This window comes from Streptomyces sp. NPDC002773 (genome assembly GCF_040295605.1).
Lineage (GTDB): Bacteria > Actinomycetota > Actinomycetes > Streptomycetales > Streptomycetaceae > Streptomyces.
In genome coordinates, this window is sequence record NZ_JBEOVO010000036.1 from 1 (window position 1) to 57671 (window position 57671).

General features: G+C 72.5%; 44 protein-coding genes and 3 pseudogenes (1 of these 47 running past the window's edge). 24 read left to right on the plus strand and 23 right to left on the minus strand.

What is annotated here, in order from left to right; translation table 11 throughout:
* The 4 genes and pseudogenes from ABT034_RS29880 to ABT034_RS29895 all read left to right on the plus strand — a co-directional run.
* Nucleotides 1–529, plus strand: a pseudogene (locus tag ABT034_RS29880) (Tat pathway signal sequence domain protein); the annotation flags it as partial.
* A gap of 53 nt (nt 530–582) precedes the next feature.
* A complete protein-coding gene (locus tag ABT034_RS29885) occupies nt 583–1917 on the plus strand; it encodes a copper amine oxidase (protein WP_351220194.1) in 1335 nt (444 codons plus the stop codon).
* 110 nt (nt 1918–2027) lie between these two features.
* Nucleotides 2028–3311, plus strand: coding sequence for a DUF5919 domain-containing protein (locus tag ABT034_RS29890; protein ID WP_351220195.1), 1284 nt, complete (start codon nt 2028–2030; stop codon nt 3309–3311).
* Between the two features lie 86 nt (nt 3312–3397).
* Nucleotides 3398–4123, plus strand: coding sequence for a 3'-5' exonuclease (locus ABT034_RS29895; protein ID WP_351220196.1), 726 nt, complete (start codon nt 3398–3400; stop codon nt 4121–4123).
* Between the two features lie 46 nt (nt 4124–4169).
* Here the strand turns inward: ABT034_RS29895 and ABT034_RS29900 are convergent, their stop codons facing one another.
* Nucleotides 4170–5027: a phosphotransferase enzyme family protein gene (locus tag ABT034_RS29900; RefSeq protein ID WP_351220197.1), complete on the minus strand. Its 858-nt coding sequence runs from the start codon at nt 5025–5027 to the stop codon at nt 4170–4172.
* Between the two features lie 145 nt (nt 5028–5172).
* Between ABT034_RS29900 and ABT034_RS29905 the strand changes: the two genes are divergently transcribed.
* The 4 genes from ABT034_RS29905 to ABT034_RS29920 all read left to right on the plus strand — a co-directional run bounded on the left by ABT034_RS29905 (nt 5173) and on the right by ABT034_RS29920 (nt 8941).
* Complete coding sequence (locus tag ABT034_RS29905; protein WP_351220198.1) at nt 5173–6117, plus strand: carbohydrate ABC transporter permease; 945 nt, start codon at nt 5173–5175, stop codon at nt 6115–6117.
* Nucleotides 6114–6956 carry a carbohydrate ABC transporter permease gene (locus tag ABT034_RS29910; protein ID WP_351220199.1) on the plus strand — a complete coding sequence of 281 codons (843 nt, stop codon included), beginning with the start codon at nt 6114–6116 and terminating at the stop codon, nt 6954–6956. Before ABT034_RS29905 ends, ABT034_RS29910 begins: the two co-directional genes overlap by 4 nt.
* Nucleotides 6953–8245: an ABC transporter substrate-binding protein gene (locus ABT034_RS29915; protein WP_351220200.1), complete on the plus strand. Its 1293-nt coding sequence runs from the start codon at nt 6953–6955 to the stop codon at nt 8243–8245. Before ABT034_RS29910 ends, ABT034_RS29915 begins: the two co-directional genes overlap by 4 nt.
* A 141-nt stretch (nt 8246–8386) precedes the next feature.
* Nucleotides 8387–8941, plus strand: coding sequence for a DUF1697 domain-containing protein (locus tag ABT034_RS29920; protein ID WP_351220201.1), 555 nt, complete (start codon nt 8387–8389; stop codon nt 8939–8941).
* Between the two features lie 48 nt (nt 8942–8989).
* Here the strand turns inward: ABT034_RS29920 and ABT034_RS29925 are convergent, their stop codons facing one another.
* The 16 genes from ABT034_RS29925 to ABT034_RS30000 all read right to left on the minus strand — a co-directional run bounded on the left by ABT034_RS29925 (nt 8990) and on the right by ABT034_RS30000 (nt 27727).
* Entirely contained in the window at nt 8990–9685 is a 696-nt protein-coding gene (locus tag ABT034_RS29925) for a hypothetical protein (protein ID WP_351220202.1), read from the minus strand.
* A 14-nt stretch (nt 9686–9699) separates the two neighbouring features.
* Entirely contained in the window at nt 9700–14277 is a 4578-nt protein-coding gene (locus tag ABT034_RS29930; RefSeq protein WP_351220203.1) for a CHAT domain-containing protein, read from the minus strand.
* Between the two features lie 97 nt (nt 14278–14374).
* On the minus strand, nt 14375–15115 hold the full coding sequence (locus ABT034_RS29935) for a sirohydrochlorin chelatase (RefSeq protein WP_351220204.1): 741 nt from the start codon (nt 15113–15115) through the stop codon (nt 14375–14377).
* An 8-nt stretch (nt 15116–15123) separates the two neighbouring features.
* A complete protein-coding gene (locus ABT034_RS29940; RefSeq protein ID WP_351220205.1) occupies nt 15124–16026 on the minus strand; it encodes an ABC transporter permease in 903 nt (300 codons plus the stop codon).
* The gene (locus tag ABT034_RS29945; RefSeq protein ID WP_351220206.1) at nt 16013–16807 is read right to left on the minus strand and encodes an ABC transporter ATP-binding protein; all 795 of its coding nucleotides are present in this window, start codon (nt 16805–16807) and stop codon (nt 16013–16015) included. Before ABT034_RS29945 ends, ABT034_RS29940 begins: the two co-directional genes overlap by 14 nt.
* Before the next feature lie 33 nt (nt 16808–16840).
* Complete coding sequence (locus ABT034_RS29950; protein ID WP_351220207.1) at nt 16841–17950, minus strand: aliphatic sulfonate ABC transporter substrate-binding protein; 1110 nt, start codon at nt 17948–17950, stop codon at nt 16841–16843.
* Between the two features lie 203 nt (nt 17951–18153).
* A complete protein-coding gene (locus tag ABT034_RS29955) occupies nt 18154–19506 on the minus strand; it encodes a sulfate adenylyltransferase subunit 1 (protein WP_351220208.1) in 1353 nt (450 codons plus the stop codon).
* On the minus strand, nt 19506–20441 hold the full coding sequence (cysD, locus tag ABT034_RS29960; protein ID WP_351220209.1) for a sulfate adenylyltransferase subunit CysD: 936 nt from the start codon (nt 20439–20441) through the stop codon (nt 19506–19508). Before cysD ends, ABT034_RS29955 begins: the two co-directional genes overlap by 1 nt.
* A complete protein-coding gene (gene cysC / locus ABT034_RS29965) occupies nt 20438–21019 on the minus strand; it encodes an adenylyl-sulfate kinase (protein WP_502973085.1) in 582 nt (193 codons plus the stop codon). The genes cysD and cysC overlap by 4 nt, the downstream gene beginning before the upstream one ends.
* Nucleotides 21001–21708 (minus strand): phosphoadenylyl-sulfate reductase, encoded by a 708-nt coding sequence (locus ABT034_RS29970; RefSeq protein WP_351220211.1) that lies wholly within the window; start codon nt 21706–21708, stop codon nt 21001–21003. Before ABT034_RS29970 ends, cysC begins: the two co-directional genes overlap by 19 nt.
* Nucleotides 21705–21884 carry a hypothetical protein gene (locus tag ABT034_RS29975; RefSeq protein ID WP_351220212.1) on the minus strand — a complete coding sequence of 60 codons (180 nt, stop codon included), beginning with the start codon at nt 21882–21884 and terminating at the stop codon, nt 21705–21707. The genes ABT034_RS29970 and ABT034_RS29975 overlap by 4 nt, the downstream gene beginning before the upstream one ends.
* Nucleotides 21881–23578, minus strand: coding sequence for a nitrite/sulfite reductase (locus ABT034_RS29980; protein WP_351220213.1), 1698 nt, complete (start codon nt 23576–23578; stop codon nt 21881–21883). The genes ABT034_RS29975 and ABT034_RS29980 overlap by 4 nt, the downstream gene beginning before the upstream one ends.
* A gap of 136 nt (nt 23579–23714) precedes the next feature.
* Complete coding sequence (locus ABT034_RS29985) at nt 23715–23798, minus strand: putative leader peptide (RefSeq protein ID WP_310591794.1); 84 nt, start codon at nt 23796–23798, stop codon at nt 23715–23717.
* Between the two features lie 143 nt (nt 23799–23941).
* Complete coding sequence (locus ABT034_RS29990) at nt 23942–24511, minus strand: GNAT family N-acetyltransferase (RefSeq protein ID WP_351220214.1); 570 nt, start codon at nt 24509–24511, stop codon at nt 23942–23944.
* Between the two features lie 49 nt (nt 24512–24560).
* Entirely contained in the window at nt 24561–25853 is a 1293-nt protein-coding gene (locus tag ABT034_RS29995; RefSeq protein ID WP_351220215.1) for a GAF domain-containing protein, read from the minus strand.
* 236 nt (nt 25854–26089) lie between these two features.
* Nucleotides 26090–27727, minus strand: a complete 1638-nt coding sequence (locus tag ABT034_RS30000; protein WP_351220216.1) for an acyl-CoA dehydrogenase family protein — start codon at nt 27725–27727, stop codon at nt 26090–26092.
* A gap of 17 nt (nt 27728–27744) precedes the next feature.
* On the opposite strand from ABT034_RS30000, the gene ABT034_RS30005 reads away from it, so the two are divergent.
* From ABT034_RS30005 to ABT034_RS30020, 4 genes and pseudogenes are all read left to right on the plus strand, one after another.
* Nucleotides 27745–28869 (plus strand): YihY/virulence factor BrkB family protein, encoded by a 1125-nt coding sequence (locus tag ABT034_RS30005; protein ID WP_351220217.1) that lies wholly within the window; start codon nt 27745–27747, stop codon nt 28867–28869.
* Nucleotides 28870–28992: 123 nt separating this feature from the next.
* Entirely contained in the window at nt 28993–29826 is an 834-nt protein-coding gene (locus tag ABT034_RS30010) for a class II glutamine amidotransferase (RefSeq protein ID WP_351220218.1), read from the plus strand.
* Between the two features lie 274 nt (nt 29827–30100).
* Nucleotides 30101–31213: a ribosome small subunit-dependent GTPase A gene (gene rsgA, locus ABT034_RS30015; protein ID WP_351220219.1), complete on the plus strand. Its 1113-nt coding sequence runs from the start codon at nt 30101–30103 to the stop codon at nt 31211–31213.
* Nucleotides 31214–31309: 96 nt separating this feature from the next.
* A pseudogene (locus ABT034_RS30020) lies at nt 31310–32641 on the plus strand (DNA-3-methyladenine glycosylase 2 family protein); the annotation flags it as partial.
* A 27-nt stretch (nt 32642–32668) separates the two neighbouring features.
* Here ABT034_RS30020 and ABT034_RS30025 read toward each other — a convergent pair.
* Together ABT034_RS30025 and ABT034_RS30030 are read right to left on the minus strand one after the other, a co-directional pair.
* The gene (locus ABT034_RS30025) at nt 32669–33151 is read right to left on the minus strand and encodes a DUF456 domain-containing protein (protein ID WP_351220220.1); all 483 of its coding nucleotides are present in this window, start codon (nt 33149–33151) and stop codon (nt 32669–32671) included.
* A gap of 81 nt (nt 33152–33232) precedes the next feature.
* Nucleotides 33233–34216 (minus strand): helix-turn-helix domain-containing protein, encoded by a 984-nt coding sequence (locus ABT034_RS30030; RefSeq protein ID WP_351220221.1) that lies wholly within the window; start codon nt 34214–34216, stop codon nt 33233–33235.
* 232 nt (nt 34217–34448) lie between these two features.
* Between ABT034_RS30030 and ABT034_RS30035 the strand changes: the two genes are divergently transcribed.
* The 4 genes from ABT034_RS30035 (at nt 34449) to ABT034_RS30050 (ending at nt 42038) form a co-directional block, all read left to right on the plus strand.
* On the plus strand, nt 34449–38210 hold the full coding sequence (locus tag ABT034_RS30035) for a S8 family peptidase (RefSeq protein WP_351220222.1): 3762 nt from the start codon (nt 34449–34451) through the stop codon (nt 38208–38210).
* 123 nt (nt 38211–38333) lie between these two features.
* A complete protein-coding gene (locus ABT034_RS30040; RefSeq protein ID WP_351220223.1) occupies nt 38334–39764 on the plus strand; it encodes a protein phosphatase 2C domain-containing protein in 1431 nt (476 codons plus the stop codon).
* Nucleotides 39765–39819: 55 nt separating this feature from the next.
* Nucleotides 39820–41562 carry a pyruvate dehydrogenase gene (locus ABT034_RS30045; protein WP_351220224.1) on the plus strand — a complete coding sequence of 581 codons (1743 nt, stop codon included), beginning with the start codon at nt 39820–39822 and terminating at the stop codon, nt 41560–41562.
* 71 nt (nt 41563–41633) lie between these two features.
* Nucleotides 41634–42038 carry an ATP-binding protein gene (locus ABT034_RS30050; protein ID WP_351220225.1) on the plus strand — a complete coding sequence of 135 codons (405 nt, stop codon included), beginning with the start codon at nt 41634–41636 and terminating at the stop codon, nt 42036–42038.
* Between the two features lie 57 nt (nt 42039–42095).
* Here the strand turns inward: ABT034_RS30050 and ABT034_RS30055 are convergent, their stop codons facing one another.
* Both ABT034_RS30055 and ABT034_RS30060 read right to left on the minus strand, forming a co-directional pair.
* Entirely contained in the window at nt 42096–43226 is a 1131-nt protein-coding gene (locus ABT034_RS30055; protein ID WP_351220226.1) for a DUF2637 domain-containing protein, read from the minus strand.
* A 204-nt stretch (nt 43227–43430) separates the two neighbouring features.
* Nucleotides 43431–44297: a (2Fe-2S)-binding protein gene (locus tag ABT034_RS30060; RefSeq protein ID WP_351220227.1), complete on the minus strand. Its 867-nt coding sequence runs from the start codon at nt 44295–44297 to the stop codon at nt 43431–43433.
* A gap of 438 nt (nt 44298–44735) precedes the next feature.
* On the opposite strand from ABT034_RS30060, the gene ABT034_RS30065 reads away from it, so the two are divergent.
* Nucleotides 44736–45536: a GntR family transcriptional regulator gene (locus ABT034_RS30065; RefSeq protein WP_502973086.1), complete on the plus strand. Its 801-nt coding sequence runs from the start codon at nt 44736–44738 to the stop codon at nt 45534–45536.
* A gap of 121 nt (nt 45537–45657) precedes the next feature.
* Nucleotides 45658–47325, plus strand: a complete 1668-nt coding sequence (locus tag ABT034_RS30070; protein WP_351220228.1) for a WD40 repeat domain-containing protein — start codon at nt 45658–45660, stop codon at nt 47323–47325.
* A gap of 33 nt (nt 47326–47358) precedes the next feature.
* On the opposite strand, the gene ABT034_RS30075 is transcribed toward ABT034_RS30070, so the two are convergent.
* The gene (locus ABT034_RS30075) at nt 47359–48147 is read right to left on the minus strand and encodes a hypothetical protein (RefSeq protein WP_351220229.1); all 789 of its coding nucleotides are present in this window, start codon (nt 48145–48147) and stop codon (nt 47359–47361) included.
* Nucleotides 48148–48450: 303 nt separating this feature from the next.
* Nucleotides 48451–50148: a PucR family transcriptional regulator gene (locus tag ABT034_RS30080; RefSeq protein ID WP_351220230.1), complete on the minus strand. Its 1698-nt coding sequence runs from the start codon at nt 50146–50148 to the stop codon at nt 48451–48453.
* A 305-nt stretch (nt 50149–50453) separates the two neighbouring features.
* Here ABT034_RS30080 and ABT034_RS30085 point away from each other — a divergent pair, with 305 nt between their 5' ends.
* The 6 genes and pseudogenes from ABT034_RS30085 to ABT034_RS30110 form a co-directional block, all read left to right on the plus strand.
* Nucleotides 50454–51344: an FAD binding domain-containing protein gene (locus ABT034_RS30085; protein ID WP_351220231.1), complete on the plus strand. Its 891-nt coding sequence runs from the start codon at nt 50454–50456 to the stop codon at nt 51342–51344.
* Between the two features lie 2 nt (nt 51345–51346).
* The gene (locus ABT034_RS30090) at nt 51347–51934 is read left to right on the plus strand and encodes a (2Fe-2S)-binding protein (RefSeq protein ID WP_351220232.1); all 588 of its coding nucleotides are present in this window, start codon (nt 51347–51349) and stop codon (nt 51932–51934) included.
* 2 nt (nt 51935–51936) lie between these two features.
* Complete coding sequence (locus ABT034_RS30095; protein WP_318206237.1) at nt 51937–54324, plus strand: xanthine dehydrogenase family protein molybdopterin-binding subunit; 2388 nt, start codon at nt 51937–51939, stop codon at nt 54322–54324.
* Nucleotides 54325–54566: 242 nt separating this feature from the next.
* Nucleotides 54567–56042: an NCS2 family permease gene (locus tag ABT034_RS30100; RefSeq protein ID WP_351220233.1), complete on the plus strand. Its 1476-nt coding sequence runs from the start codon at nt 54567–54569 to the stop codon at nt 56040–56042.
* A gap of 45 nt (nt 56043–56087) precedes the next feature.
* Nucleotides 56088–57224: an XdhC family protein gene (locus ABT034_RS30105; protein ID WP_351220234.1), complete on the plus strand. Its 1137-nt coding sequence runs from the start codon at nt 56088–56090 to the stop codon at nt 57222–57224.
* 88 nt (nt 57225–57312) lie between these two features.
* A pseudogene (locus tag ABT034_RS30110) lies at nt 57313–57671 on the plus strand (MFS transporter); its annotated part runs 838 nt beyond the window's last position; the annotation flags it as partial.

Here is a 57671-nt window from a genome sequence, read left to right on the forward strand (position 1 = left end):
ACGATCACCACCCCGGGCGGCAAGACCCAGGCCTCGGTCGTCTACGGCACCACCGACGACGTGGTCCTCCAGGCCACCGACGGCAACGGCGGTACCGCTGCCGCAGGACGCGACACGCCGCGCCGAGGTCCGCTTCTACGACTACGCGCGGGACGAGCTCATCACCCGGACCGTCAACCTCGACACCGGCAAGGTCGAGCATTCCGCCGCGCAGCGCGGCGTCCAGCCCTCCGCCCATCCCGAGGAGCTGCGCGAGGCCCTGGAACTGATCCTCGCGAGCCCGCTCGGCAAGGGCGTCGCGGAGGACTACAAGGACGCCACCGGCAAGGAGCTCACCTCCACCGCGCAGCTGTGGTTCAACGGCGACGTCTACCGCACCTACCGCGAGGCGAACGTCCCCGCGCAGCTCGCCCGTTGCGGGGAGCACCGGTGCGTCCGGCTCGTCACCAAGGTCCTCAACGGGGCCTGGATCGACACCCGGAACCTGATCGTCGACCTCTCCGCGAGGACCGTCACCCGCGTCGGCTGACCACCGCCGCGACCGGTCCTCCCGCCCGATTCCGTACGAGGGAGTACGTTCCCATGTCCACCTCGCGAAACCCGCGCACGCGCAGGCGTGCCGCCGTCCTGACCGCGGCCGCCCTGCTCGGCACCGCCACGGCCGCCGCAGGCCCCGTCGCCGGGGCCACCGCCGCCCCCTCCGCCCCGAACCCTCCGGCCCCGACCCGTCCTGCTCCGGTGGTCCCGGCCGACTGCTCCACCGCGTACCGCATCACCCAGAAGCTCGACGGCGGCGCGACCTGGCGCATGTGCTGGCGCTACGACACCGACGCCGGACTCACGCTCGACAAGATCACCTACCAGCCGCCCGGCGCCGCCGCCCCCGTCAAGGTCCTCACCAGCGCCCGGCTCGCCCAGATCCACGTGCCCTACGACGACGGCGCCGCCGAGTACGACGACCTCACCGGCGCGGGCTTCGGCTGGGGCCTGCAGAACCTCAAGCCGGCCGAGTGCCCCGGCGGCACTATCACCACCGTCAAGGTGCCCGAGGTCGGACAGGTCAAGGGCCTGTGCACCACCACGCGGGCGCGTGGCCACGCGTACCGCATGGCCGCCGACACCGGCTCCGGGGTCTGGCAGGCCCAGGCCAAGGACCTGCTCGTCTACACCGTCAACAAGGTCGGCTGGTACGAGTACATCTCCGAGTGGCGGTTCTCCGCCGACGGCACCATCGGCGCCAACGTCGGAGCCACCGGCAGCCTCTCGCCCGTCGACTACAACGCCACCGACGGCCGCGGCTGGCCCATCGGCAAGGGCGCCCGCGCCTACGCCACCAGCCACGCCCACAACGTGTTCTGGAAGCTCGACTTCGGTCTCGACGGCTCCACCAAGGACCGGATCGAGCAGTTCGACTCCACCGTCACCCCGCCCGTGGGCGGCGGCGGACCGACCGTGAAGACCAAGCGGACCGTCGTCACCAAGGAACTCGCCGGCGACGCGAAGAACATGCGCTGGTGGCGGGTGGTCAGCGGCACCGGCAAGAACGCCGACGGCCACGCCCGCTCGTACGAGATCGCGCCCGGCCACACCGACACCCACGCGGGGCGCGGCTTCACCAAGCACGACGTGTACTTCACGCAGGCGCGTGCCTGCGAGCAGTTCGCGAGCAACAACATCGGCAACTGCGCGCCGGGCGCGGGCGACAGTGTCGACAAGTGGGTCAACGGCGAGACGCTGACCAAGCCGTCCGTGTGGGTCAACATCGGGTTCCACCACATCGCCCGGGACGAGGACCAGCAGCCGATGCCGGTCCACTGGCAGGGCTTCCAGCTCGCACCCAGGGACGTAACCGCTATGAATCCGCTCACTCCGGCCGATCTCGCCTCCCAGAACGGGCAGCCCGATCTGGGGAGTTGAGCAAGCAGCCTGACGATCCTGCTGCACCGCCTCCCGCTCGCGGAGTACCCTTCCTTGATCGTTGTCGGACCGGTCGACACGGGCGTCCAGGAGCAGAAGGCGGTGCGCGGGTGAGCTCGGGAGGTCTTGAGCTGCCCCCAGGTGACGCGGGTCACGAGGGGGGCCCGGCCGACCCCGCGGAGGCGCCGCCCGGCGCGGTCGCGCCGCCGGGAGCAGTGCCGCCCGGCACGGTCACCGTCGCCCGGCCGGTGGAGATCGGGGCGGAGCTCGACTGGGGCGCCGAGGCGTGGAGCGAGGTACGCACCCGCGCCCAGCGCGCCGGACGGGCGTACATCTGGCTGAATCTCGTCGAACAGCGGCTCCGGGCCGTGGTCGCCGCCGTCCTGCGGCCCGTGTACGAGCCGGTGCACGGCGAGGAGTGGGTGGTGGCCGCGGCGGGCCCGGCCGGCCAGGAGTGGGTGCAGCGGGCCGTCGCCGTGCGCGAGGTGTCGCGGCGCAAGGGCTACCTCCTCGACCCGGCCGACGACAACGTGCTGAGCTTCCTCACGCTCCCGCAGCTTCGGGAGCTGATGGTCCAGCACTGGCCCTGCTTCGAGCCCTACTTCGACGACCGGCGCGAGGTCGAACTCGCCCTCGACGAGCTGGAGGTCACGCGCAACGTGGTCTCCCGCAACCGGGCCCTCTCGCTGACCGTGCTCGCCCAGTCCGAGCGGGCCTCCGCCCGCATCCTGGAGATCCTCGGCAGCGGCGCCGGGGTGCCGTCCGCCGACCGGCTGCCCGTGGACGCGGTCGAGGACCTCGTCGGGGACCGGTACGCGGACGTGGTCTCCGTCCACCCCGACCGGGTGCGGCTCCAGCGGCAGCTGCCGGCCGAGGACCTCTTCGGCGGGGCCCGCCGCCTCGACGCGACCGGCATAGGCCTCAATCTGCTCGTGCAGAACTTCTCCGGCCGCCGCATGGTCCGGCTCGCCGAGTCCGGCTGCCGGACCCGGCTCCTCTTCCTCAACCCCGCGAGCAGCGCGGTCAAGCGGCGCGAGCGGGAACTCGGCCTCAAGAAGGGCGAGCTGAGCCGCTCCGTCGAGATGAACATCCTGCACATGCGCCGGGTCCGCTCCAAGCTCCGCGACCCGGGCGCCTTCCAGATCCACGTCTTCGACGAGACCCCCCGCTTCACCGCCTACCTGGTGGACGGCGACGGCCCGGACGGCGTCGGCGTCGTGCAGTCCTACCTCCGCCGGGCCCGGGGCATGGAGGCGCCGGTCCTCGTCCTGCGCGGCGGCGGGCGGAACGTGGTGCGCCACGGCCAGGGATTCCGTGACGGCGATCACGGACTTTTCGAGACATACCGGGAGGAGTTCGAGTCGGTCTGGCTCGACTCACGGCCCGTCTCCTGACGCCCCGCAGGGGGACCCGGGGGCGATGTCAGTGGTGCGTGCGAGGGTGGTCAGCACCACGGGGGAGATCACAAAAGGAGGACCCGATGGCTTGGCATGGGGAACCGATGGTCGGCTTCGACCTGGAGACGACCGGCACCGATCCGCTGGAGGCCCGTATCGTCACGGCCTCGATCGTCGGCTACTACGGCGGACGGGTCAGCCGGCAGCGCGACTGGCTCGCCGACCCCGGCATCCGCATCCCCGAACAGGCCTCCGCGATCCACGGCATCAGCAGCGAGCGGGCCGCGGCCGAGGGCCGTCCGGTGCGCGAGGTCGCCCACGAGATCGCGGAGACCCTGACCGGGTACTGGAACCAGGGCGTGCCGATCGTCGCGTACAACGCCTCCTTCGACCTGACGCTCCTCTCCGCGGAGCTGCGCCGCCACGGGCTGCCCTCACTGAGCGAGCGCCGCGGCGGCGCCGGCATCGGGCCCGTCATCGACCCGTACACCATCGACCGGGCCGTCGACCGCTACCGGCGCGGCAAGCGGACCCTGGAAGCCGTCTGCGGGGAGTACGGCGTGGTGCTCGAAGCCGCCCACCAGGCCGCCGCCGACGCGCTCGCCGCCGTCCGGGTCGCCGTCGCGATAGCCGAGCGGCACCCCGAGGTCGCCGCGCTGAGCCCGACCGAACTGCATGAGCGGCAGATCGGCTGGTACCGCCTCTGGGCCGAGAACTTCCAGGACTTCCTGCGCCGCAAGGGCGACACGGAGGCGGTCGTCGACCCCACATGGCCCCTGCGCGAGGCGGTCACGGCGGTCTCGTACTAGGGCGTGCCCGGCGGATCAGGGCCGGACACGCCCTGGCGCCTCGACGTCAGAACGGGTACCAGCGCACCTCCGGGTCGCCGTCCCGCAGCGAGGCCACCCGCCGCTCGAACTCGGCACGGGCCGCAGGGTTCGTCGGGGCGTGTTGTGCCACCCACGCGCAGCTCGCCGTCTCCCGGGCCCCCCGCAGCACCGCGCAGCCCTCCCACTCCCGGACGTCCCAGCCGTACGCCTCCGTGAACGCCTCGTACGCCGCCGGATCGAGGCCGTACCGGTCCCGGGAGAGAGCGAGTACCACGAGGTCGTGCTCGCGCAGGTCGGAGGAGAAGGTCTCCAGGTCCATCAGGATCGGGCCCTCGGGGCCGACGAGCACGTTCCGGGGGAGGGCGTCACCATGGATCGGACCCGGCGTCAGACGCGGGGTCAGGGCCGCGGCCGCCGGCGCGAAGGCGTCGCGCCGCTCGCGCAGGAAGGCCGCGTCCGCCGGGTCGATCGCGTCCCCCGCAAGACGCAGCCACCGCTCCACCCCGCCGAGCAGATCGCGGCGCGGCAGCGTGAAGCCCACCGGCTCCGGCAGGGCGTGGACGGCGCGCAGCAGCGGCGCCAGATCACGGGGCTCCGCGGGCCGCACCGCCTCGGGCAGCCGGTGCCAGAGCGTCACCGGGTGCCCGTCGACCAGGAGCGGCTTCTCCTCGGCGGCCCGCGCCGCCGGGATCCCCGCCCCGGCGAGCCAGCCGGCGAGCGCCACCTCCCGCTCGGCCCGCTCGAACACCTCCGCGTCCCGACCCACCTTCACGGCGAGAGCGCCCACGGCGAAGACCGCGTTCTCACCGAGGGCGAGGAGCCGCGCCTCCGCCACCGGCAGCCCCGCCGCCGCCAGGATCTCCCGCGCCCGCGCCTCGTCCATCGACCTCTCCCTCACCTGTGCGATTGCGCCAAAGTCTCGCATCCACGCAGCTCATCACGCAGGTCGCCTTGACGGGCCCACGGTCCGTCAGGACCATGGCGGGGTTCCCACGGCGGCGAAGGCAGGCGGACGGGGGGTCCGATCGGTGAGCTCGGAGACCGCGACGAAGCGGCCGGGCGGGACGCGCACACCGCGCGCCGCCCACGGGACACGCCCGCGCGGCCCCGACTTCGGCGCCTGGTTCCTGGTCCTCCCGGCGCTCCTTCCCATCCTTGTCCTCAGCGTCGGCCCGCTGCTCTACGGCATCGCGCTCGCCTTCACCGACGCCCAGTCAGGCCGCACCCAGGCCACCCGGTGGGTCGGCACCCTCAACTTCCAGGACCTGCTGCACGACACCCTCTTCTGGGACTCGTTCCGCATCGGCGTGATCTGGGCGGTCGGCGTCACCGTCCCGCAGTTCCTGCTCGCCCTCGGCCTCGCCCTCCTCCTCAACCAGAACCTCCGCTTCCGGTGGCTGGCACGGGCCCTCGCCATCGTCCCCTGGGCGATGCCCGAGGTCGTCGTCGGCATCATGTGGCGGCTCGTCTACAACCCCGACGCCGGCATCCTCAACGAGACCCTGCGCGGCCTCGGCCTCGGCCAGGGCCACGACTGGCTCTCCGGACTCGCCACCGCCCTGCCCGCCGTCATCGTCGTCGGCGTCTGGGCGGGCATGCCGCAGACCACCGTCGCCCTCCTCGCCGGACTCCAGAACACCCCGAAGGAACTCCACGAGGCCGCCGCCCTCGACGGCGCCGGAGCCTGGCGCCGCTTCCGCGCCGTCACCTGGCCCGCGCTCAGACCCGTCGCCCTCGCCATCACCGCCCTCAACCTCATCTGGAACTTCAACTCCTTCGCCCTGGTCTACGTCCTGACCAACGGCGGACCCGGCGGCCGCACCCGGCTCCCCATGCTCTTCGCCTACGAAGAGGCCTTCCGCTACGGACAGTTCGGCTACGCCGCCGCCATGGGCTGCGTGATGATCGCCGCCGTCTCGGTGCTCATCGCCCTCTCCCTCGTACGCCGGCTGAAAGGGGACCAGGACCGGTGAGCGCCCTCCGGACGAGCAGACCCGCGCGGATCGGCCAGTACCTCGCCCTCCTCGCGTACCTGGTCTTCCTCGCCTTCCCCTTCCTCTGGCTGGTCTCCACTGCCTTCAAGCCCGCCCCCGAGCTGGCCTCGCTCCACCCCACCTGGATCCCCGAGGAGCCCACGCTCGGCAACTTCCGGCAGGCGTTCGACGAGCAGCCGCTGCTCAGGGCCGCCGCGAACAGCCTGCTCGCCGCGGTCTCGGCCGCCGTGATCGCGGTGGCCGTCGCGACCCCGCTCGCCTATGTGACGGCCCGCCACAAGGGCAGGCTCGCCTCCGCCGCCACCGGCTGGGTGGTGATCAGCCAGGCCTTCCCGTTCGTCCTGGTGATCATCCCGCTCTTCCTGATCCTCAAGAACCTGCACCTCGTCAACAGCGTCTTCGGCCTCGTCCTCGTCTACGTGGTCTGGTCGCTGCCCTTCGCCCTCTGGATGCTGATGGGATACGTCAGGGCCGTCCCCGCCGAACTGGAGGAGGCCGCCGCAGTCGACGGCGCCGGGCGGCTCCGTACCCTCGTCTCCGTCACCGCCCCGCTGCTCGCCCCCGGCATCGTCGCCACCGCCCTCTTCGCCTTCGTCACCGCGTGGAACGAGTTCTTCTTCGCGCTCGTCCTGCTCAAGACCCCGGAGAAGCAGACCCTGCCGGTCGTCCTCACCCACTTCCTCGGCGCCGAGGGCGTCGCCGACCTCGGCCCGCTGGCCGCAGCGGCCTTCCTCGCGACACTGCCGTCCCTCGTCGTCTTCGCCGTCCTCCAACGACGGATCACCGGCGGGATGCTGGCAGGGGCGGTGAAGTCATGAGACGGATCCTGACCGCCGCCGCCGCGCTCGCCCTGCTCCTCACCGGCTGCACGGCGGGGGACGAGGGCTCCGACCACGGAGTCGTACGGCTCCGCTTCCAGTCCCTCGCCTGGCAGAAGGAGTCCGTCGACGCCAACAAGCAGCTGGTGAAGGAGTGGAACGCCGCCCACCCCGACGTCCAGATCGACTACGTCCAGGGCAGCTGGGACTCCGTCCACGACCAGCTCCTCACCTCCTTCGAGGGCGGCGAGGCACCCGACATCATCCACGACGCCTCCGACGACCTGGCCGACTTCGCCTACGGTGGCCACCTCGCCGACCTGCGCCCCCTGCTGCCCGAACGGCTCCGCGCCGACATCCCCGCCCGCAGCTGGGAGACCACCACCTTCGGCGAGGGGATCTACGGCGTGCCGTTCCTCCAGGAACCGCGCGTGATCATCGCCAACCGGAAGATCCTCGAATCCTCAGGCGTCCGCGTCCCCACCCCCGAGAAGCCGTGGACCTGGACCGAGTTCCGGCAGATCGCCCAGGACCTCACCCGGAAGATGGGCCCCGGCCGGTACGCCGTCGCCTGGCCGCTCAAGGAGCCCGTCTCCGTCAGCCTCAACCTCGGGCTCTCCGCGGGCGGCCGGCTCTTCCACCGGGAGCCCGACGGACGGGTCACCGTCCGCTTCACCGAGGCCGACGCCGTCGTCCCCGGCACCCTCCACGACCAGGTCGTCACCGACCGCACCGCCCCGCGCACCACGCTCGGCAGCGGCGGCTCCGACACCCTCCCCGGCTTCTTCGCCGGCAAGTACGCCATGGTCCCGCTGGGCTTCGCCTACCGGCAGCAGATCGCCCAGCAGGCCCCCGAGGGCTTCGAATGGACGGTGCTGCCCGCCCCCGCCGGGAGCGCCGGGCTCACCCAGGGCGTCTCCCCGCAGACCCTGTCGATCGCCGAGGACAGCCCGTACAAGAAGGAAGCGGTGGAGTTCCTCGACTTCTTCCTGCGGCCGGCGAACATGGTGCGGCTCGCGCGCGGCGACTGGATGCTGCCCACCGGCACGGCCGCGCTCGCCGACCCCTCCCTGCACACCGCCGAGAACGGCTGGGCCACCGGGGCCGCGGTGGCCGGGCACCTGCGACCCGCGCCCGCGCAGTCGGTACGGGGCTATCCGGAGTGGAAGGACAAGGTGGCGACCCCGGCCTTCCAGGAGTACTACAGCGGGGCCATCGACGAGGCCGAACTCCGCGAACGGCTGGTCGAGGACGGCAACCGCGTCCTTGCCCGCTATCAGCGCAAATGATGGATTCGTCATTACGAAACCTTGTTGAATAAGTCACAGATGGGTGACGGGTCTTCTCCCCGATCGCCTCCATCGGCGAGTGTTCGAACCGGCCACCGTGCCGCCCCCCACGAGGCACGGTGGCCGACCTAAGGTGAACGCATGGCGAAGACATACGCGGCCCTGCTCCGCGGCATCAACGTGAGCGGACACCGCAAGGTACCGATGCCGGAGCTCCGGTCCGTCCTCGAAGGCCTCGGCCACCGGAACGTCCGCACCTACCTCCAGAGCGGGAACGCCGTCTTCACCACCGACTCGCCCGCAGGCGAGGACGGACTCACCACTCAGGTCGAGGACGCGATCGAGCACCGGTTCGGCTTCCGCGTCGACTGCCTCGTCCGCGACGGCGACTACCTCGCGGCCGTCGCCGACGCCTGCCCCTTCCCCGCCGCCGACCTCGAGGGCAAGCAGCTGCACGCCTTCTACTTCTCCGGCCCCGCCGACCCGGAGCGCTTCGCCGCCATCGACCAGCAGGCCCACCACCCCCAGGCGTTCGCCCTCGGCGACCGGGTCCTCTACCTCTACGTCCCCGAAGGCCTGGGCAGATCCACACTCGCCGATGCCGTCAACAGGCCGTCCGTCGTCAAGGGCCTGGTGGTCACCGCCCGCAACTGGAACACCGTGGTCAAGCTCGTGGAGATGACACGGGAGGAGTGACGGCGAAGCCGCCCGGCCCGGGAGCCGCCGATCGGACCAGCCGCCCCCTCACACGAGGCGACAGCTGCCGTCGAGACCCGCGAGCTTGCCCGACAGGCGCAGGAAGCGGCCGAATCCCCTGGGCCGGACGCGGGTGCGCAGGGTCACGACCGCGTCGACGGGGCGATCCGCCGGGGCCCGGACGAGGAGCCGCAGTTCCTCGTTGACATGCAGGAACTCCCGGTCGGACGCCCTGAAGTCCCAGTAGGCCGTGGAGAATCCGACGCCGGACGACGTGATGCGCGGGCAGTAGACGGTCCGACGCCTCAGGACCTCGGGACCCGCCTCCACACCGAGCGGCGTCCCCGCCACGCTGAACGTGAGACTGGCCCCCAGCGTGGTCTCGATCTCCTGCGGGGTGTCCCCCTCCACCAGGGTGGGCGACATGGCCGCGACAGTGGCCCCGGGAGTCGGGGAGAGATCGAGGACCAGACGGGACCAGACGACCGTGGACTCGGGATGCGTCTGGACCACCAGGATCAGAGGGATGTCGTACCCCTGGATCCCGGCCTCGCCGGCGTCCACCGGTGTGACCTCACCCCGGGCGAGTCCGATCCGCGTCTCACGCCGCAGGATCCGTACCGTCGTCTCGTCGACCGTGCTGAAGGCCCTGTCGGCCTCGTCCTCCTCCACGGTCGGCTCGACGAGCCCCACCAACCGGAAGCTGTCCGGGAGCCGGGGCGAGAGGTCCGAGGTGTCCGTCATGACTGCTCCATCCGCTAGAGGATCTCGGGGGGTGTGGCGGTCCTGCCGCCGGTGGTCCGGTCCGCCCGCCACTCCCCGAGCAGGCAGAACGCGGCCCAGCGGTCGAGACGGTCCCCGCCGGGCCGGTCGCGGGAGGCGAGAACCGCCGCCCGCAGCGCGTGCGCCGGAGTCGCGCCCGCCAGGGTCAGGTCGTGGAACGACCCCATGATGTCGGCGGTCGAACGGTCAGGAACCCGCCACAGGCTCATGACGAGGGACCGCACCCCGGAGAAGAGGAGGGACCGGCTCAGCCCCAGCACCTCGTCGGACCGGTCGGCACCTCCGAGGCCGGTCTCGCACGCCGAGAGGACGGCCAGCCGCACGCCGTGCCAGTCCTCCCGCAGGATGTCCCGTCCGGTGAGCGGCCCGTCCGCGAGCGCAAGACCCGAGGACAGCGGGTCGTCCGCCCTGAAGGTCGCGTGGCAGGCGGCGTGGAGGATCTCGGCACCGCGCATCGCGTCGAGCACCCGCCGCCGTGTCGCGTCGGCGCCCAGGAGCGGCTCGGTGCCCAGGCGCGCGGCGAGCAGGCGCGCCTCCTCACGTGCGTACGGCAGGTCGCCCCCGGGATCACCGAGCACCACGGCTCCCCGCCCGATCCGCGACTCACGGTGGGTGAGGGTGCGCAGCAGCGAGACGCTCGGCAGGTACGCGACCGGGTTCCGCTCGATCAGCGACTCCGGTCCGTCGGGACACAGCGCGTGGAAGGGCACGTTGTGCAGGGGGCCGGTCGGGCAGATCACCACGGTGTCCTCCGGCCGGGTCAGGGCCGCCAGCGGGGCGACGAGCGGTGAGAGCACCTGCTGGAAGAGGCCGGGCATGTCGATGGCCATCTCCCTGACCTGCCCGGCACTTCCGAGGTTGTCCTCCACGAATCGCGCCAGGCGCGCCCCGTCCGCGTCGATCGGTGTGACGGTGAGTCCGGAGCGCGGGTCGAGCGCGAAGAGCACGATCCGGCCGTCGTCGAGCCGGGCGTACGAGGCCACCACGACCTGCTCCCCGCGCAGTTGCGCGAGGGCCGAACCGGCCGTGACGGCCGCCGCGGAGCGCACCTCGGCGTACTCCTCGCCCGACACGTGGAGCGCCGCCATCTCCGACCAGAGGGCGCGCAGCTCCCGTTGCACGGTCTGGAGCCTCGCCCAGTTCGTGCGCGGTGCCTGTTCCAGCGCCGTGCGTTCGCGCAGAAGCGCGGACTCGCGGCCGATCAGATCGGCCGGAACGCCGTCCGGCGGTCTGAGGTCCGCGGTGCCCAGCGTCTCGAGGAGCGTACGGGAACGCAGCCGTTCCGAGGCGCTGAAGGCGGCTTTGAACCGGTCGGCGTCCCCGGACGCGGCGGCGCTGTCCAGGCGGTACTGGACGAGCAGCTCGTACACCTCGGCGCGTTCCTCCTGGAGGCGCCGCCGCAGGGCGGGATCGGGCTGAGCGGACCGTACGAGATCGGAGAGTTCGACGCCCAGTTCGAGGACGCGGATCGCGGTCTCCGGCTCGTCGGCCGCCCAGGCGGCCCGGGCCATGGGGGCGACGACCTGCCAGGCCCGCTCGGCGTTCTCGATGCGTACCGGTGCGCCGGGACCGCGGCGCGGGCGCCACACCAGGGGGGAGTCGCTGTCCGCGGCCACCCCGGACAGCTGGAGGACGTGCTCGTACGCCTCCAGGGGGTCTCCGAGCTCGGGGCGGGTGCCGAGGATCTCGGCGGTGAGCACCCAGTCGGACGCGAGCCGGTCCGCGTTCCCCGAGTTGTGCCGGCGGGCCAGGGCCGCGTGTCTCAGCGCCGTGCGCTGCGGCCCGAGGATGCGCAGGGCCCGCGCGCGGGTGTGGTGGACCAGGGCGAGCGCGTGCTCGACGGGACTCTGCCCCGCCTCGCGCACGGCGAGCGGCAGCGCGGCGTCGAGCAGGCGGAAGCACGCGTCCGGTTCCCCGTCCATGAGCGCGACGAGGGCCTGCGCGCACAGCGCCGCGATCCGGGTGTGGTCGGAGGGCGGTGCTTCCTCGCGCCACCGGTCCGCGAGCAGGTCGTACCGCTCGGCGGCCTCGGCGTCCCCGCAGCGCTCGGCCGCCGCGGCGAGCTCCGCGTACAGGTCGGCGCGGGGGTTCTCCCGATGGGCGAAGGGGCCCAGGAGGCCGGTCAGCGGCCTGCCGATCAGCTCGCGCTCCTCCCGGTCCCGCTCCAGCCAGGCCTCGGCGTCTCTCAGCACGGCGAACGCTTCGGCGTAGCGCCCGAAGTCGGTGAGGAACCCCGCCTTCATTCCCAGGCCGTGGGAGACGAGTAGGGCGCGACCGGGGAATTCAGGGGTGTCCTGTGACCACTGGGACGGAAGGTCGGTCGCGAGCTGCACCTGGCGTTCCGCCATGAGCAGCGCGCGCCCTGTCTCCCCGGCCTTCGCGTTCCACTGCCAGGAGAGCGTCCTGAGGGTGAGGAGCGCGGAGTCGAGCCGGTCGGGCAGCCATCGGTCCTGCCACCGTGCGAACGCGTCGTCGTCCGTCAGCGCGTCGAGGAGCTCGGCCGTCCAGGGCTCGCGTTCGCGGAGCGTGGCTTCGAACAGCGCGGGCATGCGGTGGCGCACACCGGCGGCAGAGAGAGCGTCGTGCTCATCCTCCTCCTCGGCGGAGCCCGGCCCGTCGGTCCGGGCGGCACCGTCGGTCCGGCCGGGCGCCTGAGGCGCGGCCGGACGCCGTAACCTGCGCCAGGCGCGCCGCACCCGCGACATCTTCGGTGGAGCCGCTGCCGGTTCCTCCGGGGAAGCGGGCTCCGTGCCGTCCCGGCGGGCGTCGTCCGCCCCGCCGTCGGACTCCGTCGCCGGGGGGAGGGACGCGAGTGCCTGCCGGGCGCCCCCGTACCCGGGGTCGAGCGCGAGGGCCCGCTCGTAGCAGGCGCGGACCTCCGCGGTGTCGGCGGACGTCTTCCGCAGCGCGTCACCGAGGAAACGCCAGGCCATCGGGGTCTCCTCGACCGCGAGCGACTCCTCGAAATAGGCACGGGCCACCGCGAACTGGTCCTGGACGAAGTACACGTCGCCGAGGAACAGGAGGGCCTGCACATGATCGGGACACAGCCGCAGAGCGCCGTCGTAACACGTGACGGCCCGGTCGAACTCGCGTTGGGCGAAGTGGGCTTCGGCACGGCGGAAGAGCTCGTCCGCCTCGGACGGCGGCGCTTCGGGTGAGCGCGCCCCCGGTGGGATGCCGAGGAGGTCCGCCACCCGCGCCGCGGTCTCGGGCGCTTCGGCGGCGAGCGTGCGGAACAGCTCCTCCCCGTCGGGGCCGCCGACGATCATCGCCGCGGCGATGTGGGCCTGGATCTCTCCCGGCGCCAGGGCCGCGGCGGCCGACGGATCGATGGTCAGCGTGCCGTCGGCGTAGTGGGCGGCGAGGGGAGTGGACCGTAAAGGATGCGAGAGCTCCGCGCGCGCGGCGCTCGGGAGCAGCGCGGCGGTCTCCTCCGCCTCGGTGAGACGGGCCAGATGATCGGCCCACCGGGGCGCGTCGGGGGAACCCGCTTCCGCGAGGAGGACGGCCAGGTGGTGGGTGAGGCGCTCCTCGCCGGGCACGGGCGGCTCCGACACGAGCGCACGGAGAACGGCCGCGCCCTCCTCGGGAGCACCCACCTGCCGGTACGTCTCCGCCAGCCGGAGGGCGAGGTCCATGTCGTCGGGGCGCGCGGCGTTCCAGGGCTTGAGAACCGCCAGCAGGTCCTGCGGCCGACCGCCGTTCTGGTAGAAGAGCGCCAGCAGGTCCTGGAACAGGGTGGTGCCGTGGTGGGCGGCGAACGCCGCGTCGAGCAGCCGCGCCCGTGCGGCAGCGGTCTCCGGAGTGTCGGCCTCCGCGATCATCCGCCGTGCGGTCACCCATCTCAACTCGGCCGCCTCGTCGGGATCGTGGTCCCGCAGCCACTCCGCCAACAGCGCCGCGGCCTCCGGATCTCCGAGCCCCCAGGCACGCGCCGCCGTCTCCCGGGCGGACAGGCGGACGTCCAGGGAGCGGAGCACGGCTTCCCTCACTTCCCCCGAGCCCCGACCGGTGAGCGTCGTCAGCTCCGTCGCCACCGCGGATCGCAAGGCGGCCGCGTCCGGGCCGTCGGAGGCGGCCACGAGCCGACCGATCGTCGCGAGGGACCGGGCGAGGGGAGCCTCCCCCGCCGACAGCACGTGAAGCGCGTGGGCGAACTGCCGCAGGGCCTCCTCGTCCTCGCCGTGCCGCAGGGCAGCGGCGCCCCGCAGCACGTGGGACTCGCGACGCAACTCCTCCGACAGGACGCTGTCGTCGGTGACCAGTCGGACGCCGAGCGAGGCCATGGCCAGGACGTCCCCGAGAGCGGCGGCCGCCGGATCGTCCCGCCATGCCGTCCCGGCCCCCTCCGCCATCTGGACCAGGTCGCTCAGCAGGTACGCCAACGCGTCGCCGGGAAGGGTGGCGATCACGGGCTGCACCACCTTGGCCGACTGGGAGCCCAGCTGCTGGATGCGGTCGGCGGCGGCCCGAGGGCCGTCCGGAGCACGCGCGGTGGAGAGCTCCTCGCGCTCGGCCGCCCACAGCCGGATCACGGCCCAACCGAACACGCCGCACCCCCTTGCGTCATGTCTGACCCGCGTGCCGCGCGGGGCACATCCGTAAGGGAGAACGCCGGAACGCCCGGCGCGGTTCCGCCGGAGGGCGTCAGCCGGCGACGGCCACGCGGACGTCCGTCCGAGCCGCCTCGTCGTAACGCTCCACGAGCAGCGCCGCCAGTTCGGGGGACGGGCCGAGGACGTCCGCCAGGGCGTCCGCGCCGGCCGCGCCCGCCGCGATCCGGTCGGGGAGGCGGCCCGGGGCGATCACGTACGGGGCGACCGCCACCCGGCGCACGCCGTCGGCGCGCAGGGCGCGGACCGCGTCCTCGGTCCTCGGCAGAGATGCGGAGGCGAACGCGGGCCGCACGGAGCACCAACCGGTGCGCCGCAGCTCCCGCGCCGTTTCTGCGATCGCCGCGATCGCCTCCGGGTCGGTGGAGCCCGCCGAGGCCAGGACGACCCCGGTCGTGCTCTTGTCGGCGGGGCTGAGCCCCGCCTCGTGAAGACGCCGTTCCAGCGCCGCGATCAGCAGCGGCGAGGGGCCGAGGACCTCCGCCTGCCGGATCCGCAGGGACGGCGGAGCCTGGCGCAGTACGGCGGGGATGTCGGCCTTCGCGTGGAAGGCCCGGGTCAGCAGCAGCGGCAGCGCCACCACGTCCCGTACCCCCTCGGCGGCGAGCCGGTCGAGCACCCCCGTCACCGAGGGCAGGTTGAAGTCCAGGAACGCCGTCTCCACCCGCAGCCCCGGCCGCAGCGCACCGGCCCGGCGCACGAGCGCCTGGACGGTCGCCGCGTGCCGCGGGTCGCGGCTGCCGTGGGCGATGACGAGGAGGACGGGGCGGTTCATGGCGGGGCTCAGCCCTTCGTGAGCAGACCGCGGCGGCGCAGCACCGCACGCTCCAGCGGGCTGAAGATCAGCAGGTCGATGGCGATGCCGACGAGCAGGATCAGGATGATCGCCAGGAAGATGCCCGCCATGTCGATGTTGTTGCGGCCGTTCTCCAGGAGCTGGCCGAGGCCGAGGCCCAGGTCGGGGGAGGACGCGATGATCTCCGCGGCCATCAGCGAACGCCACGAGAACGCCCAGCCCTGCTTCAACCCCGCCAGATAACCCGGCAGCGCGGCCGGCATGACGATGAACCAGGCGCCCCTGAGGCCGGTCGCGCCGAGCGTCTGCCCGGCGCGGAGATAGAGCGGCGGGACCTGGTCGACACCGGCGACCAGGCCGTTCGCGATCGACGGGACGGCGCCCAGCAGGATCACCGCGTACATCATGCTGTCGTTCAGGCCGAGCCACAGGACGGCGGGCGCCACCCAGGCCACCGAGGGCAGCGACTGGAGCCCGGCGAGGATCGGACCGATCGCCGCGCGCACGAACTTCACCCGCGAGACGAGGAGGCCGAGCGGGGTGCCGATGGCGAGGGCCAGGAGGAAGCCGAACAGGGCCCGGGACATGCTGGTCCACAGGACGTCGAGGAGCGTGCCCTCCAGCCACATCGTGGTCAGGCTGTCCCACACCGCGGACGGGGCGGGCAGCTTGTACTCGTCGGTGACCTTGAACGTGACGAGCAGCTGCCACACCACGAGGACGAGCGCGACGGCGACGACCGGCGGCAGCACCTTCTTGAGCAGCACCTCACGGACCGGGGTCCGCCGGATCTGCACGCTGTCGAGGGCGTCCAGACCGGCCTCCAGGCCGGCCAGGTCGTCGGCCTTCCGCGCCTTTGGCGTCTGAGTGGTCGTTTCAGTGCTGGCCATGACGGCGGATCTCCCCACGCAGGTGCTCGGTGATCTCGAGGGACAGCTCCGCGACGTCGGAGTCCTCGATGCGGCGCGGCTGAGGGATGTCGATGGTCCACTCGTGCGCGATCCGGCCCGGCCGGGACGAGAGGAGGACGACACGCTCGGCAAGGCGTACGGCCTCACGCACGTTGTGGGTGACGAAGAGCACCGACAGCTTCGTCTCCCGCCAGATCCGGGTCAGTTCGTCGTGCAGCACGTCCCGGGTGATGGCGTCGAGCGCCGCGAACGGCTCGTCCATCAGGAGGAGGTCGCTGTCCTGGGCGAGCGCCCGGGCCAGCGCGACCCGCTGGCGCATGCCGCCGGACAGCTCGTGGACCCGCTTGCCGTACGAGCCGCCGAGCCGGACCAGGTCGAGCAGCCGCTCGGCCTCGGTCCGCCGCTCGGCCTTGGGCACCCCGCGCAGCCGCAGGGCCAGTTCGATGTTCTTGCCCGCGGTGAGCCACGGGAACAGGGCGTGCTCCTGGAACATCAGGGCCGGCCGGCCGCCGGGGGTCTCGATGGACCCCGCGGACGGCCGGTCGAGCCCGGCGACCAGGTTGAGCAGCGTGGACTTGCCGCAGCCCGAGGCGCCCAGGAGGGTGACGAACTCGCCCGGGGCGACATCGAGCGAGATGTCGTCGAGGACGAGCTGCCCGCCGGCGGGTCCGCCGAAGGACTTGGAGACATGCTGGATACGGGCGGCATGGGTCACCGCCGCACGGTCCTCGGCCTTGGCGAGCGTCGCGGTCGTGGCCATGGTCGTCACCTCCTGGGAATCAGCTGCGGACTGTTACTTCGCGCCGAGACCGGCGTCGGAGACCTCGGGCTTGCCCGCGGTCTTCAGGACCTTGTTGAGCGGCTTCAGGTCGTAGATGCCGGACAGCTCGGGCTTCTCCAGGAGACCCGCCTTCACCGCATGCTCGGCCTGCGCCTGGAGCGTGGCGGCCAGCGGGTCGTCGGTGAACCGGATGGACGGCCACGCGGCGTCGATCACCTTCGCGCCCAGCGCCTTGCCCGAGAGGTCCTTCAGCTTGGCGTTGGCGGAGGCCTTCGCCTTGTCCGGGTTGGCGTTGATCCACTCGTTGGTCTTCACCGTGCCGCGCAGGAACGCCTCGACGACGTCCGGGTGTTCCTTCAGGAACTTCTGCGACACGATGATGTTCGTGATCACGAACTTCTTGTCGGGCCACAGGTCGGACTCGTCGAGCAGCACCTTCGCCCCGTCGCTGACCAGCTTCGACGCGGTCGGCTCGGGTACCCAGGCACCGTCGACGGCGCCGGAGAGGTAGGCGTTCGGGGTGACCTTGTTGTCCGTGCGGACCACGGAGACGTCGCCCTTGCCGCTCTGGGCGTCGACCTTCCAGCCCTTCTCGGAGATCCAGTGGAGGAAGGCCACGTCCTGCGTGTTGCCGTGCTGCGGGGTGGCGATCCGCTTGCCCTTGAGGTCGTCCAGGGTCTTGATCTTCGCCGGGTTCACGACGAGCTTCACACCGCCGGAGGCGGCGCCTCCGACGATCCGCAGGTTCGTGCCCTTGGTCTTGACGTAGCCGTTGATGGACGGCGAGGGGCCGATGAAGCCGATGTCGATCGAACCGGCGTTGAGCGCCTCGATCTCCGAGGGGCCGGCGTTGAAGGTGGTGGACACCAGCTTGGTGCCGCCCAGCTCCTTCTGGAGGATCCCCTCCTGGTCGCCCACCAGCGCGGTGGCGTGCGTGAGGTTGGGGAAGTACCCGAGCCGTACGGTGTCGGCGGAGAGCTTCTTGCCCTCGGCCGCGACCTTCTTCTCGTCGTTCTTGGCCTCGGAGCCGTAGCCGCAGGAGGCGAGTGCGCCGATCAGCAGCGGCAGAGCGGCGGCGGCGGCGAGGCCGCGGCGCAGGGTGGTACGGGTGGTGGCAGGCACGGGAGGTTTTCCCCTCGATTCAGCGTTTTCGAAGTCTGCGTCGATGTCGTTCGGGGTGGAGCGGGTGGAGCGGGGTCGCGCCGCGCATGCGGCGCGTCGAGGTCAGCACGCACATCGCGCCACACCTCCCCGGCCCGCGCCAAGGGCGCCGGAGCCCACCCGGCCGCCCTCCTTCGCGAAGGTGGCGTACACGTTCTGCATCATCAGAAGTCCCACCCTGCTTCATCCTCGGCGGTCTCGACGACCGCGACGGCCTTGGTGGTGGCGAACGACTCGCCCGCCATGCCGGCCGCGAGCGTGGTGCCGTCCGCCGGGTCGATCAGCAGGAACGACCCGGTGCGGCGCGAGTCCGCGTACGCGTCGAGCGCGAGCGGCTCGGCCGTGCGCACCACGACCCGGCCGATGTCGTTGGCGACCAGCTGGCCCGGGTTCGGGTGCTGCGAGAGGTCGTCCAGGGTCAGCCGCGAGGGGATCTCCTTGACGATCGCCTTGACCGTGCGGGTGGTGTGCTTGAGCAGCACCCGCTGGCCGACGGCGAGCGTCTGGTCCGCCACGTGGCAGACGGTCGCCTCGATGTCCTGCGTGGTCGCCGGGGCGTCACCGCTCGGGGCGAGCAGGTCGCCGCGCGAGATGTCGATGTCGTCGGCGAGCCGGATCGTGACCGACTGCGGGGCCCAGGCGATGTCCACCGACTCGCCCAGCGCGTCGATCCCGGTGATCGTGGAGGTCCTCCCCGACGGCAGGACGGTGATCTCCTCGCCGACCCGGAACGCGCCGGCCGCGATCTGACCGGCGTAACCCCGGTAGTCGGGGTGCTCGGCGGTCTGCGGGCGGATCACGTACTGCACCGGGAACCGCGCGTGGCAGGCCGTCAGGTCGTGGCTGACCGGGACGGTCTCCAGGTGCTCGAGGACCGTCGGGCCGCCGTACCAGTCCATGTTCGCGGACGGCTCCACGACGTTGTCGCCGGCCAGCGCCGAGATCGGGATCGCGGTGATCTCCGGGACGCCGAGCTCGGACGCGTACGTCGTGAACTCCTCGGCGATCGCGGCGAAGACGGGCTCCTGGTAGTCGACCAGGTCCATCTTGTTCACGGCCAGGACCACGTGCGGGACGCGGAGCAGCGCGGCGACGGCGGCGTGCCGGCGGGTCTGCTCGACGACGCCGTTGCGGGCGTCGACCAGGACCACGGCCAGCTCGGCGGTGGAGGCGCCGGTCACCATGTTCCGGGTGTACTGCACGTGCCCGGGGGTGTCGGCGAGGATGAAGCGGCGGCGGGGCGTCGCGAAGTATCGGTACGCCACGTCGATGGTGATGCCCTGCTCGCGCTCGGCCCGCAGACCGTCGGTGAGCAGCGCCAGGTCGGGCGCCTCCTGACCCCGGGAGCGGGAGGCGTGCTCCACGGCCTCCAGCTGGTCGGCGAGGACCGACTTGGAGTCGTGCAGGAGCCGGCCGACCAGGGTGGACTTGCCGTCGTCGACGGAGCCGGCGGTGGCGAAACGCAGCAGGGTGGTGGCCGCCAGCTGCTCGGACAGCTGCTCGGTGGACGTGCTCATTAGAAGTACCCTTCGCGCTTGCGGTCTTCCATCGCGGCCTCGGACATCTTGTCGTCGGCGCGGGTGGCGCCCCGCTCGGTCAGTCGGGAGGCGGCGATCTCGGCGATGACGGCGTCCAGCGTGGTGGCGTCGGAGTCGACGGCGCCGGTGCAGGACATGTCGCCGACGGTGCGGTAGCGGATCAGCCGCGTCTCGACCGTCTCGGACTCCTTCGGACCGCCCCACTCGCCGGCCGTCAGCCACATGCCGCTGCGGGCGAACACCTCGCGCTCGTGCGCGAAGTAGATGTCCGGAAGCTCGATCTTCTCGCGCTGGATGTACTGCCAGACGTCCAGCTCGGTCCAGTTGGACAGCGGGAACACGCGGACGTGCTCACCGGGGGCGTGCCGGCCGTTGTAGAGCTGCCACAGCTCGGGGCGCTGGCGGCGCGGGTCCCACTGCGAGAACTCGTCGCGCAGCGAGAACACCCGCTCCTTGGCGCGGGCCTTCTCCTCGTCGCGGCGGCCGCCGCCGAAGACGGCGTCGAAGCGGTGCTGCTGGATCGCCTCCGTCAGCGGGACGGTCTGCAGCGGGTTGCGGGTGCCGTCGGGGCGCTCGCGCAGCTTGCCCGCGTCGATGTACTCCTGCACGGAGGCGACGTGCAGCCGCAGCCCGTGCTGGGCGACGACCCGGTCGCGGTACTCCAGGACCTCGGGGAAGTTGTGCCCGGTGTCGACGTGCAGCAGCGTGAAGGGGACCGGCGCGGGGGCGAAGGCCTTCAGCGCCAGGTGCAGCATGACGATGGAGTCCTTGCCGCCGGAGAAGAGGATCACCGGCCGCTCGAACTCACCCGCCACCTCACGGAAGATGTGGACGGCCTCGGACTCCAGGGAGTCCAGGTGCGACAGCGCGAACGGGCTGTCCGTACTGTCGTGGACATGGGCCACGGTGGTCATGCGAGACCCCTCTCGGTGAGCAGCGCGTGGAGCGTCGCTGCCGACTCCTGCACGGTCTGGGTGTGGGACTCGATCCGCAGATCGGGGTTGCGCGGCTCGTCGTACGGATCGTCGACGCCGGTGAGCCCGCTGATCTCGCCCGCGGCCTGCTTGGCGTAGAGACCCTTGACGTCGCGTACGGAGCACACGTCCACCGGAGTGGCGACATGCACCTCGACGTACGGGGTGCCTTCCGAGGCGTGGCGCTTGCGCACCGCCTCGCGGCTGTCCTCGTACGGGGCGATGACGGGGACGAGGACCTTCACGCCGTTGGAGGCGAGCAGCTCCGAGACGAAGCCGATCCGCTGCACGTTCGTGTGCCGGTCCTCGCGGCTGAAGCCGAGGCCCGCCGAGAGGAACTCGCGGATCTCGTCGCCGTCGAGGACCTCGACGCGGTGGCCCTCGGCGCGGAGCCGGCCGGCCAGCTCGTACGCGATGGTGGTCTTGCCGGCGCTCGGCAGGCCGGTGAGCCAGATGGTGGCGCCCGTCACGTGCTTCTCCTGAATGTTCTGAGTGGCCGTCATCCGTGCAGCCCGCATTCGGTCTTGCCGCGTCCGGCCCAGCGTCCGGCCCTGGCGTCCTCGCCCTCCAGGACCCGGCGGGTGCAGGGGGCGCAGCCGACGGAGGCGTACCCGTCCATGAGGAGCGGGTTGGTGAGGACACCGTGCTCCGCGACGTACGCGTCGACGTCGTCCTGCGTCCAGCGGGCGATGGGGGAGACCTTGACCTTCCGCCGCTTCTCGTCCCAGCCGACGACCGGGGTGTTCGCCCGGGTCGGGGACTCGTCGCGGCGCAGGCCCGTCGCCCACGCGCTGTACCGGGTCAGGCCCTCTTCGAGCGGCTTGACCTTGCGCAGCGCGCAGCACAGGTCGGGGTCGCGGTCGTGCAGCTTCGGGCCGTACTCGGCGTCCTGCTCGGCCACGGTCTGACGCGGGGTCAGTGTGATGACGTTGACGTCCATGACGGCGTCCACGGCGTCGCGGGTGCCGATGGTCTCCTCGAAGTGGTAGCCGGTGTCGAGGAAGACGACGTCCACGCCGGGTCGGACCCGGGAGGCGAGGTGGGCGACGACCGCGTCCTCCATGGAGGAGGTGACGCAGAAGGTGTCGCCGAAGGTGTCGACCGCCCAGCGGAGGATGTCCAGCGCGGAGGCGTCCTCCAGGTCACGGCCGGCCTGCTCGGCGAGTGCCTTGAGGTCGGCCGTGGTGGCATCCTGAGTGACCGTCATATGTCTTCCCTTCCAGGGGTGTTGCTCGAAGTCGCCGGGGCGAGCAGCCCCAGGAACTTCAACTGGAAGGCTCGGCTGCACGCTGCGCATTCCCAGGCGCCGTGGCCCTGCTCGTTCGGACGCAGGTCCTCGTCGCCGCAGTAGGGGCAGTGGAACGGTGCGGCGCGCTCGCTCATGACAGCGCCTCCTCGGAGGCACGCGACGCCCAGGTCGCGAAGCGCTCGCCGGTCTCGCGCTCCGCCTGGTAGCGCGTGAGGACCCGCTCGACGTAGTCCGGGAGCTCGGCCGCGGTGACCTTGAGGCCGCGGACCTTGCGGCCGAAGCCGGCCTCGAGACCGAGGGCGCCGCCCAGGTGCACCTGGTAGCCCTCGACGCGGTTGCCGTCGTCGTCCAGGACCAGCTGGCCCTTGAGACCGATGTCCGCGACCTGGATACGGGCGCAGGCGTTCGGGCAGCCGTTGATGTTGATCGTCAGCGGCTCGTCGAACTCCGGGATCCGGCGCTCCAGCTCGTCGATGAGCGAGGCGCCGCGCGCCTTGGTCTCGACGATCGCGAGCTTGCAGAACTCGATGCCGGTGCAGGCCATCGTGCCGCGCCGGAACGGGGTCGGGTTCACCCGCAGGTCGAGCGCCTCGAGGGCGGCGACCGCCGAGTCGACCTGCGCCTCCTCGACGTCGAGCAGGATCATCTTCTGGTCCGCGGTGGTCCGCAGCCGGCCGGAGCCGTGCTGCTCGGCCAGGCCGGCGATCTTGGTCAGGGTGGCGCCGTCGACCCGGCCCACGCGCGGGGCGAAGCCGATGTAGAAGCGGCCGTCCGTCTGCCGGTGCACGCCCATGTGGTCGCGCCACTGGCCGGCGGGCTGCTCGGGGGCGGGGCCGTCGGTGAGCTTCCGCTTCAGGTACTCGTCCTCCAGGACCTGGCGGAACTTCTCCGGGCCCCAGTCGGCGACGAGGAACTTCAGCCGGGCGCGGTTGCGCAGCCGGCGGTAGCCGTAGTCGCGGAAGATCGAGATGACGCCCTCGTAGACGTCGGGGACCTCGTCGAGGGAGACCCAGGTGCCGAGCCGGACGCCGAGCTTGGGGTTGGTGGAGAGACCGCCGCCGACCCAGACGTCGAAGCCGGGGCCGTGCTCCGGGTGGTGCACGCCGACGAAGGCGATGTCGTTGATCTCGTGCGCCACGTCGAGCTGCGGCGAGCCGGAGACCGCGGACTTGAACTTGCGGGGCAGGTTGGAGAAGTCCTTGTTGCCCACGATCCGCCGGTAGATCTCGTCGATGGCGGGGGTGCCGTCGATGATCTCGTCGGCGGCGATGCCGGCCACCGGGGAGCCGAGGATCACACGCGGGGTGTCGCCGCAGGCCTCCGTGGTGGACAGGCCGACCGCCTCCAGGCGGTTCCAGATCTCGGGGACGTCCTCGATGCGGATCCAGTGGTACTGGACGTTCTGCCGGTCGGTGATGTCGGCCGTGCCCCGGGCGAACTCCTCGGAGATCTCGCCGATGACCCGCAGCTGCTCGGTGGTCAGCCGGCCGCCGTCGATGCGGACGCGGAGCATGAAGTACTCGTCGTCCAGCTCCTCCGGCTCCAGGACACCCGTCTTGGTGCCGTCCAGACCCTGCTTGCGCTGGGTGTAGAGGCCCCACCAGCGCATACGGCCGCGCAGGTCGTTGGGGTCGATGGAGTCGAATCCGCGCTTCGAGTAGACCGTCTCAATACGTGTCCGTACGTTGAGACCGTCGTCGTCCTTCTTGAACTGCTCATTGCCGTTCAGAGGGGTGAAGTGCCCCACGGCCCACTGACCCTCGCCACGGTGGCGCCCGGGCTTGCGGCGGGCGGCGGCGGGAGTGGGGTTTTCCGGGGTGGCGGCCATGGCGTCTTGTCCTTCGGGACTGCGAGAGGGCGGCTCTGACCTGCACACTGGCGCTCAGGTCGGAGGGTGGCGCGTCAGTGCGCAGCAGGGCGGGGCAGAGTCGGGCAGAAGAGAAATCGCGGCGGTGCTGGTTCTCTCAGCGCGCCGGACAGATGGCGCTGGACATGCGGCCTAGGTCGACGTGCCGCCGACTCACCAAGGCAATTCCAGTTCCAGACATGACGGAAGCGTGTCACGGGACTTTGGACCCAGTCCAGCATCGTCCAGAATGCGGACATAGTCGTCTCGCTTGTCGAGATGGTGTGGTGTGGGTCACGCGAAAGGGGCCCTGATCAGGGCCCCTTCGCACCTCTTCGGCCGGTCTCAGCCGTGAGCGCCGGGCCACGGGCCGGGGGTCTCGCTCTCCTCGACCTCCTCCACCTTCGTGTCGAAGAGCCGGAAGCCGCGCCGCTCGTAGTTGGCCATCGCGTGCGGACCGTCCAGGGAGCAGGTGTGCAGCCACACGCGCGTCGTCGCCTCCCGCTCCGGCCAGCGCTCGGCCAGGTCCCAGGCCCGGGCCACCCCGTACGAGAGGAGGTGGCCACCGATCCGGCGCCCCCGGAAGGCCGGGATCAGGCCGAAGTAGACGATCTCCACCACACCGTCGTCCTGCGGGTCCAGCTCCACGTACCCGGCCGGCGTCCCCTTGTCGTACGCCACCCAGATCTCGGCGCCCGGCTTCTCCACGATCTCCTGCCACTGCTTGTACGTCAGCGACAGCCGGTCGGACCAGCGGATGTCGCCGCCGACCGCCGTGTAGAGGAAGCGGCTGTACTCCGCCGAGGGCACCTCGGCGCGCCGGACCGTCACGTCGCCGCCCTCCGGCGGGGCGGCGGGGCGCAGGTCGGACGGGGACGTCTGTTCGAGGGACCAGGTGGTGAGAGTGATGCTCATAGGGTCATCGCATCATGCGGAGCGCCGGATTCCCAGAGCGGTCCGCCCCTCATGCGCCCGCCCCCGCCCGCACCGCCGGCGCCAGCGAGTGGGGCAGCAGGTCCGCCGGGCGCTCCGGGCGCAGGACCTCCACCGCGACCTCCTCGCGGAAGCGGTACGGGCGGTGCGCCAGGACCCCGGCCAGGTTCCGGCGTACCCGGGACATCTCCGCCCGTACGGTCACCGTGCGCGTACGGTCCCCGAACACGTCGTCCGCGAGCTCCGCCGCCGTCCGCCCGTCCCGGTGCACCGCCAGTACATAGAGGAGCTCCGCGTGCCGGGGGCTGAGCTCCTGCTGCCAGCTCCCCGCCGCCCCCGAGACGGACACCGTCCAGCGGCGCGGCCGGCTCAGATCGAGGACCACCCGGCTCGCCGCCTCCGCGCCCGGGTCCTGTGCCGCCGCCTCCTCCTCGACCCGCAGCAGCCAGCCGCCGGGCAGCGGCTCCACCGCGCACACACCGAGCGAGGGCAGCCACAGCCGGCCCGACCGGAACGACTTCGGCAGCGGGATCCGGTCCACCGGCGCGAGCCCGGTCACCGCCGCCGTCCAGCCGTGCGGGTCCACCGCGACGGCCCGGCCGCCCACCCGGCACAGGATCGGCGCCGCCACCGCCCGCAGCCGCTCGACCGACCGCCGGTGCCGCTCCCGCATCTCGGCCTCGGCGAGCTGGGCCACCGAGTCGACCAGGGCCAGCATCGCCGGGTGGAAGGTGGATGCCGGGCCGCTGACGTCCAGGATGCCGAGCAGCCGCCGGTCACGCGGGTCGTGCACGGGCGCGGCGGCGCAGGTCCAGTTGTGGAGGGTGTGCACATAGTGCTCGGCGGAGTGCACCTGCACCGCCCGGCCCATGGCGAGGGCCGTGCCGACCGCGTTGGTGCCGGTGGTGTGCTCGGTCCAGGCCGCGCCCTCCTCCAGACAGATCCCGTTCGCCTGCCGCATCACCGCCAGGTTCCCCTGGCGCCACAGCACCCGGCCGTGCTCGTCGGTGACCACCATGATCTGGAGCGAGGTGTCGGCGATGCCCGCGAGTCCGCCGCTCAGCGTCTGCATGACCTCCGAGAGGAGCGTGGACCTGCGCCGCTCCTCCAGCTCGTCCCGCTGGAGCAGCACGCTGCTCGTGCCCTGGTCGGGGTCGAGCCCGAGCCGGGCCATCCGCTGCCAGGAGGCGTCGATCACCGGGCGGGGCGCTATCGGAGGCGTACGGCCGGCCAGGGTCTCCTCGCGCACCCGGTGGAGCAGACGGCTGGCCTGGGCGGCGTCCATGGCGGCGAGGCGCTTCATGTCGAGCTGCGTGTTCTTCATCGGTCTCTCCCAGCCACCCGGGGTGCTGAATCGGTTCTGCACGGGGCAGATGTCCGGAGTGTCGGTCCCCATCGTGCCGTTCGCGACCGCCCGGCGAGGCCCGGTTCGGGTAATCCTGCAACCCTTTGCAACTCTGGCCGCCGACCGGGCCCCTGGGCGAAGCTGATGCGAGCGGTGGGTGGTGCCGTGTCGGCGCAGCACCACCCCCGCTTCTCCGCGCGTGCCGACCCCGCCCCTCAGACCTCCACCCGCGCCCGCTCCACCACCGCCCGCAGGTCCAGGGTGTGCGGCAGCGTGCCGAAGGCCGAGCCGCCGTCCTCGCCCAGCCGCCCCGCGCAGAACGCGTCCGCGACCTCAGGGGGCGCCCAGCGCACGAGCAGCGCGCCCTGGAGTACCAGCGCGAGCCGTTCCGTGAGCCGACGCGCCCGCGCCTCGATCCCGTCCAGATCCGCCAGTTCGACGAGAACCCCCCGGATCGCCCGGTCGAGCCGGTGGTCCGCTCCCCGCGCCGCCCCCACCTCCCGCAGGAACGCGTCGAGGGCGGCGGGCTCGGTCCGCAGCACCCGGACCACGTCGAGCGCCTGAACGTTCCCCGAGCCCTCCCACACCGAGTTGAGCGGCGACTCCCGCAGCAGTCGGGGCATCCCCGACTCCTCCACGTACCCGTTGCCGCCCAGGCACTCCAGCGCCTCCGCCACCATCGGCGTACACCGCTTCGTCACCCAGTACTTCGCAGCCGGCACGGCGATACGCAACAGCGCCCGCTCCTCCGGGGTGTCGGCGTCGTAGGCCGCCGCCAGACGCATGCCCAGCACTGTCGCGGCCTCCGAATCCAGGGCCAGATCAGCCAGTACGTTCCGCATCAGCGGCTTGTCGATCAGCAGCCCGCCGAACGCGCTCCGGTACGCGCAGTGGTGCACGGCCTGCGCCACCGCCTGCCGCATCAGCGCCGCCGAGCCGAGGACGCAGTCGAGCCGGGTCGCCGCCACCATGCCCATGATCGAGCGCAGACCCCGCCCCTCCTCGCCGACCCGGCGGGCCCAGGTCGTCCCGTCGAACTCCACCTCGGCGGAGGCGTTCGAACGGTTGCCCAGCTTGTCCTTGAGCCGCTGGAGCGCGAAGGCGTTGCGCGAGCCGTCCGCGAGCACCCGCGGCACCAGGAAGCACGTCAGCCCCGCCGGGGCCTGCGCCAGGACCAGGAAGGCGTCCGACATCGGCGCCGAACAGAACCACTTGTGCCCCGTCAGGACGTACTCGCCGTCGGCCGGCAGCGGGCGCGCCACCGTCGTGTTCGCCCGGACGTCGCTGCCGCCCTGCTTCTCCGTCATGCCCATCCCGAGCAGCGCACCGGCCTTCTCCGCGACCGGAGTGAGCCCCCACTCGTACACATGGGAGGTGGCGGCGGGCTCCCAGACCTCCGCGACCTCCGGCTCGGCGCGCAGCGCGGGCACCGCGGCGTGCGTCATCGACAGCGGACAGCCGTGCCCGGCCTCCACCTGGGACACCACCAGGAACCCGGCGGCCCGCCGGACATGACCACCCGGACGGCCCCACGCGTCGGTGAGCCCGGCCCCCACCGACTTGCCGAGGAGCCGGTGCCAGGCCGGATCGAACACGACCTCGTCGATCCGGTGGCCGTACCGGTCGTGGGTGAGCAGCCGCGGCGGGTTCTCGTTCGCCCGCTCACCCCACATCCGCATCTGCGCCGAACCGGCCGCCTTGCCCAGTACGCCGAGGTCGCCGCGGGCCTCGTCGAGGAGCTCCGGCGCGAGGTGCCGCTCGACCGCTTCCGCCAGCGCCCGATCACTGCTGAAGACGTCATGTCCCACCAGGGGCGGAGCCTGGTTGGTCACGGTGTGGGTGGTCGCTGTCATGCCGATACGGTAAGCAGGTGCAGGCAGCAAGCGAAACACCCGACCGGCCCGAGCGGCGGCCCTGGAGCAGGCTCCACCGCGCGCGCGTCCTCTACCGCAACGTCTCGAAGCGGAAGATGGTCTGGCTGCTCCTCAAGGACACCGTCAACTCGTGCATCGAGTACCGGATCCTCGGCCTGGCCGCCGAGGCCGCGTTCTTCACCCTGCTGTCGCTGCCGCCGCTGCTCCTCGGCCTGATCGCCCTCCTCGGGTACGCCGACGACTGGACGAACACGGACACCGTCGCGAGCATCCAGGAGAACATCCTCCGCGCTGCCGGAACGGTCCTCTCCGACCGGGGCGTCGAGGACATCGCCAAACCGATCCTGGACGACGTGACCCAGGGCAAACGGGCCGACCTGATCTCCCTCGGCTTCGCCATCGCCCTCTGGTCCGGCTCGCGCGCGGTGAACGTCTTCATCGACACCATCACCGTCATGTACGGGCTCGACGGCCACCGAGGCATCGTGAAGACCCGGCTCCTCGCCTTCCTGCTCTACCTGGTGGCGCTGATCATCGGAGCCGTCGTGCTGCCGCTCGCGGTCGTCGGCCCCGACCGGGTCGTCGAGCTCGTCCCCTTCGGCACCGAGGTCGTCGCCGTCCTGTACTGGCCGGCCGTCATCCTGCTTTCCATCGCCTTCCTCACCACGCTCTACCACGTGTCCGTGCCGGTCAGATCGCCGTGGATCGAGGACATCCCCGGCGCCCTCATGGCGCTCGGCATGTGGGTCCTCGGCAGCTTCCTGCTGCGCATCTACCTCACCAGCCAGGTCGAGGGCCCCACGATCTACGGCTCCCTCGCGGCCCCCATCGCCGTCCTCCTCTGGATCGGCATCTCGGCCTTCGCCGTGCTCGTCGGCGCCGCCGTGAACGCCGCCATCGACCGCGTCTGGCCCTCCGTCGCCACGGCCGCGGCCCGCGAGGCCAACGAGCGGGCCCGCGCCTTCCAGGCGGCGGAACTCGTCGCCCGGGTCCGGGCCGAGGCGGAGGACGTCGACGAGGACGACCCCGACATGCCGTCCGAGTTCCCCGAACGCTGGTCCAGGTTCCTCCCCCCGGACGACGTCAAGGCCCGCCTCCACTCGGGCTGGGAGAAGGACTGACCCCTCGGCGCGCTGGGGGCGAGGCGGAGGCGAACCGGACGCGGTGCCCGCGTGGCGCTCCCGGGCCGGGAGACCGAGAATGAGGAAGCCCCCTGAACACGCACGGGACGCTGGTGGTGTCGTATGTGCCGATGGCTCGCGTACTCGGGTACTCCCATCCTGCTCGACACGATTCTCTACCAACCGGCGCACTCGCTGATCGACCAGAGCCTCCATTCCAAACTCGGCGTGGAGACCACCAACGGTGACGGTTTCGGAGTCGGCTGGTACTCGGAGAACGGCGGTTCCCCGGCGCTCTTCAGGGACATCGGACCCGCCTGGAACAACCGCAACCTGCGGGAACTGGCGGATCACGTCCGCTCGCCGCTGTTCTTCGCCCACATCCGGGCATCGACGGGGACGGCGGTGCAGCAGTCGAACTGCCACCCGTTCCGGCACGGCCGCTGGATGTTCATGCACAACGGCGCCATCGCGGGATTCCACCTCATGCGCCGCGAGCTCACCCTGCTCGTCGACCCGGAGCTGTACGCGGACATCGAGGGGAGCACGGACTCCGAGGTGATGTTCTATCTGGCGCTCACCTTCGGCCTCGACGAGGACCCGCCCGCCGCCGTCGCCCGGATGGCGGGAGTGGTGGAGCGGGTCGGGCGCGAGCACGGCGTGGAGTACCCCCTCCAGATGACCCTCGCCATCACCGACGGCGAACGCACGTGGGGATTCCGCTACTCCAGCGGGCGCACCTCCCGATCGCTGTTCTACAGCAGCCGCGTGGAGACACTGCGCAGACTGCACCCGGATGTCACGTTCCTGCGGGACCTCGAAGAGGAGACACGCCTCATCGTGTCCGAGCCGCTCGGCGACCTGCCGGGGGCATGGAACGAAGTGCCGGAGAGCAGCTACGGCGTCGTCCAGCCGGGCACCGACACCCTGCACTCCTTCGCGCCGGCGGCGGCGTGACACGCCCTCTCGTTTGAGGCGTCACACGCCCTCCCGTTTAATCGGTGGCGCCGCTCCCCGGGACGGGGCTAAGGTTCTGCTCATCCGTTCCCGAGGGGACGGGAGTTGGTCCGTTGAGAAGAAGCAGGAGGTGAGGACATTGATGACTGTCACGGTGACGGGCACTGCCCGCATTCAGGAGTTCATCGTTCCCACCCCTGTGGCCTCCGGCTGACATCCACTCGACTTCCGCGCGCCGAGCGCGCTGCCGGGGCCGCCCTTCGAAGGGTCCCCCTTGTCTCTCCCGCTTTCCCACCTCACCTCCGCCTCCTCGCTGCTCGACGCCCACGGCTGGGACTCCGGCTGGGCCGCCGCCTTCGCGCCCTACGCCGCCCAGGGACTCGTCCCGGGGCGGGTCATCCGCGTGGACCGCGGCCAGTGCGACGTAGCCACCGACGAGGGGGTCATCCGCGCCGACACGGCGTTCGTGACCCCGCACGACCCGCTCCGGGTCGTGTGCACCGGCGACTGGGCCGCCGTCGACCCGGAGGGCGTCCGCGACCCCCGGTACGTACGGGCCTGCCTGCCGCGCCGCACGGCCTTCGCGCGTTCCACCTCCTCCAAGCGGTCCGAGGGGCAGATCCTCGCCGCCAACGTGGACCACGCCGTCATCACCGTGTCGCTCGCCGTCGAGCTCGACCTCGGCCGGATCGAACGCTTCCTGGCCCTGGCCTGGGAGTCCGGCGCCCAGCCGACCGTCGTCCTCAGCAAGGCCGACCTCGTGCCCGACCCGGTCGGACTCTCCTACCTCGTCGAGGACGTGGAGACGGTCGCCCCCGGCGTGCAGGTGCTGCCCCTCAGCTCCACCACCGGCGAAGGCCTCGACGTGCTCGCCGCGACCGTCGCGGGCGGTACGACCGTGCTGCTCGGCGTCTCCGGCGCCGGGAAGTCGACCCTGGCCAACGTCCTCGTCGGCGAGGACGTCATGGACGTCCAGGCCGCCCGTGACATCGACGGCAAGGGCCGCCACACCACGACCACCCGCAACCTCTTCGTGCTGCCCGGCGGGGGAGTCCTCATCGACACCCCCGGGCTGCGCGGCGTCGGACTCTGGGACGCCGAGGCCGGCGTCGGCCAGGTCTTCGCGGAGATCGAGGAACTGGCCGGGAACTGCCGATTCCACGACTGCGGCCACGAGTCCGAGCCGGGCTGCGCGGTCGCGGCGGCGATCGAGGACGGCACACTGCCGGTACGCCGTCTGGAGAGCTACCGCAAGCTGCTCCGCGAGAACCAGCGGCTCGTCGCCAAGACCGACGCCCGGCTGCGCACCGAGATGCTCAAGGACTGGAAGCGCCGGCACGCGGCGGGCCGGAAGGCCCTGGAGATGAAGCGCGGGCACGGGCGTTAACGGGCCCGCCGGGAGGGGACGAGGCGCTCGTCCCCTCCGAGCGCCCTGTCCGAAAACCGCGAGCCCGGTGCCGTCGGAGGTCGCACACTGGGAGCCATGAGGGACGACGACACCCGCTACGAGGCGGTCAGCAGCAGGGACGCCCGGTTCGACGGAGAGTTCTTCTTCGCCGTCCGGACCACCGGGATCTACTGCCGCCCCAGCTGCCCCGCCGTCACCCCCAAACGGCAGAACGTCGCGTTCTTCCCCACGGCCGCCGCCGCCCAGGGCCACGGCTTCCGCGCCTGCCGCCGCTGCCGGCCGGACGCCGTGCCCGGCTCCGCCGAGTGGAACGTACGGGCCGATGTCGTCGGGCGCGCCATGCGCATGATCGGCGACGGCGTCGTCGACCGCGAGGGCGTCCCCGGCCTCGCCGGACGCCTCGGCTACAGCACCCGGCAGGTGCAGCGCCAGCTCACCGCCGAGCTGGGCGCCGGGCCCGTCGCCCTCGCCCGCGCCCAGCGGGCGCACACCGCACGGCTGCTGCTCCAGACCACCGGGCTCCCCGTCACCGAGATCGCCTTCGCGGCCGGCTTCGCCAGCGTCCGCCAGTTCAACGAGACGATCCGCGCCGTCTACGCCAGGACCCCCACCGCCCTGCGCGCCGAGGCGGGCAGCGGCGCCGGAGCCCGTACCGCGCTCGCCGCCGGAGTCCCGCTGCGGCTCGCCCACCGGGGGCCGTACGCGGCAGGGGAGGTCTTCGACCTGCTCGCGGCCGAGGCCGTCCCCCGCGTCGAGGAGGTCGTCGGCGCCCCCGGCGCCCGCACCTACCGGCGTACGCTCCGGCTCCCGTACGGCACTGGCGTCGTCTCCGTCGACGAGCGCTCCGCCGGGCGCTGGCTGGACGCCCGCATCCACCTGACCGAGCTGCGCGACCTCACCACCGCCGTGCACCGGCTGCGCCGCCTCCTCGACCTGGACGCGGACCCGTACGCGGTGGCCGAGCGCCTCGGAGCGGCCCCCGGGCTCGCCGCCGAGGTGGCGGCCCGGCCGGGCGTACGCTCCCCGGGCACGGCCGACCCCGAGGAGTTCGCGCTGCGGACGGTCCTCGGCGCCGAGGAGTCGGCCCGGCTCGTCGAGCGGTACGGCACCCCGCTCGCCACGGCCTGCGGCACCCTCACCCACGTCTTCCCCGAACCGGCCGCCCTGACCGGCCACCCCGTCGCGGGACCGCTGGCCCGCGCCCTCGCCGGCGGAGCCGTACGCCTCGACCCCGGCGCCGACCGCGACGAGGCCGAGCGGGCCCTCCTCGCCGTCCCCGGGGTCACGGCGGAGGCGGCGGCCCTGATCCGCATGCGGTCCCTCGGCGACCCGGACGTGCCACCGGCGGCGGGCGGCCCGGACGCGGAGGAGTGGCGGCCGTGGCGTTCGTACGCGGCCCGCTACCTCGCCCCGGCCCGCTGAGTCCCCGGCGGCTCAGCCCCAGAGGACCGCGCCCGCCCACGCCCCCACGACAAGCAGGCAGGCGAAGAGTTCGACGAGGACGCTCGTGCCGGCCGCCCGCATCACCGTCCGGGTCGCCGCCCGCGCCTGCCCGTGACCGCCGAGCCGGAGCCGCTCCGAGAGGTAGATCCCGCCGACGAAGCCGGGAACCGCGCCGACCACCGGGACCAGGACGAAACCCAGGAGCGCGCCCACCCCGGCGTACGTCACCATCCGCCGGGTGATGCCGACGCCCCGGAACCGGCGCGGCGGCAACTGCCACACGACGACCTGCGTGAGGAGCAGCAGTCCTGTCGCGGAGGCCAGCAGGATCCAGGCGAGGTCCGTCCGCTCGTGCAGCGACCACCACAGCATCGCCGCCCACACCAGCCACGTCCCCGGCACGCCGGGGGCCAGCACCCCGAACACGCCGAGAAGCATCACCGTCGCGACCATCAGGAGCTGCCACACACCCACGCTGACCAGCGTCCCCCACATCCGGCGAACGCGCAGGTCGCAGCCGCCATCCGGGGCGGCTCAAGCCAGCCGCGGCCCCGCTCAGCCGCGCGCCACCCAGCCCTTCTCGTACGCGTGCCAGCCCAGCTGCAGCCGGGTCGTCACCCCGGTCAGCTCCATCAGCCCCTTCACCCGCCGCTGTACGGTCCGCAGCCCCAGGTCCAGCTGCTTGGCCACGCTCGCGTCCGTCATCCCGGCGAGCAGCAGCGACAGGATCTCCAGGTCCATGACGTCCGGGCCCGGCGCCTCGTCCTCGGTGATCTGCGCGCCCGCCCCGAGCCGCAGCGGCAGCGCGTCGCGCCACACCGACTCGAACAGGCCCATCAGCGATTCGAGGAGCCCGCTCGCGTGCACGACGATCGCCGCGGGCTCCGCGCCCCGCCCGGTCAGCGGCACCATCGCCAGGTTCCGGTCGGCGACCACCAGCTTCGTCGGGACCCGGTCCGCGACCCGGATCCGCTCCTCACGGCCGAGCGCCGCCGAGAGTTCGAGGAGCCCGGACGGGAGCGTGAGCACCTCGCGCTCGATCACCACCCGGTAGCGCACCCCCCGCCCGGCGGCCTGCTCCTCCGCGTCGTTCTCCATGCCGGAGACCGCGATCGGCTTGCCCGTCACCAGGGCGCAGACCTCCTCCTGCGCGCCCAGCTGGAGCTGGAGGAAGCGGTGGGTGACGGCGCTCGCCCCGGTCACCACCTCCACCAGGTCGTGCACGGCCGCCTCCGCGGCCTCCGCCCGGTACTCCTCCGCGAGCAGCTTCGCCGTCAGCTCCGCCTGCTCCAGCTCGTGGCGCTGCTGGGTCAGCAGCGCACCCAGCGCCACCCCCGGCGGCGCCGCCACCCACCGCCCGATCCCGGCCGAGGACTGGGCCGCGAGCCCCTGCGACTCAAGACGGCGCAGCGCCCGCTCGGTGTCCCGCTCGGGCAGCGCGAGCCGGTGCGCGAGGTCCGTCACCTCGGCCGCGCCCAGGGCGACCAGCGCCCGGTACGCGGACTCCTGGCGCTCGTCGAGTCCTATCGCTCCCAGCATCGATGCCCCACCCCTCGCCCCACCTCCGGCGAGCGTCCCCGATCTTCCCGGGACGTTCACCGGAGGCATTCGTTCCGTTGGTGACCTGGCGGGAAACGGCCACGGCGTATTCCCGCCTTCCCCATCATCCCTGCACGGCCCTCACCTCTGCCAATGTGGCGCCACCGCAGCATCAACAGCCACCGGAGACGGGTGTTCTGCGCCTGATTTCCGGAATCAGATGGGGAGAGCGATGCGCCCGATTTCGCGTACGGCCCTGGGGGCGGCGACCGCCGTCGTCCTTGCCGTCACCGCGGTCGCGCCGTCCGCGGCGAACGAGCCGCAGGACGACACGGCCGGCAAGCGACCACTGGTGGGCGGCGAGGCCCCGGCCCGCGCCGGCGACCGGCCCGCGACCGTGACCCTGGTGACCGGCGACCGCGTCGTGGTCACCCACGACGCCGACGGCAACCCCGCCGCCACCGCCCTGCCCCGCGAGGACGGCACCGTCCCCCTGGTCCAGACCCGCCGCTCCGGCCAGGACCTGTACGTCTACCCCGAGGACGCCACCGACGCGCTCGCCGCCGGACGCGTCGACGAGCAGCTCTTCAACGTCACCGGACTCGTCCGCCAGGGCTACGACGACGCCGCCACCACCACGCTGCCCCTCATCGCCGTCTACGGCACCGACCTCGCCCGCTCCGTCCCCGCGGCCCCGCGCGGCGCCCGGCGCGGCCAGGTCCTCAAGACCATCGACGGCGTCGCCCTCGCGGCGGAGAAGAAGCAGGCCGCCACCTTCTGGGCCGAGCTGAACGCCCCCGCGGCCCGCGCCGCCTCCGGCATCACGAAGCTCTGGCTCGACCGCAAGGTCCAGGCCACCCTGGAACGCTCGACGAAGCAGGTCCACGCCCCCGAGGCCTGGGCCGCTGGCTACGACGGGACGGGCACCAAGGTCGCCGTCCTCGACACCGGAGCCGACGCCGAGCACCCCGACCTCAAGGGCCGCGTCACCGCATCGGAGAACTTCACCGACTCCGAGACCGCCGGCGACCGCCAGGGCCACGGCACCCACACCCTCTCCACCGTCGGCGGCTCGGGCGCCGCGAGCGGCGGCAGGAACAAGGGCGTGGCCCCCGGCGCCGCCCTCCTCAACGGCAAGGTCCTCAACGACTCCGGCTCCGGCGCCGCGTCCTGGATCATCGCGGGCATGGAGTGGGCCGTCGCCCAGGGCGCCGACGTCGTCTCGATGAGCCTCGGCAGCCCCGTACCCACCGACTGCACCGACCCGATGAGCGCCGCGGCCGAGGAACTCGCCCAGAACGAGGGCACGTTGTTCGTCGTCGCCGCCGGCAACACCGGCCCCACCCTCAACACGGTCTCCTCGCCCGGCTGCGCCCCCGGCGTCCTCACCGTCGGCGCCACCGACCGCGACGACTCCACCGCGTACTTCTCCAGCCGCGGCCCGACGATCGTCCAGCACACCCTCAAGCCCGAGATAGCCGCCCCCGGCGTCGGCATCTCCGCCGCCGCGGCGGGCGGCCGCGGCATCTACGCCTACCAGGCCATGTCCGGTACGTCGATGGCCACCCCGCACGTCGCGGGCGCCGCCGCCCTCGTCAAGCAGCGCCACCCCGACTGGACCGGACAGCAGGTCAAGGCCGCGCTCGTCGCCTCCGCCGAGAGCTCCGTTCCCGGCGACGTCCGCGAGGTCGGCGGCGGCCGCCTCGACGTCAAGGCCGCGATCGACCAGACGGTCCTCGGCTCACCCGCCGTCCAGGGCGGTACCTACAACTGGCCGCAGGACCGGACCGACCGCACCACGGTCTCCGTCCCGTACACCAACACCTCCGGCGCGCCCGTCACCCTGAACCTGGCCGTCGAGAAGGTCACCGGCAACGACGGCTCCCGGGTACGGAGTTCGGTCGCCCGCCTCGACCGGCGCACCGTCACCGTCCCGGCCGGCGCCACCGTCCAGGTCCCGCTGGCCGTCGACCCCACCGCCCACCTGGACCGCGCCCAGTACGGCGACGTCACCGGCCGCGTGATCGCCACCGGCAACGGCGGCATCCACGTCTCCACCCCGTTCTCGCTGTACGTCGAGCCCGAGACCGTCACCCTCCGCGTCAAGCTGATCGACCGCCGGGGCGAGCCGGCCACCGGCGCCTCCTCCCTCGACGTCATCGGCACCGACGACGCCAGCGGCGAGCGCCGCTTCAACGAAGGCGCCGCCGACCAGGTCTATCGCCTGCGCCCCGGCAGCTACTTCCTCTCCTCGTTCGTCACCACCCCCGACGCGGGCGAGGGCGCCACGCTGAACGACTCCCTCAGCTACCTCGGCCGCCCGCAGCTGGAGCTGAGGAAGGACACCACCGTCGTCCTCGACGCCCGCGCAGCCCACCAGTTGTCGGTGAAGACCGACAAGGCCACCGAACTCCGCGGCGCCACCCTCGCGTTCGCCCGCTCCTGGGACGACACCTGGCTGCACGCCGGCACCGCGGCGGGCCCGCGCTCGATCCGCTCCTACTACGCCTCGGTCGAAGGCGCCGCCGACGAGGGCGACTTCGAGTTCGGCAGTTACTGGCGCGCCGGGGCCCCGCAGATCACCTCGCTGCGCACCACGGACGGCCTGACCCTGCACCCGCTCACCGCCTCCCTCGGCTCCGACAACCTCGACGGCACCGGCTCCGCCCGGCTCGTCGACGCCGGGACCGGGACCCCGGAGGAACTGAAGGCCGCCGGCGTCCAGGGCCGTATCGCCCTCGTCCGCCTGCCCGACGGCTCCACCGGCGCGGGCGCCCTCGCCCGCAACGCCAAGGCGGCCGGCGCCGTCGCCGTTGTCGTCCACCACGCGGCCCCCGGCCGCTGGTACCCGGGCGGCTCCTTCACCGGACTCGGACTGCCGGTCCTCTCCGTCCCGTCCACGGAGGCGACCGCGCTCCTCGGCAGGCTGGCCGCGGGCGAGGTCACCCTCGCCTGGCAGGCCACCGCGAAGACCCCGTACGTCTACAACCTGGCCTTCCCCGAGACCCGCGCGGTCCGCGACGACAGGAACTACCGCGTCCGCGACGGCCAGTTGGGCCGTACGGACTCCGTCTACGGCTCGGCCGGCATCACCACCGACTTCACCGACTTCCCGGCCGCCCACCGGCCGAACGGCGTCACCGTCTCCTTCGGCTCCCTGGAGACCGTCCCCGCGCCCGGCACCCGCACCGAGTACCACAGCACCGGTGACACCGCCTGGAGCCAGATGGTCAACAGCAGCTTCCCGTTCGGTGAACTCATGATCGGCGCCCGCCACACGTACACGCCCGGCGAGAAGCGGACCGAGCGCTGGTACGACGGAGTCATCGCCCCCACCGCCCCGCGCGACACGGCCGGCAAGCCGGTCCTCGTCTCCGAGCGGCAGGGCAACCTCATCGGCTTCGCGAACGCCATGTGGGGCGACAGCACCCACCACGCCGAGCCCGGGTCCTTCGGCGACATCGGCAACCTCCGGCTCAGCCGCGACGGAGAGCTCCTCGGCGAGAACGCCTGGCCGTTCGGAGCCTTCGAGGTACCGGCCGAAGCCGGGACGTACACGCTCGAACAGAACACCATGAAGATCGGCAGCAAGGTGTGGGCCCGCTCCACATCCGTCAACTCGGTGTGGGAATTCACCTCCAAGCTTGACGAGACCGTCTATTCTCAAGGCATCCCGATTATCTTCCCCCGGTACGACCTTCCGGAGGACGGACTCAAGACCCTCGCCGCGACCGACGGCCAGCACATCGGCCTCACCGCGACGGGTCACGCGGGCTACACCCCCGCAGCGCTCACCTCGGCGAAGCTCTCGTACTCCTATGACGGTGGTACGACCTGGACCGAAGCGCGGGTCTCCCAGCAGGGCGGTCACTGGACCGCGACCGTGAACCACACGGGCGCGGCCGGCAAGCCCGTCACCCTGAGGACCGAACTGACGGACGCCAACGGCAACTCCGTCACCCAGACCGTGGTCCGCGCCTACGACGTGCGCTGACCACGCCGGTCCGCCGGGCGTCCTTCCCGTGGGGGGTGGGGCCGCCCGGCGGACCACCCATTCGCAGCAACGGTTTTCCTGATGTCCCGTTTTCGGACGCCGTGCGCGGTGGAAAATAGGGGCATGACTCAGCAGGGGGACAGCAACTGGTGGGACAAGCTCTACGACGAGTCGGCGCCGGACACGGCCCCGACGGCCTCGGGTGACACACTCGACGACCACTTCGCCACGGCGACCCGCGCCACGACGGGCTCGCGGGCCCCGGCGCCCGCCCCGGAACCGCCTCCGCCGCCGGCCCCGGCCGTCGCGCCCACCGGACCGCCGCCGGCCCGGGCTGTCGCCGGCCCGGCGCCCTGGGAGGCGCCGCCCGAGGGGCCGCGGACCTTTGCCGCGCCGTCTCCGCCGCCCCCGGCCGCCGCGCCCACCGTCCAGACGCCGGTGCCGCCGGAGCCCGAGCCCGCCCCCGATCCGCAGGAGGCCCGGGCGGAGGAGGCTGAGGACCTGCCCGGCGCCGGACACGACCTCACCGTCGCGGTCTCCGTCCCCCGCCCCCGTACCGGATTCGTCGGCAGCCGCCCGCCCACCTACGAGCCCGAGCCGACCGCCCTGCCCGTCGCCCGGCCGGGGGAACTCGGCGAGCTGGTCGCCGACACCGTCCTCGACGGCGCCCGCTACGGCACCTGCACCGTACGGGCCGCCTCCGTACGGGGCGACTCCGCCCGCTACCGGGGCGAGCCCCGCCGCGACGCCCTGCTCACCGCCCGCTTCGGCCACGACGAGACCGCGCTCGTCCTCGTCGCCGTCGCCGCCGGCTCCCGCGCCGCCGAGGACGCCCATCTCGCCGCGGCCGACGCCTGCCGGTGGATCGCCGAGGCCGTCTGCCGCAGCCACGCCCGGCTCTCCGAGGACATCAGGTCCGGCCGCCGCGGCGACCTCAAGTCGGGACTGCACCGGCTCACCGACCGTACGTACGGCAAGCTCAGGGCCCGCGCCGCCGACCGGGGCCTCGCCCCCGACGAGTACACCGCGACCCTCCGCTGCCTGCTGGTCCCCGCCGACCCCGCCTGCCGCACCCGGGTCTTCTTCGGCATCGGCGGCGGCGGTCTCTTCCGGCTCCGCGACGGCGCCTGGCAGGACATCGAACCGCTTCTGCCCGGACCGGCCGCCGTCACCGGCGCCCCCGTCGTCGGCTTCGGCTCACCGCCCCCGAGCCCGCCCGCGGAGGCCGTCGCCTCCGAGACCGAGGAGGGCGACCGGCTCACCATGGACCTCGGCATCACCACCGCCCCCGCGCCCCTCGTCGAGGACCCCGTGGCGCCGCCCGCCGAGCCGTTCCGCTTCCGTGCCTCCGTCGCCCGCCCCGGTGACACCCTGCTCCTCGCCTCGCCCGGCCTCGCCGAGCCGATGCGCGGCGAACCCGCCCTCGCCCGCGAGCTCGCCGACCGCTGGGCCGACACCGAGGCGCCCGGCCTCGCCACCTTCCTCGCCGACACCCAGCTGAGGGTGACCGGTTACGCCGACGACCGCACCGGGGTGGGCGTCTGGGAGGCGTAATCCACCGGGCGCAACCCGCCGGGCGCAACCCGCCGGGCCATGTGTTGATGGAGCCATGGCCAAACAGAACGTGGCGGAACAGTTCGTCGACATCCTCGTCCGCGCGGGCGTGCGGCGCCTGTACGGCGTCGTCGGTGACAGCCTCAACCCCGTCGTCGACGCGATCCGCCGTACCCGGGGCATCGACTGGATCCACGTGCGGCACGAGGAGACCGCGGCCTTCGCCGCCGGCGCCGAGGCCCAGATCACCGGCGGTCTCGCCGCCTGCGCGGGCTCCTGCGGGCCGGGCAACCTGCACCTGATCAACGGGCTCTACGACGCCCACCGCTCGATGGCCCCCGTCCTGGCCCTCGCCTCGCAGATCCCGTCCAGCGAGATCGGCCTGAGCTACTTCCAGGAGACCCACCCCGACCAGCTGTTCCGCGAGTGCAGCCACTACAGCGAACTCATCTCCAACCCCCAGCAGATGCCCCGGCTGCTCCACACGGCGATCCAGCACGCCGTCGGCCGCCGCGGCGTCAGCGTGGTCTCGCTCCCCGGCGACATCGCCTCCCAGCCCGCCCCGGACAAGACGGCGGAGACGGCCCTCGTCACCACCCGCCCGACCGTCCGCCCCGGAGACACCGAGATCGACGCGCTCGTTCGGATGATCGACGAGGCCGGCCGGGTGACCCTCTTCTGCGGCAGCGGCACGGCCGGGGCCCACGCCGAGGTGATGCAGTTCGCCGAGCGGATCAAGGCCCCCGTCGGCCACGCCCTGCGCGGCAAGGAGTGGATCCAGTACGACAACCCGTACGACGTCGGCATGAGCGGCCTGCTCGGATACGGCGCCGCCTACGAGGCCACCCACGAGTGCGATCTCCTGATCCTGCTCGGCACCGACTTCCCGTACAACGCGTTCCTGCCCGACGACGTGAAGATCGTGCAGGTGGACGTCAGGGCCGAGCACCTCGGCCGCCGCTCCCGGCTCGACCTCGCCGTCTGGGGCGACGTCCGCGAGACCCTGCGCTGTGTGATCCCGCGCGTCCGGGCCAAGACCGACCGCCGCTTCCTCGACAAGATGCTCAAGAAGCACGCCGACGCCCTCGAAGGCGTCATCAAGGCCTACACCCGCAAGGTCGAGAAGCACGTCCCCATCCACCCCGAGTACGTCGCCTCCGTCATCGACGAACTCGCCGACGGCGACGCCGTCTTCACGGTCGACACGGGCATGAACAACGTCTGGGCGGCCCGCTACCTCAGCCCCAACGGGCGGCGCCGGATCATCGGCTCCTTCAGCCACGGCTCGATGGCGAACGCCCTGCCCCAGGCCATCGGCGCCCAGTTCACCGACCGCAACCGGCAGGTCGTCTCGCTCTCCGGCGACGGCGGCTTCTCCATGCTGATGGGCGACTTCCTCACCCTCGTGCAGTACGACCTGCCCGTGAAGGTGATCGTCTTCAACAACTCCTCGCTCGGCATGGTCGAACTGGAGATGCTGGTCGCCGGTCTCCCTTCGTACGGAACGACGAACCACAACCCGGACTTCGCGGCGATCGCCCGCGCCGCCGGCGCCTACGGCGTCCGCGTCGAGAAGCCCAAGCAGCTGGCGAACGCCCTCAAGGACGCCTTCAAGCACAAGGGCCCGGCCCTCGTGGACGTCGTCACCGACCCCAACGCGCTCTCCATCCCGCCGAAGATCAGCGCCGACATGGTGACCGGCTTCGCCCTCTCCGCCAGCAAGATCGTCCTGGACGGGGGAGTGGGCCGGATGGTCCAGATGGCCCGCTCCAACCTGCGCAACGTGCCCCGGCCCTGAGGGAATGCGGGCGTTTTGGCGGGGCATGCATCCCCGTGAGCCTGTTCGACGCGATCTGTGGGTGGGGGGATATGGCCGGGGAGGCACGACAGCCGACTCAACTGCTCAGAAAGGTGGGATGCGCTGATCTCACCGCGGTGCCGGAGGTGCGACATGCCCTGCGTGAACTGCTGCGGAAATGGGGCGGTCCTGGCGCCTCCGACGTGGCGGAACTGCTCACCAGCGAACTGGTGACCAACGCCCTGATCCACACCGAGCACGGAGCCGTCGTGACCGCGACGGTCGTGCCCGAGCAGCTGAGGGTCGAGGTCCGTGACTTCGTCCCCGGCCTCGCCCCACCGCACGTACCGCGCGCCGACGACGGTACGCACGGCAGGGGGCTCGTCCTCGTCGAGGCCCTGGCCGACTCCTGGGGGGTCGAGGACCAGGAGCTGGGCAAGGTGGTGTGGTTCGAACTGAACGGCGGGGCCGCCTGAGAGGCGGCCCCGCCGAGGTGTGCGGTGGACGGTGTGTCCGGCGGACGGTGAGGTGCGTCAGCCGAACTGCTGCTCCAGATCCTTGAGCTTGCGCTCCAGGGAGTCGAGACGGGGCAGCGTCTGGGTGTCGTCCTCCGCGGTGAGGTCCACCGTCCGGGAGTCGCTCGACTGGATGTCACGACCCCTGACGGCTTGGAGGGAGGGCCGGGGGCGAAGCGGCAGCTGTCCGGGGTCCGCTATGGCGGGTTCCGCGACGGCGGCCTGCACGGACGCCGAGGCGGAACCCGAACCGGAACCCGAGCCGTTGCCGGGCCCCGGACCCGGGCCCGCTCCGGCCCCGGGCGGAGCGCCCAGCGCCGCCATCTCGACCTGGCGCCCGCCGCCCCTGCCGAGCCCGAAGGCCCGGTGCTGGCGGTTGATCGCCTTGAGCCGTGCCCGGTCGAGCTTGACCTGGTCACGCCGGCGGATGCGGTTCTGCTCCTTCTCCCGCCGGTCCTCACGTACCTCGTCGACGGCCTCGTCCAGGGTCCGTACGCCCTCCAGAAGCATCAGCGACCAGGCGGCGAAGGTCTCCCGGGGCGCCCTCAGCCACCGCACGATCCGGATCTGCGGCAGCGGGCGGGGCACCAGGCCCTGCTCGCGCAGCGCGGCCCTGCGGGTCTGCTTGAGGGCCCGGTCGAACAGGACCGCCGCCGAGAGGGACATGCCCGCGAAGAACTGCGGGGCCCCGTCGTGGCCGAGGCCGCGCGGTGCGTGCACCCAGTTGAACCAGGCGGCCGCGCCCGCGAACAGCCAGACGAGGAGGCGCGAACCGAGCGCCGCGTCGCCGTGGCTGGCCTCGCGGACCGCGAGCACCGAGCAGAACATGGCGGCGCCGTCGAGGCCGAAGGGGACCAGGTACTCCCAGCCTCCGGTGAGGTTGAGGTTCTGCCGGCCGAAGCCGACGAGTCCGTGGAAGGAGAGCGCCGCGGCGACCGCGGCACAGCAGAAGAGGAGGACGTAGGAAGCGGTGCCGTAGACGGCCTCCTTGCGTCTGCGGCGCTCCTCGTTGCGCTCCCAGGAGTCCTCGGCCGCGGCCTGGTCACCGGCGCGCTTCCCGCGCGCGAGCACCGCCACCGCCGTCAGGACTCCGGCCACCATCACGCCACCCGGAAGCAGCCAGTCCAGCGATATGTCGGTCAGTCTCATGCGGTGTCCCTTGCATCGCAGTAGGGCGTTTGGCGGCCCATACTGGCCGACCCCGCGGGGCGCTCAAGGGGTTTCCGGGCAAGAGCACGCCATCGGGGCGCCACGGCATACGAATAGGTGCGATCTACTCGAACGCCCATGCAAGAGGAGGGGGTTGGGTTCGATTTACGCCACCCGTCCGGGTGGCTTAATCACCCGGGAGTCTCAGGCGGCCGCGGCCAGTCGGCGGACCCGCTCGGCATCGCAGGTACGCGGGCAGGTGACACAGGTGTCGTCGGGCCGCAGCGTGTAGAAAAAGCAGCAGGTGGCCCGGTCGCGGGTGGCGCGCGGCTCCCCGTCCGGCCCCTCGGAACCGGCCAGCTCGCGGAAGCCGGCGGCACCCGCGTACGGCTTGTACGGCTTGGCCGTGCCCGGCATGAGGAGTTCGAGCTCGTCCATCGCCCGCCGCTCCTCGCCGAGCAGCGTCCCGACGTACCAGAGGCCCTCGACGATCTCGTCCGTGGCCATCCCCCACAGGGCGCGGCGGCCGCGCCGCATCCGGGAGCCGAAGCCGTCGAGGATCGCCTCGAAGTGCTCGGCGAGCGAGGCGCGCACCTCGGCCCGCAGCGCGTCCTCGTCGGCGACGACCCGGGCGCCGGGCAGCGCGGCGGCGGGGTCGCCCGGCAGGCAGGCGAACTCCTCGACCCCGACCGCCAGGCGGCCGAGCGCGCGCTGGAAGGAGACGTTCCGGGCGGGAAGGCGGGGGACCCTGCGGTCCAGGAACCAGGGGACGGTGACGAGGAGGCAGGCGGGCCAGGCGTACCGGTGCAGTCCGAAGCTGGCGACGACGTCGGGTCGGGCCTGGGTGCCGTAGTCGCGCAGCACCTGCGCGTTGTCCCAGGCGAGGAAGGCGTCGAGGTCGGCGCCGCCGGCCGCGAGGTCCTCCGCGCCGACCCAGCCGGCTCCGCGCGGCAGCCGCTCACCCGGGGAGGCTTCCTCTATCCGCAGATGGGGGAAGACCTCGGCGAGGCGCGCGTAGGCGGCCGCGACGGGCGAGGCCGGAGGGGCGGGCAACAGAGCGGGGACGGTCATGCGGACCACCGAATCGCGATCGTTGGCAGGTTAGCCTTACCTTACCCGATTCGAGGTCACCTCTCACCACCGGCCACCAGCGGGGCGGCCCCCACGGCCCTGATGCCGGTCCGTTCGCCTATGGTGCACAGAGGACCCCGGCGACGCGAGCGGGGCCCGGCACGAGGCCGCAGGAGGACCCGGGTGGAGCAGGGCGCAGCGCGCGAGCGGGCGACGGGGAGCCAGCCCCCGCCGCCTTTCGGCGACGCGGCGGTCGCGGGACGCGGGGCCGCCGGACGCGCGGACGCGGCGCGCGCGGATGCAGGACGTGCGGATACAGGACGTGCGGTCGCGGGTGTCGCCCGCGTCCCCGAACAGGGCCGCGGGCCCGAGCAGGCCCGCGGCACGGACCGGGGCCGGGGCGCGGACGGCGTTCGCGGTACGGAGGGGACCGGGGGCGTGCAGCGGCCTTCCGGCGCCGAGGGCGGCCGCGGTGTGGAGGAGGCCCGGGGCGTGCCGCGGCCTTCCGGCGCCGAAGGCGCCCTCGGTACGGAGCAGGGTCGGCGGGCCGAGGACGCCCGCGGTGAGCACACCCACGGCGAGCCGGCGGCGGCCCCCGTCCCCGTTCCCGCTCCCCGCGTCGTGCGGCACTCCGTCCGCGGGCAGATCCTCGACGCCCTCCGCGCCGCCCTCGTCGACGGCGAGCTCGTCCCCGGCGAGGTGTACTCCGCCCCCGCCCTCGGTGAGCGCTTCGGGGTCTCCGCCACCCCCGTCCGCGAGGCCATGCAGCGCCTCGCCGTCGAGGGCGCCGTCGAGGTGGTGCCCAACCGAGGTTTCCGCGTCGTCGAACGCACCCCGCGCGAGCTCGCGGAACTCGCCGAGGTCCGCGCGCTCATCGAGGTCCCCGTCATGCTGCGGCTCGCCCGCACGGTCCCGGCAGCCCGCTGGGCCGCACTCCGCCCGCTCGCCGAGGCCACCTCGGCCGCCGCCGCCCGGGGCGACCGCGCCCACTACGCGGAGGCCGACCGGGCCTTCCACCGCGCCGTCCTCTCCCTCGCGGGGAACGAGCAGCTGCTGGCCGTCGCCGACGACCTCCACCGCCGCTCCCAGTGGCCCCTGCTCAGCGCCCCCGCCCTCCGCCACGGTGTGCTCGTCGCCGACGCCGCCGAGCACGCGGCCCTCCTGGACGCCCTGATCGCCCAGGACCTGAACGTCGTACAGACCCTGGTACGGGAGCACTTCACCGGCTCGGAATGCTAGGGCCCGCCTCACGGTCCCCTGCCGATCGGAACGGACTGATCGACAGCACGCCCCCCAGCGCCCCGGACCACTAAGGTCGTTGACGTCAGCCGTCCGCACCGCGTCGCCCGTGAGGTGTCCCATGCCGTCCGCGACCCCGTCCCCGGCATGGGACGGACGACCCGCCACCGGCACGGAAGCCGGGGCCACGGCCCTGCTCGGCTGGCTCACCGATCCCGAGGCGCCCCGGCTCTGCCTCGTCACCGGCGCCCCCGGCAGCGGCAAGACGGCGCTGCTCGGCTGGCTCGCCGCGTACGGGCCGCGGGCCGGTCGGCCGCGCCGCCGAGCGGCCCGGGTGCTCGTCCCGCTCGCGGGCCAGAGCGTCCTCGGCGCGACCTGGACGATCGCCGACCGCCTCGGCGTGGTGGCCAGGTCGCCCGGCGACCTCGTGCACGCCCTCGCCACCAGCGAGGCCCGGCCCCCCGGCCGTACCGTCCTCCTCCTCACCGATCTGCACGACGCCGCCGAACCCGCCGCGCTCACCGAGCTGATCGCCGAACTCGCCGGCGTCGGCCGGATCCGTCTCGTCGTCGAGGCCCGCAGCGGCACCCCCGCCCCCGCCGCACTGCGTTCCGACCGCAGGGTGACCGTCGTGGACCTCGAAGGGGACGCCGACCCCGCCGACGGCACCGCGCCACGGCAGGAGCGGCCGCTGCCGGACCTCTCCGACCCGGTGGCCGTCTGTACGGCGGACCCGCTGCTCGTCACCACGGCGTACGTCACCGGTTCCGCCGCCGCCGGACTTCCCGGCACCCTGGACGGCCCGGAGCCGCCCGCCCGCCCCGGCGAGAACGCCGCCGAGGACCACGGCGGGCTGCGGGCCGCCTGGATGCGGGCCGGACAGTCACTCTGCCGTGAACAACCCCCGGCCGACCGGGCGTTGGTGCTGCTCGCCGCCCTCGGTGACGGAGCCGACCCCCGACTGCGCCCCACCCTCGCCGAGTTGGCGGCGGCCGCCCCCTGGCGGCTCCGCTGGGCCCGTCACCGCGGCGACCTGACCCCGCCCTGGCCGGGCCCCGTCACCGTCCTCGGCGCGGCCGGCGGCCCCCTGGAGGGGACTCTGCTCGTCGGCGACCACACCGGCGCCGTACGCCTCCTCCACGAGGCCGACGCGAGCCCCTCGGGCCGCCTCGCCCACACCGTGCCCGGCCGGATCACCGCGCTCGCGCCCGCGCCCGACGGCACGGTGCTCCTCCTGGACGACCGGGGCAGGCTGCACACCGTACGGGGGGCGGCGCCCCGCGCCCCGTACCTGGAGCGCCTCACGGAGGCGGTCTCCGCGACCCTGGCCCGGCATCCGGGGACGGCCCTCGCGGCCATCGCGGGCTCGGTGGTGGTGGGGGACCGGCTCGGCTCCGTGCACGCCTTCGGCCTGACGGGCCTGCATCAGGCGGCCTCGCACAGCGGCCGGGTCACGGCGGTGTCCGCCGTCGACTCCGAGACCCCGTTCGTCTGTTCCGGCGGCGCCGACGGTACGGTCCGGATCTGGACCCCGGGCCGCGATCCGCGCCCCGACCCCCTCACCGAACGCCCCTCGCCGGTGGTCTCCCTGCACGCGACCCAGACCCCGCACGGCCCGCTGGTCGCCGTGGCCTGGGCCGACGGGCTCGTCGCCCTCCACCGCCCCGAGGGGGGCCGGACGTTGTCGTTCCGTCCGGGCCCCCCGGTCCGCGCGGTCGCCGTCACCGGCTCCGGCTCGCTGCTCATCGGCACCGACGAGAGCCTGGTGTGCCTCGCCCCGAAGAGCTGAACTCGCGTCACAAGGCGTACCGGTGAAGGGGTTTCAGACCGCCGTCTGCGGCGTCAGCTGGCTCGCCAGCCAGGTCGGCACCCCGCCGAGGAGCCGGAAGAGCCGGCGGGCCTCCGCGCGCAGCCGGCCCGCCTCCGGCTCCGTCTCCGTAGTGGCGAGGGCGGTGAGCGCCGGGGCCGTACCGACCAGGTAGCCCAGCTCCTCCCGGATGCGGAGCGACTCCGCGAAGCCGTGCCGGGCCTCCGCCAACTCGCCTTCCCGCAGGGCGAGTCCGGCGAGGTGGCGCCAGGTCGAGGAGAGCAGTAGCGAGTCCCCCTGCGCGACGGCCCCCGCGTGCGCCCTGCGGTACGCGGCGCGCGCGGCCTGCGGGGAGTCGGAGAGGTTCTGGGCGATGAGCCCGCGCCGCAGGTCGAGCAGCGGCCGGCCCTCGGCGGACGGGGCGATCAGGGCCGCCGCCCGGCCGAGGGCCATCCGCGCCTCGTCGGCCCGGTCGCGTACGCCGAGAAGCGTGGACGCGTAGGCGAGATAGCCCCGTTCGCAGGCCGCGGCCCCACGTTCCTCGTCGGTGCGGGCCACCGCCTCGGCCGCCCGGAGCGCCTCCTCGGCGTCGGCCCAGCCCTGTTCGGTGTAGAGGCAGCGCTCGATCAGCAGCGCGGCCCGTTCGAGTGCGGCGTCCGGTTCGGCCGCGTGCGGCGCGAGCAGTGCTGCCGCGTCCGTCCAGCATCCCCGGGAACGGAGCCGCCATATGGCGGTCTCCACGGGGGTGTCCTTGCCGTAGGCGAGGGACGGATCTTCGCCGCCACTTGATTCGGAACCAGACATGGCGGTATCCGCCACATTGCCCTCCCCGAGCACGCCATTGAGCTGTTGAGTGAGAAACGCATCTCAGCACGAAGGGGAGTACCTGGCCAAGGGGTCAGGTGAAAGATTTCACAAGAGGGCGGCGGATCGGGGTACCGCTGCCGGGAGCGCGGCCGAGGGGCCGTCAGATCGCCGTGAGGCCCGTGATCAGGCACTGGGGCGGCCCGTCGGCCGCCCCCGCCGACGGGCCTCACCGGCCAGGACGTCACTCCACCGGACTCGCCCGAAGGGGTGAATCCCGAACGGGCCGCTCAGCTCATCCGGTCAGCTCATCCGCAGGGCGAGGAAGAAGTCGAGCTTGTCCTCGAGACGCGACAGATCGCGTCCGGTCAGTTGTTCGATCCGGCCCACCCGGTAGCGCAGCGTGTTCACGTGCAGGTGCAGCCGGGTCGCGCAGCGCGTCCAGGAACCGTCGCAGTCCAGGAACGCCTCCAGGGTCGGGATCAGCTCCGCCCGGTGGCGCCGGTCGTAGTCGCGCAGCGGGTCGAGCAGCCGGGCCGTGAACGCGCGCCGGACGTCGTCCGGGACGAACGGCAGCAGCAGCACGTGCGAGGCCAGCTCGTGGTGGCCGGCGGCGCAGACCCGGCCCGGACGGGCGGCGGCGACCCGGCGGGCGTGCCTGGCCTCCTCCAGGGCCCCGCGGAGGCCCTCCGCCGAGTGCACGGCCGCGCTGACCCCGAGGGTGAGCCGCCCGTCGTCGGCGAGACCGGCCGAGAGCGGGGCCCGTACGGCGGCGAGCAGCGCGTCCGCGTGCAGGCCGAGGGCGGCCGCGGGGCCGTCGTCCTCGCTGTCCGGCAGCGGCCCCGCCGCCAGCGGGACGAGGGCGATGGCCTCGTCGCCGCTGTGCGCGACGGCGATCCGGTCGGCCGACTCGGCGCCCACGGTCGCCGGGTCGACGAGGATCTCCTCCAGGAGCGCCTGGGCGACCGGACCGCCGTCCACGGGGGTGCCCTGCCCGGCCTCCTGCTCCCACTCGACCCGGGCGACGACCACCTGCCAGTGCGGGGCCGTGCCCAGGCCGGGCAGCAGCACCGGGGCCGCGACCCGCAGCCTGGCCGCGATCTCGGCGGGCGCGGCGCCCGTCTGGACCAGTTCGAGGACCTCCTGGGCGAGCCGGCGCCGTACCGTACGGGCCGCGTCGCGCCGGTCCCGCTCGACGGCGATCAGCTGGGTGACGCCCTGGAGCAGGTCGAGCCGGGCGGCGGGCCAGTCCCCGGCGTCCGCCTCCACGGCGAGCAGCCAGTCCGAAAGGACCGTCTCGCGCACGTCCCTGGCGGCCGGGACGGCACCGCGGCCGGTGTTGCGGATCGGGAAGAGCGAGTACGCCGTTCCGCCGGTGCTCAGCCGGTGCGGGCCGCGCCGTCCCGTCCGGGTGGCGGCCAGGTGCTCGCCGGCCAGGGTGGCGGCGAGGCTCGCCGTGAGCGGCTCGCCCGCGCCCGCGATCTGGCGGCCGGTGGGGGAGAGGACCCAGGCCCGCAGGTCCAGGTCGGAGCCGAGCAGGTCGAGGACCACCTCGGGGCCGCCGCCCGCCGGTCCCGAGGTCATGAGCCGCCGGTGCCGGTCGACGACGGCCGCCAGGTCGCCGGCCCGTTCGCCGGAGACCTGTCGAACAACGTGCTCGGTGATCGTCGCGAACGCAACGGACTCGTTGACCGCGAAGAGCGGCAGCCGATGGCGTGAACACGCCTGTACGAGATCGTCGGGGATGTCGCCGAGCTCCGCCTCGCCGGCGGCGAGGCCCGCGACCCCGGCCGAGGCCAGGATGCGGGCGAAGGGCTCGGCGTCGGCGGGCTCCCGCAGCCAGGCGAGGCCGGTGAGCACCAGCTCGCCGCCCGAAAGGTACCGGCTGGGGTCCTTCAGGTCGGTCGTCATCACGCCGCGGACGGTGCGATCGAGCTCGTCGTCGCCGCCGAGCAGGCGCAGCCCGAGCGCGTCGTTCTCCAGCAGTGCGCGCAGCCGCATCGTGTCGCCGCCGTTCCTTCGTCAGTGGGGTGGAGGGTGTCGCGTTGTCGACGGTGCAGTGGTGCCACCGTTTCCAGGGGAAAACAGCGAGGTTTCTGTTCCCCGCCTTTCGTTCGAATCTACAAGACGACGACGGGAGCCAGCCAACTCCTTCATGTTTTCGGTGACTGCACCCGGGCGATCGTGGGCTTGTGTACTAGGCCACACACCGCGTGAACAGCACATGAACATGAAGTCGAGGGCCGGCCGTACCCCCGGAACCCTGCGCGATCCCCGATCACCAGAATCACTAGAAGAGAGCCACCATGGACTTCCTTCGCCCCGCCAGCTGGGAGGAGGCGCTCGCCGCCAAGGCCGAGCACCCCACGGCCGTGCCCATCGCCGGTGGTACCGACGTCATGGTCGAGATCAACTTCGACCACCGGCGCCCCGAGTACCTCCTGGACCTCAACCGCATCGAGCTTCTCAGCGAGTACGAGGTCGGCGAGGAGAACGTACGGCTCGGCGCCTCCGTCCCGTACACCCGGATCATGGAGAACCTGCGGGCCGAGCTGCCCGGTCTGGCGCTCGCCTCGCACACGGTCGCCTCCCCCCAGATCCGCAACCGCGGTGGCGTCGGGGGCAACCTCGGCACCGCCTCGCCCGCCGGCGACGCCCACCCGGCCCTGCTCGCCGCGGGCGCCGAGGTCGAGGTCGAGTCGGTGCGCGGCAGCCGGTTCATCCCGATCGACGCGTTCTACACGGGCGTGAAGCGCAACGCGCTCCAGCCCGACGAGCTCATCAAGACCGTCCACATCAAGAAGGCGGACGGGCCCCAGCAGTACTCCAAGGTCGGCACCCGCAACGCGATGGTCATCGCCGTCTGCGCGTTCGGTCTGGCCCTCCACCCGGAGACCCGGACCGTACGCACCGGCATCGGCTCCGCCGCGCCGACCCCGATCCGCGCCAAGGAGGCCGAGGCCTTCCTGAACGCGGCTCTGGAAGAGGGCGGCTTCTGGGACAACGGCAAGATCATCACCCCGTCGATCGCGAAGCAGTTCGCCGACCTCTGCTCGGGCGCCGCCAACCCGATCGACGATGTCCGAGGCACCGCCAAGTACCGCCGCCACGCCGTCGGCATCATGGCCCGCCGCCAGCTCGGCTGGACCTGGGAGCAGTACCGGGGCACCGGTCGCACGCTTGAGGGAGCTGCATAACCATGCGCGTCAATTTCACGGTCAACGGTCGTCCGCAGGAAGCCGACGACGTCTGGGAGGGCGAGTCCCTCCTCTACGTTCTGCGTGAGCGGATGGGGCTTCCCGGCTCCAAGAACGCCTGCGAGCAGGGCGAGTGCGGTTCCTGCACGGTCCGCCTCGACGGGGTGCCGGTCTGTTCCTGTCTGGTCGCCGCCGGTCAGGCCGAGGGCCGCGAGGTCGTCACGGTCGAGGGCCTCGCCGACTTCGCCAAGGAGCGTTCCGAGCACGCCGGTTGCGCCACGGGCGCCTGCGGCACCTCGCTCGACGCCGCCAAGAAGTGGGAAGCCAAGCCCGGTCAGGACTCGCAGACGGGCGAGGGCGTCGAACTGAGCCCCATCCAGCAGGCGTTCATCGACGCCGGCGCCGTCCAGTGCGGCTTCTGCACCCCCGGCCTGCTCGTCGCGGCCGACGAGATGCTGGAGCGCAACCCGTCCCCGTCGGACGCGGACATCCGCGAAGCGCTCTCCGGCAACCTCTGCCGCTGCACCGGTTACGAGAAGATCCTCGACGCGGTCCGCCTCGCGGCCGCCCGTCAGGGAGAGGCGGTCTGATCATGGCTGGCACCACCACGGGTATCCCCCGCGACGTCACCCAGAACCACGTCAAGGGCGGCATCGGCGAGTCCACGCTCCGCCCGGACGGCACGCTCAAGGTCACCGGCGAGTTCGCCTACTCCTCCGACATGTGGCACGAGGACATGCTGTGGGGGCAGGTCCTCCGGTCCACCGTCGCCCACGCCGAGATCGTGTCCATCGACACCTCCGAGGCCCTCGCGATGGACGGCGTCTACGCCGTCCTGACGCACGAGGACCTGCCGGCCGCGAAGAACTACGGCATGGAGTTCCAGGACACCCCGGTCCTCGCCTACGGCAAGGTCCGCCACCACGGTGAGCCGGTCGTCCTCGTGGCCGCCGACCACCCGGAGACCGCCCGCCGCGCCGCCGCCAAGGTCAGGATCGAGTACCGGGAGCTCCCGGTCATCACGGACGAGGCCTCGGCCACCGCTCCGGACGCGATCCTGGTCCACGAGGGCCGCGACGACCACCACTCCGGTCACGTCCCGCACCCGAACATCGTGCACCGCCAGCCGATCATCCGCGGCAACGCGGACGAGGCCGCCAAGCGGGCCGACGTCATCGTCAAGGGCGAGTACACCTTCGGCATGCAGGACCAGGCCTTCCTCGGCCCCGAGTCCGGCCTCGCCGTACCGGCCGAGGACGGCGGCGTCGACCTGTACGTCGCCACCCAGTGGCTGCACTCGGACCTCAAGCAGATCGCGCCCTGCCTCGGCCTGCCCGAGGAGAAGGTCCGCATGACGATGGCCGGCGTCGGCGGCGCGTTCGGCGGCCGCGAGGACATCTCGATGCAGATCCTCGCCTCGCTGCTCGCCCTGCGCACGGGCAAGCCGGTCAAGATGGTCTACAACCGGTACGAGTCCTTCTTCGGGCACGTCCACCGCCACCCGGCGAAGCTCTACTACGAGCACGGCGCCACCAAGGACGGCAAGCTCACGCACATGAAGTGCAAGATCGTGCTCGACGGCGGCGCCTACGCGTCGTCCACGGCATCGGTCGTCGGCAACGCCTCCTCCCTCTCGGTCGGCCCGTACGTCATCGACGACGTCGAGATCGAGGCGATCGGCCTCTACACCAACAACCCGCCCTGCGGCGCCATGCGCGGCTTCGGCGCGGTCCAGGCCTGCTTCGCCTACGAGGCCCAGATGGACAAGCTCGCGGCCAAGCTGGGCATGGACCCGGTGGAACTGCGCCAGCTCAACGCCATGGAGCAGGGCACGATCATGCCGACCGGCCAGGTCGTGGACTCGCCGGCCCCGGTCGCCGAGTTGCTCCGCATGGTCAAGGCCCGCCCGATGCCGCCGGAGCGCCAGTGGGAGGCCGCGGGCGAGGGCGCGGACGTCCGCGCGCTGCCGGGCGGTCTGTCCAACACCTCGCACGGCGAGGGTGTCGTGCGGGGCGTCGGCTACGCCGTCGGCATCAAGAACGTCGGCTTCTCCGAGGGCTTCGACGACTACTCGACCGCCAAGATCCGCATCGAGGTCATCAACGGCGAGGCCGTCGCCACGGTCCACACCGCCATGGCGGAGGTCGGCCAGGGCGGTGTCACCATCCACGCGCAGATCGCCCGCACCGAGCTCGGCGTCCAGCAGGTCACCATCCACCCCGCCGACACCCAGGTGGGCTCGGCCGGTTCGACCTCCGCGGGCCGCCAGACGTACATGACCGGCGGCGCCATCAAGAACTCCTGCGGGATCGTCCGCGAGAAGGTCCTGGAGATCGGCCGGCGCAAGTTCGGCTCGTACCACCCGGCCTGGGCCAACGCCGAACTCCTCCTGGAGGGCGGCAAGGTCGTCACCGACGGCGGCGAGGCCCTCGCGAGCATCGCGGACGTCCTCGAGGACCAGGCCGTGGAGGTCGAGGAGGAGTGGAGGCACCGCCCCACCCAGGCCTTCGACCTCGTCACCGGCCAGGGCGACGGCCACGTCCAGTACGCCTTCGCCGCGCACCGCGCGGTGGTGGAGGTCGACACCGAGCTGGGCCTGGTCAAGGTCATCGAACTGGCCTGTGCCCAGGACGTCGGCAAGGCGCTCAACCCGCTCTCCGTCATCGGCCAGATCCAGGGTGGCACCACCCAGGGCCTGGGCGTCGCGGTGATGGAGGAGATCATCGTCGACCCGAAGACCGCGAAGGTGCGCAACCCCTCCTTCACCGACTACCTGATCCCGACCATCCTCGACACGCCGACCATCCCGGTCGACTACCTCGAGCTGGCCGACCCCAACGCGCCGTACGGCGTGCGGGGCATCGGTGAGGCCCCGACCCTGTCGTCCACCCCGGCCGTCCTCGCGGCGATCCGGGCGGCGACGGGCCTGGAGCTCAACAAGACGCCGGTACGCCCCGAGGCGCTCACCGGCACCCTCTAGAACTCTCCGGGCGGTACGTGCCTCCCCAGGAACGTCACACTTCCCCCCGCCCGTACCGCCCGGAGTAACCCCGGCACCGCCGGAAACACGCGCAGTACCCGCAGTACCGATTCACTTCGTTCGTCTCGGGCCGTCCCCCGGGTCGTGCAGCCCACGCAGCATCCCAAATCCCGCAACTTCACCAGATCAGAGTCCTTCGAAGTCTGACGCGGGTGCCCCTTTGAACCTTGGGAGTAGGCCCCATGACCCAGTCGTCTGTGGAGCCCAAGACCGCTTCGGAGGACGCGGGCTCCGGCTCCAACGTCCCCGCCGGCCGCTCTTGGCTCGACCGGTACTTTCACATCTCGGAGAGAGGATCCTCCGTCGCGACGGAGATCCGCGGCGGCGTCACCACCTTCATGGCGATGGCGTACATTCTCCTGCTCAACCCCCTGATCCTCGGTGGCAAGGACGTCGAGGGCAACCTCCTCAGCCAGCCCGCCCTCATCACCGCGACCGCGCTCGCCGCCGCCGTGACCACCCTCCTGATGGGCTTCTGGGGCAAGGTCCCGCTGGCCCTCGCGGCGGGACTCAGCGTCTCCGGTGTGCTCTCCTCGCAGGTCGTCGCCGTCATGACCTGGCCGCAGGCGATGGCCATGTGCGTGGCCTACGGTGTGATCATCTGTCTCCTGGTCGTCACCGGCCTCCGCGAGATGATCATGAACGCGATCCCGCTGGCGATCAAGCACGCGATCACCATCGGCATCGGCCTCTTCATCGCGATCATCGGCTTCGTCAAGGCCGGCTTCGTCCACGAGAACCCCGCCCCGGGCGGCGGCCCCGTCTCCCTCGGCCCGGCCGGCGAACTCATGGGCTGGCCCGTCCTCATCTTCGCCGTCACCCTCCTGCTGATCTTCGCGCTGCAGGCCCGCAACGTCCCCGGCGCCATCCTCATCGGCATCGTCGCGGGCACCGTCATCGCCATGATCGTCAACGCCGTGGCGGACATCCCGGCCAAGGGCGCGGGCGCCTGGTTCTCCGGTCCGCCGGAGCTCAACGGCAGCGCCGTCTCCGCGCCGGACTTCTCGCTCATCGGCGAGGTGTCCTTCAGCGGCTGGGGCGACGTCGGCTACATCACGATCACCATGATCGTCTTCACCCTGGTCCTCGCCGGCTTCTTCGACGCCATGGCCACGATCATCGGTGTCGGCTCCGAGGCCAACCTCGCCGACGACAAGGGCCGCATGCCGGGCCTGTCCAAGGCCCTGTTCATCGACGGCGCCGGCGGTGTCATCGGTGGTGTCGGCGGCGGCTCCGGCCAGACCGTCTTCGTCGAGTCGGCCACCGGCGTCGGCGAGGGTGCCCGCACGGGCCTCTCCTCCGTCGTCACGGGTGCCTTCTTCGCCCTCTGCCTCTTCTTCACCCCGCTCACCGCGATCGTGCCGGCCGAGGTCGCCTCCGCCGCCCTGGTCGTCATCGGCGCGATGATGATGCAGAACGCCAAGCACGTCGACTGGAGCGACCGCTCCGTGGCGATCCCGGTGTTCCTCACCGTGGTCCTGATGCCCTTCACGTACACCATCACCACGGGTGTCGCGGCCGGTGTCATCTCCTACGCCGTCATCAAGGTGGCGCAGGGCAAGGCCCGCGAGGTGGGAGCCTTCATGTGGGGCCTCACCGCGATCTTCATCGTGTACTTCGCGATCCACCCGATCGAGAGCTGGCTCGGCGTCGGCTGACGACGCCCCCGCCGCCCTCCCCACACCTTCCAGAGGAGAACCGAGATGCTGGACATCGCCGAAGAGCTGAACCGGTGGGTCGAGCAGGGACGTGACTTCGCCGTGGCCACCGTGGTGGCCGTCGGCGGCAGCGCGCCCCGGCAGCCGGGTGCCGCACTCGCCGTCGACAGCGAGGGCACGGCGATCGGCTCGGTCTCCGGAGGATGTGTGGAGGGCGCGGTCTACGACCTGTGCACGCAGGCCCTCGAAGACGGCAGGACCGTCGTCGAGCGCTTCGGCTACAGCGACGAGGACGCCTTCGCGGTCGGTCTGACCTGCGGCGGCATCATCGACATCCTCGTCACCCCGGTCCGCGGCGGGGTCTTCCCCGCCGCGCTCACGGCCGCCTCCACGGGGGAGGCGGCGGCCCTGACCCGGATCGTCGCCGGCCCCGAGGACCTCATGGGCCGGGCCCTCCTGGTCCGCCCCGACGGCTCGTACGAGGGAAAGCTCGGCGGTCACCCCGAGCTGGACCGCACCGCGGCCGGCGAGGCCCGCGCGATGCTCGACGCGGGCCGCACCGGCACCGTGGAGATCGGCGAGGACGGCAGCCGCTGCGGGCAGCCGCTGACCCTCCTGGTCGAGTCCTCCGTCCCCGCCCCCCGCATGATCGTCTTCGGCGCCATCGACTTCGCCGCCGCCCTCGTCCGGGTCGGCAAGTTCCTCGGCTACCACGTCACCGTGTGCGACGCGCGGCCCGTCTTCGCGACGCCGGCCCGCTTCCCCGAGGCCGACGACATCGTCGTCGAATGGCCCCACCGCTACCTGGAGTCCACGGAGACCGACGGCCGGACCGTCCTCTGCGTCCTCACCCACGACGCCAAGTTCGACGTCCCCCTCCTCAAGGCCGCCCTCAAGCTTCCCGTCGCCTACGTCGGCGCGATGGGCTCCCGCCGCACCCACCAGGACCGCAACAAGCGCCTGCGCGAGGTCGGCGTCACCGAACTCGAACTCACCCGCCTGCGCTCCCCGATCGGCCTCGACCTCGGAGCCCGTACGCCGGAGGAGACGGCCCTCTCCATCGGCGCGGAGATCGTCGCCAACCGCCGCGGCGGCAGCGGCCGTTCCCTCACCGGCGCCCACACCCCGATCCACCACGACGGCCCCCGCGAACCGGCCGGACGGATAGGTTCCGTCGCCTGAGAGCCGGCCCGTACGGGACGGCGGCACCGGACACGGCGACGGAGGTTCACTGACAGAAGATGTCAGTGAACCTCCGGAGACTGACGCCATGATCCTCCGTCACCACTCCCGCCGCGCCGAGCGGTTGCTCGTGCCCGCGGCCTTCGCCACCGCTCTCGGCAACAACATCCAGCTCATCGTCGGCGCGCTGCTCATGATCAGGGAGCAGCAGACGATGATGGCCGTCGGCTGGCTCTTCATCGCCGTCGCCGGTCCGCAGGCGCTTCTGTCGCCCCTTTTCGGACGGCTGGCCGACTGCTTCGACCGGCGGAACCTGTGGATCGGCTGCGATGTCGCCAGCGCGGCGCTGGCCCTCGGGCTGCCACTGTGGCTGGTTTGCGGAGGCGCCCCGGGTCCTGGGATCTACGGCGCCAACCTGGCACTGGCCGCGGTCAGTGCCCTGTTCTT

What these genes read in the sequence shown, in the direction of transcription:
- ABT034_RS29885 (WP_351220194.1), top strand. Translation starts at nt 583, where the DNA reads ATGTCCACCTCGCGAAACCCGCGCACGCGCAGGCGTGCCGCCGTCCTG.
- ABT034_RS29895 (WP_351220196.1), top strand. Translation starts at nt 3,398, where the DNA reads ATGGCTTGGCATGGGGAACCGATGGTCGGCTTCGACCTGGAGACGACC.
- ABT034_RS29900 (WP_351220197.1), bottom strand. Translation starts at nt 5,027, where the DNA reads ATGGACGAGGCGCGGGCGCGGGAGATCCTGGCGGCGGCGGGGCTGCCG.
- ABT034_RS29915 (WP_351220200.1), top strand. Translation starts at nt 6,953, where the DNA reads ATGAGACGGATCCTGACCGCCGCCGCCGCGCTCGCCCTGCTCCTCACC.
- ABT034_RS29920 (WP_351220201.1), top strand. Translation starts at nt 8,387, where the DNA reads ATGGCGAAGACATACGCGGCCCTGCTCCGCGGCATCAACGTGAGCGGA.
- ABT034_RS29925 (WP_351220202.1), bottom strand. Translation starts at nt 9,685, where the DNA reads ATGACGGACACCTCGGACCTCTCGCCCCGGCTCCCGGACAGCTTCCGG.
- ABT034_RS29935 (WP_351220204.1), bottom strand. Translation starts at nt 15,115, where the DNA reads ATGAACCGCCCCGTCCTCCTCGTCATCGCCCACGGCAGCCGCGACCCG.
- ABT034_RS29940 (WP_351220205.1), bottom strand. Translation starts at nt 16,026, where the DNA reads ATGGCCAGCACTGAAACGACCACTCAGACGCCAAAGGCGCGGAAGGCC.
- ABT034_RS29945 (WP_351220206.1), bottom strand. Translation starts at nt 16,807, where the DNA reads ATGGCCACGACCGCGACGCTCGCCAAGGCCGAGGACCGTGCGGCGGTG.
- ABT034_RS29955 (WP_351220208.1), bottom strand. Translation starts at nt 19,506, where the DNA reads ATGAGCACGTCCACCGAGCAGCTGTCCGAGCAGCTGGCGGCCACCACC.
- cysD (WP_351220209.1), bottom strand. Translation starts at nt 20,441, where the DNA reads ATGACCACCGTGGCCCATGTCCACGACAGTACGGACAGCCCGTTCGCG.
- cysC (WP_502973085.1), bottom strand. Translation starts at nt 21,019, where the DNA reads ATGCGGGCTGCACGGATGACGGCCACTCAGAACATTCAGGAGAAGCAC.
- ABT034_RS29970 (WP_351220211.1), bottom strand. Translation starts at nt 21,708, where the DNA reads ATGACGGTCACTCAGGATGCCACCACGGCCGACCTCAAGGCACTCGCC.
- ABT034_RS29975 (WP_351220212.1), bottom strand. Translation starts at nt 21,884, where the DNA reads ATGAGCGAGCGCGCCGCACCGTTCCACTGCCCCTACTGCGGCGACGAG.
- ABT034_RS29980 (WP_351220213.1), bottom strand. Translation starts at nt 23,578, where the DNA reads ATGGCCGCCACCCCGGAAAACCCCACTCCCGCCGCCGCCCGCCGCAAG.
- ABT034_RS29985 (WP_310591794.1), bottom strand. Translation starts at nt 23,798, where the DNA reads ATGTCTGGAACTGGAATTGCCTTGGTGAGTCGGCGGCACGTCGACCTA.
- ABT034_RS29990 (WP_351220214.1), bottom strand. Translation starts at nt 24,511, where the DNA reads ATGAGCATCACTCTCACCACCTGGTCCCTCGAACAGACGTCCCCGTCC.
- ABT034_RS29995 (WP_351220215.1), bottom strand. Translation starts at nt 25,853, where the DNA reads ATGAAGAACACGCAGCTCGACATGAAGCGCCTCGCCGCCATGGACGCC.
- ABT034_RS30000 (WP_351220216.1), bottom strand. Translation starts at nt 27,727, where the DNA reads ATGACAGCGACCACCCACACCGTGACCAACCAGGCTCCGCCCCTGGTG.
- ABT034_RS30010 (WP_351220218.1), top strand. Translation starts at nt 28,993, where the DNA reads ATGTGCCGATGGCTCGCGTACTCGGGTACTCCCATCCTGCTCGACACG.
- ABT034_RS30030 (WP_351220221.1), bottom strand. Translation starts at nt 34,216, where the DNA reads ATGCTGGGAGCGATAGGACTCGACGAGCGCCAGGAGTCCGCGTACCGG.
- ABT034_RS30035 (WP_351220222.1), top strand. Translation starts at nt 34,449, where the DNA reads ATGCGCCCGATTTCGCGTACGGCCCTGGGGGCGGCGACCGCCGTCGTC.
- ABT034_RS30040 (WP_351220223.1), top strand. Translation starts at nt 38,334, where the DNA reads ATGACTCAGCAGGGGGACAGCAACTGGTGGGACAAGCTCTACGACGAG.
- ABT034_RS30045 (WP_351220224.1), top strand. Translation starts at nt 39,820, where the DNA reads ATGGCCAAACAGAACGTGGCGGAACAGTTCGTCGACATCCTCGTCCGC.
- ABT034_RS30050 (WP_351220225.1), top strand. Translation starts at nt 41,634, where the DNA reads ATGGCCGGGGAGGCACGACAGCCGACTCAACTGCTCAGAAAGGTGGGA.
- ABT034_RS30055 (WP_351220226.1), bottom strand. Translation starts at nt 43,226, where the DNA reads ATGAGACTGACCGACATATCGCTGGACTGGCTGCTTCCGGGTGGCGTG.
- ABT034_RS30060 (WP_351220227.1), bottom strand. Translation starts at nt 44,297, where the DNA reads ATGACCGTCCCCGCTCTGTTGCCCGCCCCTCCGGCCTCGCCCGTCGCG.
- ABT034_RS30070 (WP_351220228.1), top strand. Translation starts at nt 45,658, where the DNA reads ATGCCGTCCGCGACCCCGTCCCCGGCATGGGACGGACGACCCGCCACC.
- ABT034_RS30075 (WP_351220229.1), bottom strand. Translation starts at nt 48,147, where the DNA reads ATGTCTGGTTCCGAATCAAGTGGCGGCGAAGATCCGTCCCTCGCCTAC.
- ABT034_RS30080 (WP_351220230.1), bottom strand. Translation starts at nt 50,148, where the DNA reads ATGCGGCTGCGCGCACTGCTGGAGAACGACGCGCTCGGGCTGCGCCTG.
- ABT034_RS30085 (WP_351220231.1), top strand. Translation starts at nt 50,454, where the DNA reads ATGGACTTCCTTCGCCCCGCCAGCTGGGAGGAGGCGCTCGCCGCCAAG.
- ABT034_RS30090 (WP_351220232.1), top strand. Translation starts at nt 51,347, where the DNA reads ATGCGCGTCAATTTCACGGTCAACGGTCGTCCGCAGGAAGCCGACGAC.
- ABT034_RS30095 (WP_318206237.1), top strand. Translation starts at nt 51,937, where the DNA reads ATGGCTGGCACCACCACGGGTATCCCCCGCGACGTCACCCAGAACCAC.
- ABT034_RS30100 (WP_351220233.1), top strand. Translation starts at nt 54,567, where the DNA reads ATGACCCAGTCGTCTGTGGAGCCCAAGACCGCTTCGGAGGACGCGGGC.
- ABT034_RS30105 (WP_351220234.1), top strand. Translation starts at nt 56,088, where the DNA reads ATGCTGGACATCGCCGAAGAGCTGAACCGGTGGGTCGAGCAGGGACGT.